Origin of the sequence: Burkholderia anthina (genome assembly GCF_001547525.1) — a bacterium.
GTDB lineage: Bacteria > Pseudomonadota > Gammaproteobacteria > Burkholderiales > Burkholderiaceae > Burkholderia > Burkholderia semiarida.
Window position 1 is genome coordinate 2,264,441 of record NZ_CM003768.1, and the last position, 57,178, is coordinate 2,321,618.

The 57,178-nt window shown below is 68.2% G+C and carries 49 protein-coding genes, 1 tRNA gene, 1 pseudogene and 2 riboswitches (2 of these 53 cut by a window edge); of the genes and pseudogenes, 22 read left to right on the forward strand and 29 right to left on the reverse strand.

All coding sequences use genetic code 11. From position 1 onward, the window contains the following. From flhB to flhD, 18 genes are all read right to left on the reverse strand, one after another. Positions 1-1,017, reverse strand: the 5' portion of a protein-coding gene (gene flhB / locus WS64_RS10395) for a flagellar biosynthesis protein FlhB (RefSeq protein ID WP_060966400.1). 183 nt of this gene lie to the left of the window's left edge; the window shows 1,017 of its 1,200 coding nt (coding positions 1-1,017); its start codon is at positions 1,015-1,017; the stop codon falls past the left edge of the window. Between the two features lie 325 nt (positions 1,018-1,342). Beyond that, positions 1,343-1,723 carry a DUF805 domain-containing protein gene (locus tag WS64_RS10400; RefSeq protein WP_059578122.1) on the reverse strand — a complete coding sequence of 127 codons (381 nt, stop codon included), beginning with the start codon at positions 1,721-1,723 and terminating at the stop codon, positions 1,343-1,345. 488 nt (positions 1,724-2,211) lie between these two features. Continuing rightward, positions 2,212-2,709, reverse strand: coding sequence for a VOC family protein (locus WS64_RS10405; RefSeq protein ID WP_060966401.1), 498 nt, complete (start codon positions 2,707-2,709; stop codon positions 2,212-2,214). A 169-nt stretch (positions 2,710-2,878) separates the two neighbouring features. Next, positions 2,879-4,129, reverse strand: a complete 1,251-nt coding sequence (locus WS64_RS10410; RefSeq protein ID WP_060966402.1) for a DUF3443 family protein — start codon at positions 4,127-4,129, stop codon at positions 2,879-2,881. Positions 4,130-4,145: 16 nt separating this feature from the next. Next, on the reverse strand, positions 4,146-4,649 hold the full coding sequence (locus tag WS64_RS10415; RefSeq protein ID WP_059578113.1) for a DUF2844 domain-containing protein: 504 nt from the start codon (positions 4,647-4,649) through the stop codon (positions 4,146-4,148). A 318-nt stretch (positions 4,650-4,967) separates the two neighbouring features. Next, positions 4,968-5,699 carry a protein phosphatase CheZ gene (cheZ, locus tag WS64_RS10420; protein WP_059578110.1) on the reverse strand — a complete coding sequence of 244 codons (732 nt, stop codon included), beginning with the start codon at positions 5,697-5,699 and terminating at the stop codon, positions 4,968-4,970. Between the two features lie 2 nt (positions 5,700-5,701). Further along, a complete protein-coding gene (gene cheY / locus WS64_RS10425; RefSeq protein ID WP_026045350.1) occupies positions 5,702-6,097 on the reverse strand; it encodes a chemotaxis response regulator CheY in 396 nt (131 codons plus the stop codon). Positions 6,098-6,164: 67 nt separating this feature from the next. Then, positions 6,165-7,256 (reverse strand): protein-glutamate methylesterase/protein-glutamine glutaminase, encoded by a 1,092-nt coding sequence (locus WS64_RS10430; protein WP_060966403.1) that lies wholly within the window; start codon positions 7,254-7,256, stop codon positions 6,165-6,167. Next, entirely contained in the window at positions 7,253-7,987 is a 735-nt protein-coding gene (gene cheD / locus WS64_RS10435; RefSeq protein WP_060966404.1) for a chemoreceptor glutamine deamidase CheD, read from the reverse strand. Before cheD ends, WS64_RS10430 begins: the two co-directional genes overlap by 4 nt. Next, complete coding sequence (locus WS64_RS10440; protein WP_059638385.1) at positions 7,984-8,976, reverse strand: CheR family methyltransferase; 993 nt, start codon at positions 8,974-8,976, stop codon at positions 7,984-7,986. The genes cheD and WS64_RS10440 overlap by 4 nt, the downstream gene beginning before the upstream one ends. A 3-nt stretch (positions 8,977-8,979) precedes the next feature. Next, on the reverse strand, positions 8,980-10,941 hold the full coding sequence (locus WS64_RS10445; RefSeq protein WP_060966405.1) for a methyl-accepting chemotaxis protein: 1,962 nt from the start codon (positions 10,939-10,941) through the stop codon (positions 8,980-8,982). 37 nt (positions 10,942-10,978) lie between these two features. Next, a complete protein-coding gene (gene cheW / locus WS64_RS10450) occupies positions 10,979-11,494 on the reverse strand; it encodes a chemotaxis protein CheW (protein WP_059578098.1) in 516 nt (171 codons plus the stop codon). Between the two features lie 47 nt (positions 11,495-11,541). Further along, positions 11,542-13,809 (reverse strand): chemotaxis protein CheA, encoded by a 2,268-nt coding sequence (gene cheA, locus WS64_RS10455; RefSeq protein ID WP_060966406.1) that lies wholly within the window; start codon positions 13,807-13,809, stop codon positions 11,542-11,544. Positions 13,810-13,842: 33 nt separating this feature from the next. Continuing rightward, complete coding sequence (locus WS64_RS10460; protein ID WP_059578092.1) at positions 13,843-14,220, reverse strand: response regulator; 378 nt, start codon at positions 14,218-14,220, stop codon at positions 13,843-13,845. Between the two features lie 16 nt (positions 14,221-14,236). After that, positions 14,237-15,256, reverse strand: a complete 1,020-nt coding sequence (motB, locus tag WS64_RS10465; protein WP_059638390.1) for a flagellar motor protein MotB — start codon at positions 15,254-15,256, stop codon at positions 14,237-14,239. A 13-nt stretch (positions 15,257-15,269) separates the two neighbouring features. Beyond that, positions 15,270-16,130: a flagellar motor stator protein MotA gene (motA, locus tag WS64_RS10470; protein WP_059578087.1), complete on the reverse strand. Its 861-nt coding sequence runs from the start codon at positions 16,128-16,130 to the stop codon at positions 15,270-15,272. A 191-nt stretch (positions 16,131-16,321) separates the two neighbouring features. Next, positions 16,322-16,876, reverse strand: coding sequence for a flagellar transcriptional regulator FlhC (gene flhC / locus WS64_RS10475; RefSeq protein ID WP_059578085.1), 555 nt, complete (start codon positions 16,874-16,876; stop codon positions 16,322-16,324). 92 nt (positions 16,877-16,968) lie between these two features. Beyond that, positions 16,969-17,289, reverse strand: coding sequence for a flagellar transcriptional regulator FlhD (flhD, locus tag WS64_RS10480; protein ID WP_059578082.1), 321 nt, complete (start codon positions 17,287-17,289; stop codon positions 16,969-16,971). Between flhD and WS64_RS34875 the strand changes: the two genes are divergently transcribed. Together WS64_RS34875 and WS64_RS10485 are read left to right on the forward strand one after the other, a co-directional pair. Next, complete coding sequence (locus WS64_RS34875) at positions 17,288-17,638, forward strand: hypothetical protein (protein WP_167351601.1); 351 nt, start codon at positions 17,288-17,290, stop codon at positions 17,636-17,638. The two genes, flhD and WS64_RS34875, sit on opposite strands and share 2 nt — an antisense overlap. A 315-nt stretch (positions 17,639-17,953) precedes the next feature. Then, positions 17,954-19,018, forward strand: coding sequence for a glycosyltransferase family 4 protein (locus WS64_RS10485; RefSeq protein ID WP_059578080.1), 1,065 nt, complete (start codon positions 17,954-17,956; stop codon positions 19,016-19,018). Between the two features lie 103 nt (positions 19,019-19,121). Here the strand turns inward: WS64_RS10485 and WS64_RS10490 are convergent, their stop codons facing one another. Next, positions 19,122-19,418, reverse strand: a complete 297-nt coding sequence (locus WS64_RS10490) for an H-NS histone family protein (protein WP_021162849.1) — start codon at positions 19,416-19,418, stop codon at positions 19,122-19,124. Between the two features lie 299 nt (positions 19,419-19,717). Between WS64_RS10490 and aqpZ the strand changes: the two genes are divergently transcribed. Next, positions 19,718-20,461, forward strand: coding sequence for an aquaporin Z (aqpZ, locus tag WS64_RS10495; RefSeq protein ID WP_006489324.1), 744 nt, complete (start codon positions 19,718-19,720; stop codon positions 20,459-20,461). A gap of 130 nt (positions 20,462-20,591) precedes the next feature. Here the strand turns inward: aqpZ and WS64_RS10500 are convergent, their stop codons facing one another. Continuing rightward, on the reverse strand, positions 20,592-21,416 hold the full coding sequence (locus WS64_RS10500) for a Cof-type HAD-IIB family hydrolase (RefSeq protein ID WP_059638396.1): 825 nt from the start codon (positions 21,414-21,416) through the stop codon (positions 20,592-20,594). Between the two features lie 374 nt (positions 21,417-21,790). Then, positions 21,791-22,672: a glucosamine kinase nucleotide-binding domain-containing protein gene (locus tag WS64_RS10505; RefSeq protein WP_060966407.1), complete on the reverse strand. Its 882-nt coding sequence runs from the start codon at positions 22,670-22,672 to the stop codon at positions 21,791-21,793. A 142-nt stretch (positions 22,673-22,814) separates the two neighbouring features. Here WS64_RS10505 and WS64_RS10510 point away from each other — a divergent pair, with 142 nt between their 5' ends. Further along, positions 22,815-23,417, forward strand: a complete 603-nt coding sequence (locus tag WS64_RS10510) for a DNA-3-methyladenine glycosylase I (RefSeq protein WP_059580665.1) — start codon at positions 22,815-22,817, stop codon at positions 23,415-23,417. 238 nt (positions 23,418-23,655) lie between these two features. Here WS64_RS10510 and WS64_RS10515 read toward each other — a convergent pair whose 3' ends face one another. Further along, positions 23,656-24,900 (reverse strand): PepSY-associated TM helix domain-containing protein, encoded by a 1,245-nt coding sequence (locus WS64_RS10515; RefSeq protein WP_060966408.1) that lies wholly within the window; start codon positions 24,898-24,900, stop codon positions 23,656-23,658. A 229-nt stretch (positions 24,901-25,129) separates the two neighbouring features. Here WS64_RS10515 and WS64_RS10520 point away from each other — a divergent pair, with 229 nt between their 5' ends. Continuing rightward, the gene (locus WS64_RS10520; protein WP_060966409.1) at positions 25,130-27,253 is read left to right on the forward strand and encodes a TonB-dependent siderophore receptor; all 2,124 of its coding nucleotides are present in this window, start codon (positions 25,130-25,132) and stop codon (positions 27,251-27,253) included. A 167-nt stretch (positions 27,254-27,420) separates the two neighbouring features. Here WS64_RS10520 and rpsU read toward each other — a convergent pair whose 3' ends face one another. Beyond that, the gene (rpsU, locus tag WS64_RS10525; protein ID WP_006401410.1) at positions 27,421-27,633 is read right to left on the reverse strand and encodes a 30S ribosomal protein S21; all 213 of its coding nucleotides are present in this window, start codon (positions 27,631-27,633) and stop codon (positions 27,421-27,423) included. Positions 27,634-28,175: 542 nt separating this feature from the next. On the opposite strand from rpsU, the gene WS64_RS10530 reads away from it, so the two are divergent. The 3 genes from WS64_RS10530 (at position 28,176) to WS64_RS10540 (ending at position 30,937) form a co-directional block, all read left to right on the forward strand. Continuing rightward, on the forward strand, positions 28,176-28,994 hold the full coding sequence (locus tag WS64_RS10530; RefSeq protein WP_059580654.1) for a flagellin domain-containing protein: 819 nt from the start codon (positions 28,176-28,178) through the stop codon (positions 28,992-28,994). 194 nt (positions 28,995-29,188) lie between these two features. Continuing rightward, positions 29,189-30,607, forward strand: coding sequence for a flagellar filament capping protein FliD (gene fliD, locus WS64_RS10535; protein WP_059638406.1), 1,419 nt, complete (start codon positions 29,189-29,191; stop codon positions 30,605-30,607). Between the two features lie 33 nt (positions 30,608-30,640). Beyond that, positions 30,641-30,937 (forward strand): flagellar protein FliT, encoded by a 297-nt coding sequence (locus WS64_RS10540; protein WP_060966410.1) that lies wholly within the window; start codon positions 30,641-30,643, stop codon positions 30,935-30,937. Positions 30,938-31,176: 239 nt separating this feature from the next. On the opposite strand, the gene WS64_RS10545 is transcribed toward WS64_RS10540, so the two are convergent. From WS64_RS10545 to WS64_RS10555, 3 genes are all read right to left on the reverse strand, one after another. Beyond that, on the reverse strand, positions 31,177-33,663 hold the full coding sequence (locus WS64_RS10545; RefSeq protein WP_060966411.1) for a tetratricopeptide repeat protein: 2,487 nt from the start codon (positions 33,661-33,663) through the stop codon (positions 31,177-31,179). Then, positions 33,660-35,858, reverse strand: a complete 2,199-nt coding sequence (locus tag WS64_RS10550; RefSeq protein ID WP_060966412.1) for a tetratricopeptide repeat protein — start codon at positions 35,856-35,858, stop codon at positions 33,660-33,662. Before WS64_RS10550 ends, WS64_RS10545 begins: the two co-directional genes overlap by 4 nt. Positions 35,859-36,098: 240 nt before the next feature. After that, positions 36,099-37,886 (reverse strand): O-linked N-acetylglucosamine transferase, SPINDLY family protein, encoded by a 1,788-nt coding sequence (locus WS64_RS10555; protein WP_060966413.1) that lies wholly within the window; start codon positions 37,884-37,886, stop codon positions 36,099-36,101. Between the two features lie 405 nt (positions 37,887-38,291). On the opposite strand from WS64_RS10555, the gene WS64_RS10560 reads away from it, so the two are divergent. The 6 genes from WS64_RS10560 to WS64_RS10585 are packed head-to-tail and all read left to right on the forward strand — an operon-like array spanning position 38,292 to position 46,422. Next, positions 38,292-39,077 carry a class I SAM-dependent methyltransferase gene (locus tag WS64_RS10560; RefSeq protein WP_060966414.1) on the forward strand — a complete coding sequence of 262 codons (786 nt, stop codon included), beginning with the start codon at positions 38,292-38,294 and terminating at the stop codon, positions 39,075-39,077. Further along, positions 39,074-40,459, forward strand: coding sequence for an NAD(P)/FAD-dependent oxidoreductase (locus WS64_RS10565; protein WP_060966415.1), 1,386 nt, complete (start codon positions 39,074-39,076; stop codon positions 40,457-40,459). Before WS64_RS10560 ends, WS64_RS10565 begins: the two co-directional genes overlap by 4 nt. Next, positions 40,456-41,178, forward strand: a complete 723-nt coding sequence (locus WS64_RS10570) for a WbqC family protein (RefSeq protein WP_155720410.1) — start codon at positions 40,456-40,458, stop codon at positions 41,176-41,178. Before WS64_RS10565 ends, WS64_RS10570 begins: the two co-directional genes overlap by 4 nt. A 10-nt stretch (positions 41,179-41,188) precedes the next feature. After that, on the forward strand, positions 41,189-41,836 hold the full coding sequence (locus WS64_RS10575; protein ID WP_060966416.1) for a class I SAM-dependent methyltransferase: 648 nt from the start codon (positions 41,189-41,191) through the stop codon (positions 41,834-41,836). Positions 41,837-41,893: 57 nt separating this feature from the next. Next, a complete protein-coding gene (gene rffA, locus WS64_RS10580; RefSeq protein ID WP_060966417.1) occupies positions 41,894-43,051 on the forward strand; it encodes a dTDP-4-amino-4,6-dideoxygalactose transaminase in 1,158 nt (385 codons plus the stop codon). A gap of 2 nt (positions 43,052-43,053) precedes the next feature. After that, positions 43,054-46,422 (forward strand): glycosyltransferase, encoded by a 3,369-nt coding sequence (locus WS64_RS10585; protein ID WP_060966418.1) that lies wholly within the window; start codon positions 43,054-43,056, stop codon positions 46,420-46,422. A 314-nt stretch (positions 46,423-46,736) separates the two neighbouring features. Here the strand turns inward: WS64_RS10585 and WS64_RS10590 are convergent, their stop codons facing one another. Then, positions 46,737-47,222 (reverse strand): hypothetical protein, encoded by a 486-nt coding sequence (locus WS64_RS10590; protein WP_059638428.1) that lies wholly within the window; start codon positions 47,220-47,222, stop codon positions 46,737-46,739. A 217-nt stretch (positions 47,223-47,439) separates the two neighbouring features. Between WS64_RS10590 and WS64_RS35210 the strand changes: the two are divergent. After that, positions 47,440-47,598: pseudogene (locus WS64_RS35210) on the forward strand (tyrosine-type recombinase/integrase); the annotation flags it as partial. A gap of 54 nt (positions 47,599-47,652) precedes the next feature. Here the strand turns inward: WS64_RS35210 and WS64_RS10595 are convergent. Then, positions 47,653-47,728 (reverse strand) — tRNA-Arg (locus WS64_RS10595). A gap of 251 nt (positions 47,729-47,979) precedes the next feature. On the opposite strand from WS64_RS10595, the gene WS64_RS10600 reads away from it, so the two are divergent. Next, the gene (locus WS64_RS10600; protein ID WP_059580617.1) at positions 47,980-48,867 is read left to right on the forward strand and encodes a c-type cytochrome; all 888 of its coding nucleotides are present in this window, start codon (positions 47,980-47,982) and stop codon (positions 48,865-48,867) included. Positions 48,868-48,978: 111 nt separating this feature from the next. Here WS64_RS10600 and WS64_RS10605 read toward each other — a convergent pair whose 3' ends face one another. Then, complete coding sequence (locus WS64_RS10605) at positions 48,979-51,066, reverse strand: UvrD-helicase domain-containing protein (RefSeq protein ID WP_060966419.1); 2,088 nt, start codon at positions 51,064-51,066, stop codon at positions 48,979-48,981. Positions 51,067-51,378: 312 nt separating this feature from the next. Between WS64_RS10605 and WS64_RS10610 the strand changes: the two genes are divergently transcribed. From WS64_RS10610 to gcvP, 6 genes are all read left to right on the forward strand, one after another. Then, positions 51,379-52,086, forward strand: coding sequence for an SGNH/GDSL hydrolase family protein (locus WS64_RS10610; RefSeq protein WP_060966420.1), 708 nt, complete (start codon positions 51,379-51,381; stop codon positions 52,084-52,086). A gap of 437 nt (positions 52,087-52,523) precedes the next feature. Next, positions 52,524-53,576 carry an oxidoreductase gene (locus WS64_RS10615; RefSeq protein WP_059580610.1) on the forward strand — a complete coding sequence of 351 codons (1,053 nt, stop codon included), beginning with the start codon at positions 52,524-52,526 and terminating at the stop codon, positions 53,574-53,576. Positions 53,577-53,787: 211 nt separating this feature from the next. Then, on the forward strand, positions 53,788-54,153 hold the full coding sequence (locus tag WS64_RS10620) for a hypothetical protein (protein ID WP_027811833.1): 366 nt from the start codon (positions 53,788-53,790) through the stop codon (positions 54,151-54,153). A gap of 114 nt (positions 54,154-54,267) precedes the next feature. Beyond that, positions 54,268-54,369, forward strand: a riboswitch (glycine riboswitch). 34 nt (positions 54,370-54,403) lie between these two features. Then, positions 54,404-54,537: riboswitch (glycine riboswitch) on the forward strand. 83 nt (positions 54,538-54,620) lie between these two features. Then, positions 54,621-55,739 carry a glycine cleavage system aminomethyltransferase GcvT gene (gene gcvT / locus WS64_RS10625; RefSeq protein WP_059638437.1) on the forward strand — a complete coding sequence of 373 codons (1,119 nt, stop codon included), beginning with the start codon at positions 54,621-54,623 and terminating at the stop codon, positions 55,737-55,739. Between the two features lie 127 nt (positions 55,740-55,866). Further along, positions 55,867-56,247 (forward strand): glycine cleavage system protein GcvH, encoded by a 381-nt coding sequence (gene gcvH, locus WS64_RS10630; protein ID WP_059638439.1) that lies wholly within the window; start codon positions 55,867-55,869, stop codon positions 56,245-56,247. Positions 56,248-56,305: 58 nt separating this feature from the next. Then, on the forward strand, positions 56,306-57,178 hold the beginning of the coding sequence (gcvP, locus tag WS64_RS10635; RefSeq protein ID WP_060966421.1) for an aminomethyl-transferring glycine dehydrogenase. Its footprint extends 2,055 nt past the window's final position; only the first 873 of its 2,928 coding nucleotides appear in the window; its start codon is at positions 56,306-56,308; the stop codon falls past the right edge of the window.

Here is a 57,178-nt window from a genome sequence, read left to right on the forward strand (position 1 = left end):
CGCCGAGTACAGCGAGCCGGGGATCTCGCGCTCGAGTTCGACGTTGTGATACAGCGCACGCGCGAGCGGCGGCGCTTCGAGCAGCGGCACGTTGTGTTCGGCCGCGAGTTCGCGGATGCGTGCGGCGACGAGGTTCACGCCCTTCGCGACGACCTTCGGCGCGCGCATCTCGCCATCCGTGTATTGCAGCGCGACCGCGAAGTGCGTCGGGTTCGTGACGACGACGTCGGCCTTCGGCACGGCCGCCATCATCCGGCGGCGGGCGATCGCGCGCTGCTGCTGGCGAATCCGCCCCTTCACGTGCGGGTCGCCCTCGTTCTCGCGATGCTCGCGCTTCACTTCTTCCTTCGTCATGCGCAACTTCTTGTTGTACTGCCAGAGTTGGTAAGGCACGTCGAGCCCGGCGACCACCAGCATCCCGGCGACCGTCGTGCCGCAGCACACGGCGACCAGATGCAGCGCATCGGGCAGCGCGGCGCCGAGCGGCTGGGTCGCGAGGCCGAGCAGTTCGTCCTTGCTGCGCCAGATCGCGACGCCGCCGATCCCGCCGACGACCAGCGTCTTCGCGATCGACATCCCGAGCTGGATCGGCCCCTGGATCGAGAAGATCCGGCCGAGGCCCGCGATCGGGTTCAGGCGGTCGAACTTCAGTTCGAGCGTCTTCTGCGAAATCAGCCAGCCGCCCAGCGCCATCGGCGCGAGCAGCGCGGCGACGCCGGTGAGCGCGAGGAGCGGCAGCAGCGCGGCGAAGCCTTCGAGGCTCGCGCTGCCGGCCGCCGACAGCATCCGGTCGGTGTCGAACGCGGTCGCGCGATCGAACGTGAACGCGCCGCGCAGCATCGCCTGCAGATGCGCGCCCGACGGGCCCGCGAACAGCCATGCGCCGTAGAACCCCGCCGCGAGCAGTGCGAACGAAGCCAGTTCGCGCGAACGCGCGACCTGCCCCTCCTCGCGCGCCTTCTCGCGGCGCCTGGGAGTGGCGGCTTCGGTCTTGTCGAGATCGCTCTCGTCTGCCACGGGGCCTCCAGTCGGGTACGGCGGAATGCCGTTTTTCAGTGACACCGATTATTCATGGAGGCGTCAAACGCCGATCGGTCGAGCAAAGCCGGGAAAGGGGGGTATTTCGGGGAATCGGGCGAGCGGCCGCGAACGCGGCCGGAGCGGGGGCGGAACGACGCGCGGCGCGGCGCGAAAGCAGGCCGGTCGGCGCGTCGGCGAAATGGCGGCCGCAGGCGGGACGGTGACGGTGCGATGCGAAGGGAACGGTGAAACGGCGGGCGGGAAAGCGGGTGAAGCGGGGCAAACGGCCCCCAACGGCGTCGTGCGCGGGGGCCAGCGTCGGTCAGACGGCCGGAATCGGGTCCGCGCCGAAACGGTTCGGGCCTTCGGTGCCGCGCGAGCACATCCACACGAGCAGCAGGATGCTGCCGACGATCGGAATCAGCGCGAGCAGCAGGAACCAGCCCGAGCGGCCCGTATCGTGCAGGCGGCGCACGCTGACCGCGATGCCCGGAACGATCAGCGCGAGCGACACCAGGGAGATCGCGCCGAGCAACAGCAGCGTGATCAGCCCGCCGTCGCGGCCGGCCGCGCCGATGATCTGGCCGACGATCGACAGCACGCAGCTCAGCAGCGCGAAATACCAGTATTCGGCGCGGCGCGCACGGCCTTCGAACGTGGCGTATTTATTCAGTACGGCACGAATGGCTTCGGAAAAATTCATCTTATTACCCTCCTGTTTTATATTGGCACCCCGGAAACAACGCCGAAATTATAGGGTTGAATTTCAGTGCGCTCCATCTCTTTTCGCATGCGGCGCAATACGCGCACAGGGGCGTATCGCACGCCCATATGACACGGAAATGGCTGCAATGGCGCATTCGGCTTGGTCGCGGCTTGCACGCCGCGTCATTTTAATAATCGTGAAGATCTGACGGAAACGACGGCCCGGATAATCCGGCATTCGATTACAGCCGAATGAAACGGCCGCCCCGATAATCGACTCGAGTATCCGGCATGCGATTAACCGGGCAGCCGGCAATACGCAGGCGCGGCGGTCGCGTCACCCTTCGCCATTGTCGATACCGGCCGCATCGCCTGGCCCGACGGCAATACGGCACGGGCGGCCACCGGCCTCAAAGGCGTGAAAGGCGTGAAAGGCGCGAAGAGCCTGAACGGCCAGACCGAGCGAAGCGGCCTGGCCGACCGCCCCTAACCGGCCGCCGCCCGCTGCAGCGCGCCGAGATCGAGCTTCTTCATCGTCATCACCTGCGCCATCACGCGCTCGGCGCGGGCCGGGTCGCCCGTCATCAGCTCGGCCATCTGCACGGGCACGACCTGCCACGACACGCCGAAGCGGTCGCGCAGCCAGCCGCATTGCTGAGCGCGCGCGTCGCCGCCTTCGGACAGGCGCGCCCAGTAATGGTCGATCTCGTCCTGGTCGCGGCAGTTGACGACGAACGACACGGCCGGCGTCATCTGGAACACGGGACCGCCGTTCAGCGCGACGAACGCCTGCCCGTCGAGTTCGAACGCGACCGTCATCACCGTGCCCTCGGCCTGTCCGGACGCATGCGCGCCGGCCTTGCCGTAGCGCGCAACGTGCACGATGCGCGCGTTGTCGAACACCGATACGTAGAAATGGGCCGCCGCCTCGGCGTCGCGATCGAACCACAGGAACGGCGTGATGCGTTGTATGCGCGGGGTCATGGCGCTGTCTCCTCGATGTCGTGCCGGCACCGGTGCCGGTCTTACATCGTAGGCGCTGCGCGCGCACACGGCGGCGATTCGATCCGTAGTGCGCGCGCGGCCGGCTGTCGGATAAAAAAAGGGGGCGATCGCCCGCCCCCTTTTTGCTGCTGCCCGCGGCCGTGCCGCGTCAGAACGCGACGAACGGCTGCGCGCCGCCGCTCGCGGTCTTGTCCATCCCGAAGTAGATCGTCTTGCCGTAGAAGTGCGGCATGCCGATGTCGAGCCAGCTGGACGACGAGCCGAACGGCCCCGCGATGTCGTTGAACGCGAACGTCGACGAATTGGAGAACAGCGAATCCGCGTTCGCGACCGGCATCGACACGGTGCCCGATGCGCCGTTCTGGCCGCTCAGCGTCGCCGAATAGGTGGTCGTGGACGACGGGCAGTAGAACTCCGTATTCCTCGAACAGACCGTCTGCGCCGAATCGTTGAAGAAATACGCGTTCGAGCCCGTATCGAAGAACGCGGTCACGTTGCGCCCCTGGAACGTCGCGCTGACGTCGCCGGTCGTGGTCGACGTCATCACCGTCTTGCCGCTCAGGTTCGGCAGGCCGAACGTCAGCGTGCCGGTCGCGCTCGCCTGCCCGTTGTCCGAGATGGTCGGCATCTGCACGCTCACGCCGTCGTTGTTCGCGAAACGATGCACGGGGTTCGCGACCTGCTGCGCGAGCGGCACGAGCGCGACCGTGCAGCTCGCGTTGTCGCCGTTCGGGCACGCGTAGTAGTTGTTGCTCGTCGACGTCGACGTCGCGCACGTCGTGCCGCAGTCGTACGGCGCCGGCCCGATGCCGAGGATCCCGTTCGCGCCGAGCGCGCCCGTCGAGTTGGCCGACGCGCCGCCGTTCGTGCACGAGCTCGGCACGTTCGCCGTGCCGAGGTCGCCGATGATCTGCACCGGCAGCGACGCCGCCTGCTCGGAGCCGATCGACAGGTCGACCGTGCGCACCGACCCCCACGTGTAGCTCGACACGAACTTGCCGCATTCGGCGACCGGCGCGCCGCCGCTCGTCACATGCGGCAGGCTGCCGAGCACGCCCGACACCGCGCTGCCGACGAGCCGCAGCCCGTAGGACGCGGTATCGACGAGCACGTTGTTGACGATCTGGCAGTTCGACGTGCCCGGCACGCAGACCTTCACGCTGACGGTCGGGATGTTGATCACGTTCGCGGCGCCGGCGCCGACCGTGATGACGGCCGTGTTGCCGCTGTTGCCGTCGGAGCCGTTGTTGCCGGTATTGCCGTTGTTGCCGGTATTGCCGTTGTTGCCCGCACTGCCGCCGCCGCCATCGCCGCCGCCGCATGCCGTCACGAGCACGGCCGTCGCGGCCAGGAGGCCCAGCACGCCGAGCCAGCGCTTGAATGTACGAGGAATGCTCAAGATCGCTCTCCCGCTGTCACTGGATATCGGTGCCGGCCACGCCGGCAGGCAGCGCCGACGGCAGCCATGCCTGGCCGGAGAAGGCGCCCATGTGGCCGCCCGTCCGGATCACGAGGCCGCTCGTCTCGACGGCCACCGGCGCGCGCCAGCCGCGCGCCCGGTGCGCCGCCTGGACGCCGGCCGTGTACTGCGGGAAATAGCTGCCGAGCAGCGACGCGAGATCCGGCATCGTCGGCCCGCGCCAGGCGAGGCCGAACACGCTGCCTGCGGCCGACGTGTATTCGTGGATGACGGTGCCCGACCCGAGCGTGATCTCGCGCACGGTATAGGCGGCCGCGCTCGTCTGCACGCCGTCCGCCGAGCGCATTGCGCGCTGCAGCGCGCGCACGGTGGCGGCCTGATCGTCCGCCGGCGGCGACATCGGCGCGCCGCCCAGTTCCGCGTGTGCGTGGACCGCCCACAGCACACCCATTGCAGCCGTCGCGTGCGCGACGGTCCAGCCCAAGCGTTTCAGCTTCACGTTCCCCCCCAAGGGACTGGCTGCGTTGCCGACGGCGCCGCCATCGGCCCGCGCCGCCTGTCCACTGATGAATCGTACGAATGACCCTGCGTTGCTGCTGACGCGTAGTATGCCTGCGGAGTGTGTCCAAGTGTCAATTCGACACAGGATCACGCCGCGCCGCGCAGCGGTGGCGGGCTCGGGGAAACGACGCAGGAAACGGGGAATGCGCGCATCGGCGACCCCGCGGAACGGGGCGCCCGGCAAAGGGGCGCCCGGCAAAGGGGCGCCCGGCAAAGGGGCGCCCGGCGAAGGGGCGCGCGGCTGCGCCGCGGCAGGTCAGAAACCGAGGCTCGCGAGCAGGTCGTCGACCTGCCCCTGGTCCTGAACCACGTCGGATTTGCCTTCCGGCGCGATCTGCGGGCCGTTCAGCAGCGACTCGGGGCTGCCGGTCGCGCTGATCTGTTCGGCCGCGAGCGCGGCGGCGGTGGCCGCGAACTGCTCGCGCCGCTCGGGCGCGATGTTCTCGACGAGCACGGTGAGGAGCTGTTGCTCGATCAGGTAGACCATGTCCATGATCTTCTTGATCACCTGCCCGGTCAGATCCTGGAAATCCTGCGCGAGCATGATCTCGAGCAGTTGCGCGCGGGTCGCCGCCGTCGATTCGGGCAGCGTGCGCAGGAACGCGCGCGTATCGTCCATCAGCTCGCGCACTTCCGCGTGCTCGATGGGCGCCGCGTACCACTGCGCCCAGCGTGCGTCAAGCGCTTCGGCCTCGTTCTGGACGCGCTCCTGCATCGGCTTCGCGATCTCGATCGCATTCAGCACGCGCACCGCGGCCTGCTCGGTCATCGTCGCGACGTAGCGCAGCCGGTCGCGCGCATCGGGCACGGCTTCGGCCGCGCGCTCGACATGCTTGTCGAGCCCGAGCTCGCGCATCGAATCGCGCAGCGTGCGCGTGACGTGGCCGATGCGCGCGAGGATCCGGTCGCTCGCGTAATCGGCGCCTTCGGCATGGCCGTCGGCGTTGACCGCTGCGCCGGCGAGCGCCGCATGGATCGGCTCGTTCACGTTCAGCTCCCGGTCTTGGCCATCTTGTCGATGATCTTGTTCAGCTTCTCGTCGAGCGTCGCGGCCGTGAACGGTTTCACGACGTAGCCGCTCGCGCCGGCCTGGGCGGCCGCGATGATGTTCTCCTTCTTCGACTCGGCCGTGACCATCAGCACCGGCAGATGCGTGAGCGTCGCGTCCGCGCGGATTTCCTTCAGCATCGCGAGGCCGTCGAGGTTCGGCATGTTCCAGTCGGAGATCACGAAGTCGAAGCCGCCGCCGCGCAGCCGCGCGAGGCCGGCCGCGCCGTCTTCCGCCTCGTCGACGTTCGTGTAGCCCAGTTCCTTGAGCAGGTTGCGGACGATCCGGCGCATCGTCGGGAAATCGTCCACCACCAGGATTTTCATGCTCTTGTCCATCGTCGTTCCTTTCCAGATTCGTTTCCGTCGAGGCGTGTAGCGTGGCACGCGCCCCGTGACATTCCATTCACACGCGCTGCACGCGGTCGCCCATCGTCGCCAGGCGCGCCATCACGCGGCGGCTCATGTCGGCGAGCGGCGCGACCTCGTCCGCGCCGCCGAGCGCGATCGCCTCGCGCGGCATCCCGAACACGATGCAGCTCGCTTCGTCCTGCGCGAACGTGTAAGCGCCCGCGCGTTTCATTTCCAGCAGGCCGGCCGCGCCGTCGCGGCCCATCCCGGTGAGGATCACGCCGATCGCGTTCTTGCCCGCGTGCGTCGCCGCCGAGCGGAACAGCACGTCGACCGACGGGCGGTGCCGGTTCACCGGCGGCTCGTCCGACAGTTGCGCAATATAGTTCGCGCCGCTTCTCGCGAGCAACAGGTGTGCGTGCCCCGGCGCGATGTACGCATGGCCGGGCAGCACGCGTTCGCCGTGCTCGGCTTCCTTCACCGCGATCCGGCACAGCCCGTTCAGCCGCTGCGCGAACGACTTCGTGAAGCCCGGCGGCATGTGCTGCGCGATCAGCACGGCCGGCGCATCCGGCGGCAGCGGCGTCAGCACTTCGCGGATCGCCTCGGTGCCGCCCGTCGACGCGCCGATGATGATCAGCTTCTCGGTACTGACGAGCGGGTTGTTGATCATCGGCGCGGCCGCGGCGCTGTCCGCCGCGCGCGCGGCGGCCTGCGGCTGCGGCGCCTGGCGCACGCGCGCGCGCGACGCTGCGCGGATCTTGTCGGCGAGCTTTTCCGCGTAGTCGAGCATCCCGTCGCGAATCCCGACGCGCGGCTTCGTGACGAAATCCACCGCGCCGAGTTCGAGCGCGCGCAGCGTGATTTCCGAGCCGCGCTCGGTCAGCGACGACACCATCACGACCGGCATCGGCCGCAGGCGCATCAGCTTCTCGAGGAAGTCGAGCCCGTCCATGCGCGGCATTTCGACGTCGAGCGTGAGCACGTCGGGGTTGTGCTGCTTGATGAGCTCGCGCGCGACGAGCGGATCGGGCGCGGTCGCGCACACCGTCATGTCGGGCTGGCTGTTGATGATCTCGGTCATCAGGCTGCGGATCAACGCCGAATCGTCGACGCACAATACTTTGATCTTCTGCACTGCGGTCATGCCTCCTGCTTTCTTGATAGGTTTGCCGCCCGTCCGCCGCCGGCTGCGGCCGCGCTGCTGCCGGCCGGCGCGGCGCCGCGCCCGCCGAACAGCTCGATGCGCGGGCGCGCCGGCTGCGGCGCGGCAGGCCGCTTCGCGGCAAACAGCTCGACGTGCGCGCGGCGGGCGCGCTCGGCCTCGCGCGCGAGCGCGGCTTCGCGCTCGGTCACGCCCGGCACCTGCAGCCGCAGCTTCTTCACCATCGCGCGCCCGCTGTGCGGCATGAACGCGACCTTGCGCGGATGCACGCCCTGCAAGTCTTCCGCGGTGATGCGGATGCGCTCGAGCGCGAGGTAGCGGCGCACGAAATCGGCGTTGCGATCGCCGATGTTGATCGTCGTCATCCCGGCCAGCACGGCCGCGCCGCCGAACACCTTCGCCTCGAAGCGCTCGCGGCGCCCGCCGGCCTTGATCAGCTCGTTGATCAGCACTTCCATCGCATACGCGCCGTAGCGCATCGATTCCGACGCGGCCGCGCCCGGATCGGCGCCGTCGTCCGGCAGCATGAAGTGGTTCATCCCGCCGATGCCCGCGTACGGGTCGTGCAGGCACGCGGCGACGCACGAGCCGAGCACGGTCATCAGCACCATGTCATCGGCCGTCGTGTAGAACTCGTTCGGCAACAGCTTCACGCCGGGGCGCTCGAAGTGGTTGTCGAAGTAGCGATTGGTCGCGATCGGCAGTGCGCTCATCCGCGCTCTCCCAGGGCCGGCGCGCCGCTCGCGGCCCGTGCGCGCACGGGCGACGGCAGCTCGGCCGCCGCGCTCGCCGGCGCACCGCGCGCGCGCGCGCCCTGCGCGGCGTCGCGCGTGAGTTCGTACACCGTCTGCCCGCGCAGCCGGAACGCCTGCGTCACGTACGTGAAGTTCTCCGAATGGCCGGCGAACAGCAGGCCGCCCGGCTTCACGAGCGGCTCGAAGCGCGACAGCACCTGCCCCTGCGTCGGCTTGTCGAAATAGATCATCACGTTGCGGCAGAAGATCGCGTCGAACGGCTTCGCGATCCCGTAGTCCGCATCGGTCAGGTTCAGTTGCTCGAAGCGGATCATCGCGCGCAGCTCGGGGCGCACCTTCACGCGGCCGGCCTGCGCGCCCGTGCCCTTCAGGAAGAAGCGCTTGAGCCGCTCCGGCGACAGGTGCTTGACCTGGTCGTACGTGTAGATGCCGGCTTCGGCCTTCGCGAGCACCTGCGTGTCGAGATCGGTCGCGAGGATCGACGCGCCGCGCGCGGCCGTTTCGCCGAGCGCCTCGATCAGCGTGATCGCGATCGAGTACGGCTCCTCGCCGGTCGACGCCGCCGAGCACCAGACCGAGACCGGCGCCGGCCGCCCTTTCACGAATTCCGACAGGATCGGGAAATGGTGCGCCTCGCGGAAAAACGCGGTCAGGTTGGTCGTCAGCGCATTGGTGAATGCTTCCCACTCGAGCGGATCGTCTTCCTGTTCGAGCAGGTCGAGGTAGTCGCGGAACGTGTCGAGGCCGCGCGCCCGCAGCCGGCGCGCGAGACGGCTGTAGGCCATGTCGCGCTTGTGCTCGGACAGCGAGATGCCCGCGCGTTGGTGGATCAGCGCGCGAATGCGTGCGAAATCCGCGCCGGTGAACGCGAAGTCGCGCCCCGGCTCGCCCGCGCGAGGCGAGGCATCCGGTGCATCGGGTCGAAACGGCGCGCGCGCGTGCTGCATGGCTTAGAAGGTCTCCCAGTCGTCGTCGGACGCGCCGGCGGCCGCCAGCGCGGGCTTCTCGCCGCTCAGCGCCGGGCGCACGAGCGCGGGCTTCGCGGCCGGCTTGTCCGCCGGGGCGGCCGTCTTCGCCAGACGCGGGCCATAGCCGCCCGCCGCGGCGGCGCCACCCCGGGCAGCCGGTGCGTCCTTCTGCGTGCGCGGCGCGGCGTCGGCCGCGCGCTTCGCTTCGTGCTCGGCGCCCGACGCAGCCGTGCGCGACGCCGGCGCGGCGCGCCGTGCCGCCGGCTGGGCCGCACCGTGCGGCGCCGGCAGCGCGGCGACCGGCGCGTCGTGGCGCGACGCCGACGGCAGCGCCGCCGGTTCGTGCGCGGCCGACCGCGCGACGCTGCGCGCCGGCGCGAGCGCGATGCCGCCCGCGACGCGCCAGCCCGACACGATCGCCTTCATCTGGCGCGTCTGCTCCTCGAGCGACGCGGCCGCGGCGGCCGCCTGCTCGACGAGCGCCGCGTTCTGCTGCGTGACCGCATCCATCTGGCCGACCGCGCGGTTGACCTGCTCGATGCCGGTCGACTGCTCGTCGGACGCGGCGCTGATCTCGCCCATGATGTCGGTCACGCGGCGCACCGCCTGCACGATCTCGTCCATCGTCGAGCCGGCGCGCGCGACGAGCGCCGACCCGCTGTCGACCTTCTCGGCCGAATCGCCGATCAACTGCTTGATTTCCTTCGCGGCGCTCGCGCTGCGCTGCGCGAGCGAGCGCACCTCGCCCGCGACCACCGCGAAGCCGCGGCCCTGCTCGCCGGCCCGCGCGGCCTCGACGGCCGCGTTCAGCGCGAGGATGTTGGTCTGGAACGCGATGCCTTCGATCGTGCCGATGATGTCGACGACCTTGCCCGAGCTCGCCGCGATGTCCTGCATCGTCGACACGACCTGGCCGACCACCTCGCCGCCCTGCGTCGCGATGTCCGACGCGTTTACCGCGAGCTGGCTCGCCTGCCGCGCGTTCTCCGCGTTCTGCCGCACGGTGCCCGTCAGCTGCTCCATGCTCGACGCGGTTTCCTGCAGCGACGCGGCCTGCTCCTCGGTGCGCTGCGACAGGTCGATGTTGCCGGTCGCGATCTCGCGCGCGCCGACGTCGATCGATTCGGTGCCGCGATGCACGGCCTGCACCATCGTCGTCACCGCGTCCTGCATCCGCTTGATGCCGCCGAACAGGCGGCCGATCTCGTTCGTGCTCGATACGTTCACCGGCTGCGTGAGGTCGCCCTCGGCGATGCGCTCGAAGTGCGCGATCGCATCCTCGATCGGCTGGACGATCAGCCCGCGCAGCACGAAGCGGATCGCGATCACGACGACGAACGCGATCGCGATGCCGGCCGCGATCAGCGCGACCATCATCGAGATCTGCGACTGCGTCGCGGCCTGACGTTCTTGCGCGCGCTTCTGCAGCGCCGCGATCACGGCCGATGCCGTCTGGTCGAACGCGACGAACATCGGGCTGATCTTCGTGTCCGCCACCGCGTGGTACGCGGCCATGTCGCCCGCGCGCGCCGCGGCAAATTCGGGCTCCACGCCTTCCTTCACGATCGTCGTGTAGCGTGCGGCGAGCTCGTCGAGAAGCGCCTGCTCGACACCGAGCTTCGGCGTCGACTGGAACGCCTGCCAGTTCTGGTTCGACTTCGCGAACAGCTCCTGCGCGCGGTCGAGCACCTTCGCCGCGTCGGCCGCGTTGCCGGCTTCGGTCAGCGTACGGAAGCGATCGAGCGCCACGCGCGAGCGCAGCAGTTGCGCGGCCGTGTCGTCGAGCGTGTGGATCGCCGGCAGGTCGACGTGCGCGATCTCGTCGAGCGAACGGCTCGCCTGATTGAGCGCGTAGAGGCCGAGCCCGCCGACCGCGGCGGCCAGGCACACGAGGATGAGTCCGACCGCCGTGAGCGTCGTGCGGATCGACCAGTTATGCAACATTGCAGATTCTCCCGAAATTGCTGCGCGCGCGGCGCGCTTACCCGCCGAGTGTCTCGATCAGCGCCATTTCACGGCTCGACATCAGCTTCTCGATGTCCATCAGGATCAGCATCCGGCCGTCGACCGTGCCGAGGCCGGTCAGGTACTCGGTCGTCAGCGTCGCGCCGAATTCCGGCGCCGGCATGATCTGGTCGGTCTGCAGCGTCAGCACGTCCGACACGCCGTCGACCACCATCCCGACCACGCGGTTCGACACGTTCAGGATGATCACGACGGTCTGGTGGTCGTACTCGACGCGGCCGAGGTGGAACTTGATCCGCATGTCGACGATCGGCACGATGATCCCGCGCAGGTTGATCACGCCCTTGATGAACTCGGGCGCGTTCGCGATTCGCGTGACGCTGTCGTAGCCGCGGATTTCCTGCACTTTCAGGATGTCGATCCCGTACTCCTCGTCGCCGAGCGTGAAGACGAGGAATTCCTGGCCCGTCGCATCGCCGTGTTCGGCGTCGCGGCGGCTCGTGGCCGCGTTCGCCGCGGCCGGATTGATCATTTGAACTTCAGCGGACACGTTTGCCCCCAATCGGTTGATGGCGAGAGTCAGAAGACGGCGAGTTCGGCGCCCGCACGGGCGCCGTGCGTCGCACGGGTTTCGCGGTTCAGCGCCGCGACGTCGACGATCAGCGCGACGCTGCCGTCGCCCAGGATGGTCGCCGCCGAGATGCCGTGGACCTTGCGGTAATTGGTTTCGAGGTTCTTCACGACCACCTGCTGCTGGCCGACCAGCTCGTCGATCAGCATCGCGAAGCGGCGTCCCTCGGTTTCCATGATCGTGACGATCCCCTGGGTCGGGTCGGTGCGCGCGTCGTCGACCGAGAACACCTCGTGCAGCGCGACGAGCGGCAGGTATTCGCCGCGCACGCGCACCACGCGCTCGCCGTTGCCGACCGTATAGATGTCGTCGTTCGACGGCTGCAGCGACTCCATCACGAAGTTCAGCGGCAGGATGAAGATCTCGCTGCCCACCTTCACCGACATCCCGTCGAGGATCGCGAGCGTGAGCGGCAGCACGATCCGCGTGGTCGTGCCGCGGCCGGCCTGCGACGAGATTTCGACATGGCCGCCCATCGACTGGATGTTGCGCTTCACCACGTCCATCCCGACGCCGCGGCCCGACACGTCGGTCACCGTCTCGGCCGTCGAGAAGCCCGGCGCGAAGATCAGTTGCCAGACTTCGTCGTCGCTGATGTTCTCGGAGATCTGCATGCCCTGTTTCGCGGCCTTCGCGAGGATCCGCTCGCGGTTCAGGCCCGCGCCGTCGTCGCTCACCTCGATCACGATGTTGCCGCCGTGATGCGCGGCCGACAGCACGAGCTGGCCGACCGCATCCTTGCCGGCCGCGACGCGCTTGTCGACCGTTTCGATCCCGTGGTCGAGGCTGTTGCGCACGAGGTGCGTGAGCGGATCGATGATCCGTTCGATCAGGCTCTTGTCGAGCTCGGTCGCCTGGCCGAACGTGACCAGTTCGACCTGCTTGCCGAGCTTGCCGGCGAGATCGCGCACGAGGCGCGGGAAGCGGCTGAACACGTAGTCCATCGGCATCATGCGGATCGACATCACCGCTTCCTGCAGGTCGCGCGCATTGCGCTCGAGCTGCGCCATCCCGTTGAACAGGCGGTCGTGCAGCGCGGGATCGAACGCGCTGGCCGTCTCGGCCAGCATCGCCTGCGTGATCACCAGTTCGCCGACGAGGTTGATCAGCTGGTCGACCTTCTCGACGCCGACGCGGATCGAGCTGCCTTCGGCGCCGCCCGCGGCCGCGGCGGCCGGGCGGGCGCGCTTGTCGTCGTGATGCGCGGCGGCGGCCGGCGCCGCGTGTTCGGCCGGCTGCGGTTGCGCTCGAGCGTGTTGCTGCGGCGGCGTGGCGGCTGCCGCGGCTGGGGCGGCGGGCGGCTCGGCCGGCGTCGATGCCGGCGCAGCCGGTTGCGGCGCGGCGGCCTGCGGCGCGAACACCTCGACGCGTGCGGGCGGCGCGGCGGCGGCCGGTGCGGCGGCCACGGCGGCCGCGTCCTTCGCATCGCCGGCGGCGGCCGGCGCCGTGCCGCGTGCGACGCGAATCTGGCTTTCGTCGATCACGAAGCAGCACACGGCGACGATGTCGTCGGACGGCACCTCCGATTCGACCCACAGCGACAGGTCCGCGCCCGCTTCCTCGCGGCCGACGATCCGGCCGAGGTTGCCGAGTTCCTCGGTGAGCAGCGCCTGATCCTTCGCGTCGACGCCGACCAGCGTGATCTTCAGGTGCGGGCCGTCGGCGTCGGCGTCAGCCGCCGGATGCGCGGCCGCGACGGCCTGCTCGACCACATGGTCGGGCGCGCGATCGCCGCTTGCGACGGGCTCGGCGGCCGGCGCCACGGCGGCGGCGACCGGCATAGGCGCGGCCGGCGCCGGCTCGGCTGCCGCGGGCGCGCCCGAGCCGCTTTCGGCCTTCAGCCGCTCGAGCTTCGCGCAGATCGCCGCGGCGGCGGCCGCGTCCGGTTCGGCGCTCGCGCGGTAGTCGACGAGCTGGTCGGACAGCACGTCCTTCGTTTCGAGGAACGCGTCGACCATCTCCTTGGTCAGCGTCAGCTCATGGTTGCGCGCGCGGTCGAGCAGCGATTCGAGGATGTGCGTCGTATCGGTCAGCGCGGAAAAGCCGAACGTCGCCGCGCCGCCCTTGATCGAATGCGCGGCGCGGAAGATCGCCGCCAGATCCTCGGGATCGGGCGAATCGACGTCCAGGTTCAGCAGCAGCTGCTCCATCTGCGCGAGCAACTCGTCCGCTTCGTCGAAAAAGGTCTGGTAGAACTGAGTGATGTCGAGAGTCATGCCCGGTCACCGGTTGAATTCGTCGCGTTCATGTCAGGAGGCAGCCGGCTCGGACAGCGTGGCGACCAGGTCGACCAGCACGCCCGGGTCGATCGGCTTTTCGATCCAGCCGGTCGCGCCCGCGTCGCGTGCCGCGTCCTTGAACGCGTCGCTGCCCTCGGTCGTCAGGATGAGGATCGGCGTGTCCGCGTACGCGCTCAGCTTGCGCAGCGCGGCGATCACCTCGAGCCCGCTCTTGCGCGGCATGTTCTGGTCGGTCAGGACCAGGTCGTACGGCGCCGTCGCCGCCATGTCGAAGCCGGCTTCGCCGTCCGGCGCCACCGTCACGTCGTAGCCGGCCTGCGCAAGCGTCGCCTGCAGCAGCGCACGCATGGTCGCGGAGTCGTCGATGGCGAGAATGGTTCGGATCATGTCTGTCTCGGAAACGTCAGGGTTTCGGCGCCACGGCCACGGCGCTCGCCACGACCGGACGCGCCGCCGGCGTCGGGCCGCCGAGCTGCTGCGCGAGCAGCTTCGAACCGGCCGCGTCGGCGGACAGCGTCGTCGTCGTCGCGTCGTCGCGCATCAGCGCTTCTTCGGATTTGCGATTCAGCACGATCACGCTGATCCGGCGGTTTTCCGGATCGAGCGGATCGGCCTTGTTCAGGTTCTGCGTCGACGCGAGGCCGAGCACGCGCAGCACTTTCGCCTCGTCCATGCCGCCGGAGATCAGCTCGCGGCGCGATGCGTTCGCGCGATCGGCCGACAGCTCCCAGTTGCTGTAGCCGCCCTCGCCGCCCGCGTACGGCACGGCGTCGGTGTGGCCCTGGACGATGATCCGGTTCGGCACGTCGTTCAGCGTCTTGCCGATCTCGCGCAGGATGTCGCGCATGTACGGCTCGACGTGGTCGCTCGACATCGCGAACATCGGCCGCTTCTGCGAATCGACGATCTCGATGCGCAGCCCCATCAGCGTCGAATCGATGCGGATCTGCTGCTTGAACTGGCGCAGCGTCGGATTGGCCTCGATCGCGGCCATCAGCTTGATCTGCAGGTCGTGCAGGCGCGTCTGCTCGAGCCGGTCCTGCGCGCCCTGCGCCTGCGACCGCGAATGCTCGTCGCCCGCCTTCGCGAGGCGCTCGGCAAGCGGCGTCGTGCCGTCGGTGCGGCGCAGCGTGCCGGCGTCCGCGCTCGACAGGTCGCGGCCGCCGCCGTTGATGATGCTGGAATCCTGCGAGCTGCGGTCGCCGCTGCCGAGGATCGCGGCCTTCAGCGGCATGTTGAAGTATTCGGCGATCCCTTTCAGCTGCACCGGCGTGACCGAGCTCAGCAGCCACATCAGCAGGAAGAACGCCATCATCGCGGTCATGAAGTCCGCGTACGCGAGCTTCCATGCGCCGCCGTGATGGCCCTTCTTCGCCGGGGCCACCCGCTTGACGACGATCGCGCGATCCTTGCTCTTGCTCATCGGTCGCTCCGCCTCACTTCGCCTTTACGCGTCGCACGTGCTCTTCGAGCTCCGAGAACGACGGGCGCTCGGTCGAGAACAGCACCTTGCGGCCGAACTCGACCGCGATCGCGGGCGCATAGCCGTTCAGCGTCGCGAGGATCGTCACCTTGATGCACTGGAACATCTTGGTCGACTCGGCCACGCGCTGCTCCGCGAGGCTCGCGAGCGGCCCGATCAGCCCGTACGACAGCAGGATCCCGAGGAACGTGCCGACCAGCGCCTGCGCGATCATCGCGCCGAGCACCGCGGGCGGCTTGTCGGCCGAGGCCATCGTGTGGACGACGCCCATCACGGCCGCGACGATCCCGAACGCCGGCATCGCGTCGCCGACGCGCATCAGCGCATGCGCCGGGCCTTCGCCTTCCGTGTGGTGCGTCTCGATCTCCTCGTCCATCAGGCTCTCGATCTCGAACGCGTTCATGTTGCCGCCCACCATCAGGCGCAGGTAGTCGGTCAGGAATTCGACGATGTGGTGATCGGCGAGGATCTTCGGGTATTGCGTGAAGATCGGGCTCTTTTCCGGATCGTCGATGTCGGCCTCGAGCGTCAGCGTGCCTTCCTTGCGTGCCTTCGCGAGCAGCACGTAAAGAAGCGCCATCAGCTCCATATAGACGTCCTTCGTGTATTTCGAGCCCTTGAAGAGCGTCGGCAGCACGCGCAGCGTGGCCTTGATGGTCTTGCCGCCGTTGCCGAGGATGAACGCGCCGACGCCGGCGCCCACGATCATCAGGACCTCGATGGGCTGGATCAAGGCGCCCAGATGCCCGCCCGCCAGCGCATAACCGCCGAAGACCGACAACAGCGTCACGAGTGTTCCCACGATAATCAGCACTGCCTGTCCCTCACGAAAGACCGGCGGGAAGACCGCCGTTAAACAGGTTTACGGCAGTCGGCAGGAAAACTTTCGCGGCCGCCCGGCAGCGGCCCGACGGTGTTTACCAGCAGTGCGCGGACGATTCGCGCGGCCCGCGGGCGCCGCCCCTGCGACGCTCGCGCCCCGCCCGGCCTTGCCCGGCCCGGCGCTCAGGCCAGGGCGGCGGCCAGTTCGGCGCGCGCGGCGGCGGCCTTGCGCGTCTTGCCGGCGCGCGACGGCGGCTGGCACAGGCCGCACACGAAACCTTGATGCGGATCATGCGCATGCGCGACGAAATGGCCGCCGCAGCGCGTGCACGGCGTCATCTGCAGCATCCCCGAATCGAAGAAGCGCACCAGCGTCCATGCCCGCGTGAGGCTCAGCGCGGCCTCGTCGCCGGACAGGTTCACGTGCTCCAGATAGAGCCGGTACGCCTTCACGATCGACTGGATCGGCTCGCAGCGGCCGTGGTCCTGCATGAACCGGTAGATGTTGTAGAACAGCGACGAGTGGATGTTCGGCTGCCACGTCATGAACCAGTCGGTCGAGAACGGCAGCATCCCCTTCGGCGGCGACACGCCCTTCAGTTCCTTGTACAGCTTGATCAGACGGTCCCGCGACAGGCTCGTCTCCGCCTCCAGCAGCTGCAGCCGGGCGCCCAGTTCGATCAGTTCGATGGCGAGGGTGATTTCCTTCACCTCGATCACGACGCTTTTGCTTGCCATGGTGATAACCGTCCGCTTGACGTTGTTCGAATGAATGGCCAATACGCCGCCGGCCGGCGCGGCGCGCCGGGACGAACGCAAGGCGGAATGGATCAGCGGACGCCTTCGACCTGCTGCCCGGCCATCAGGATGGCCGAGTGGGCGTGCGCGACGACATCGCTGCGGCCCTTGTCGGCGAGCGACGACAGCAGCGCGTGATCATCGAAGCGGAAGCGGCACAGCATCTGGTTGGACGCGGCCAGCTTCACGGTCTGCGCGAGCGTGAGGTTGGCGAGCACGTCGGCGAGTTCCTGAGAAATGCCCATGCGGAACATACCCATCGCCTTGTCTTCCCGCAGCAGTCGTTGCGCGAGGAGGAGGTACGACAGGTTGACCTCTTTGATCTCACTGAGCATTTCGCTGGTGGTGCCCATGATTCCCCCGTTAAAGAGCGTTGCTTTGGCCATTCATGTTATGAAAACGTTTGCTCGATCAGTGCGCACCGGGCGCTCAGTCGGCTCGTTTATAGTCTTACAGGGCGAATTTTGGCCAAACGGGATTTATGTCGGTATCAGCGAAGTGGCGTATGCCATGCAGGATTTGTCTGTAAACCGTGTAGGAATTTTTCTGACAAGGCCGATTGAAAGGCGCCATTGGAAAAACGGGTTGCAACGCGGATTCGGTTGCGAGGAGGCCGATGCCCGCCGCGCCGGTGGCGGAAGGCTCGCCGGCAGGGCCGGCGGCAATCGGATCGGTAAAAATTATAGTGGTTTTTCACGATAGCGCAACAATAGTTGAAGCTATCTCGGTTCACGATTCCGTGCCCTTTTTCTCGGGGTTTTCGCGTATTTCATCGTGTAACAAGCCTTAAGTGTTTGAAAAAACACTCGAACCCCTCAGGGCGATATCGATAATGGACTCCAATGGGCGGCGGCGCGAGCCGTGCCGGCCCGCCCCGCAGCTTGCCGTCCGGCGCCCCGCGCACCCGCCCAGGGCCCGGCCACGTACCGCGAAGCGCGTGCGTCGGCGAGTTCCGCCACCTTGTACGGGATCCCCACCGGCGCCAGCGCGCCCCCGGATCGACACTGGAGAACATCCATGCGAATTGCCCAGATCGCGCCGCTCTACGAAGCCGTCCCGCCGAAACTCTACGGCGGCACCGAGCGGGTCGTGTCCTATCTCACCGAGGCGCTCGTCGAACTCGGCCATGACGTGACGCTGTTCGCCAGCGGCGACTCCGTCACGTCGGCCCGTCTCGAGGCGGCGTGGCCGCGCGCACTGCGGCTCGACCCGTCGGTCCGCGACTCGATGGCGCCCCATATGCGGCTCCTCGAGCAGGTCGCCCGGGTCGCGCACGAATTCGACGTGCTGCACTTCCACCTCGACTACCTGCCGTTCCCGCTGATGTCGCGCCTCGACACGCCGTACGTGACGACGCTGCACGGCCGCCTCGACCTGCCGGAACTGCAGCCGGTGTTCGACGCGTTCCCCGATTCGCCGGTCGTGTCGATCTCGAACAACCAGCGCAAGCCGCTGCCGCAGGCCGCGTGGGCCGGCACCGTGTACCACGGGCTGCCCGACACGCTGCTCACGCCGCAGCCGGACGTGAAGCCCGAATACCTCGCGTTCCTCGGCCGGATCTGTCCCGAAAAGCGTGTCGACACCGCGATCCGCATCGCCGCGCAAAGCGGGCTGCCGCTGAAGATCGCCGCGAAGGTCGACAAGGCCGACGCCGACTATTTCAAGGAAGTGATCGAGCCGCTGCTCGACCAGGCGCACGTCGAATTCATCGGCGAGATCAACGAAGCGCAAAAGCCCGCGTTCCTGTCCGGTGCGAAGGCGCTGCTGTTCCCGATCGACTGGCCGGAGCCGTTCGGCCTGGTGATGATCGAGGCGATGGCCTGCGGCACGCCGGTCGTCGCGTTCAACCGCGGCTCGGTGCCGGAAGTGATCGAGGACGGCGTGACCGGCTTCATCGTCGAGGATGTGCAGGGCGCGGTCGGCGCGCTGCACCGGATCGACAGCCTGTCGCGCACCGCGATCCGCGAACGGTTCGACACGCGCTTCAGCGCGAAGGCGATGGCGCGGCGTTACGTCGAAACCTACGAATCGCTTTGCGCGGCCGCCAAGCAGCCGGCATTGCGCCGGGTTGCGGGCGCCTGACACGGAAATCCGCCACGAAATGCGCGGTAAAAACCGCGCCGAAATCGGCGCGTAAAACGAAAGAGCCGCATCGTCGATGCGGCTCTTTCTATTTGGCTTGCGGTCATTCGATCAGGAAACGATCGCGGTTTTTCCCGACGATCCAATTCGGCGGCTTGCCGCGCCCGCTCCAGGTTGCACCCGACTTCGGATCGCGGTATTTCGGCGGCAGCGGCGCCTTCTTCGGCGGGCGCCCGCGCTTCGCCCGCTCCGCGAAGCCCAGATCCTGGGCGGTCAGCCCATATTCCGCAATCTTCTGCTGGACTTCGGCAATCACCGCCGCCACTTCCTGGCGGCGCACGTCGTCCGCCTGAGCCTGCAGATCGGCGATCTGCGCCTTGAGTTTCGCGTATTGAGACATTTTTCGACTCCCCTTTTCGATGATGCGGCCCCGGCGAATCCGGCCGGGACACCAACATCCGTTACGTCATCCGCACTGCCGCCCTGCCCTTCGAAATTAATGCTGCCATCTTTAACCGAATCGCCTATATCGAGAATGCGGACTTATTCTAATAAAAGGCATTCGTCAGCCATTCAAATTTAACAATCGTTTACCCTCCCGGGCCCGATTCATTTCCTATAATCCAGACCAATTCCGGACGACCGAATAAATCCGTTGCGTCGCCCCGGGTCTTCAACCCACTCGAACGAGGTCCCTACATGAATCTTTCTCAGCGTCTCGCTGCAGAGGTATTCGGCACGTTCTGGCTGGTGCTCGGCGGGTGCGGAAGCGCCGTGCTGGCCGCCGCCTTTCCGGGCCTCGGCATCGGCTTTGCCGGCGTCGCACTCGCGTTCGGCCTGACCGTGCTGACGATGGCCTTCGCGATCGGCCACATCTCCGGTTGCCACCTGAACCCGGCGGTGAGCGTCGGCCTGACGGTCGCCGGCCGCTTTCCGGCACGCGATCTCGCGCCGTACATCGTCGCGCAAGTGGTGGGCGCCACGCTCGGCGCGTTCGTGCTGTACCTGATCGCAACCGGCAAGCCGGGTTTCGACGTGGTCGGCAGCGGCTTTGCGACGAACGGCTTCGGCGATCGCTCGCCCGGCCACTACTCGCTCGCCGCGTCGTTCATCTGCGAAGTCGTGATGACGGGCTTCTTCCTGTTCGTGATCCTCGGCGCGACCGACAAGCGCGGCGTGCCGGCCGGCTTCGCGCCGATCGCGATCGGGCTGTGCCTGACGCTGATTCACCTGATCTCGATTCCCGTCACCAACACGTCGGTGAACCCGGCGCGCTCGACCGGCCCGGCGCTGTTCGTGGGCGGCGACGCGATCGGCCAGCTCTGGCTGTTCTGGGTCGCGCCGCTGATCGGCGCGGTGCTCGCCGGAATCATCTATCCGCTGGTCGCCGGGCGTGACGACGCCGTCGACCTGCTGCCCGCATCAGCTCGCACAAGCGAATAAACACTACGGGGTCAAGCGAGCAGAGCAGCGAGCCTCACGCTGTCGAAGAACATCGAGGCAGGCAATTTCAACGGGCGCCCCTGGCGCCCGTTTTTCATTTCCACGCGGCAAACGCGCACGGGGCCGGCGCTCAGGACGCGACGACGTCGTCTTCGAGCGAGAACAGCGTGCGCAGGTGGCGGGCGACGCCCGCGTCGAAGTTGTTGCCGATCCGCGGAATGTGCGGCAGCCGCGCGATCAGGTCGGGATTCGCGTTGTTCATCATGAACGCATGACCGGCGGTTTCGAGCAGGTCGATGTCGTTCATGTTGTCGCCGAACGCGATGCAGTGGCCGGTATCGACGCCGAGCCGCGCGAGCACCGTGCGCAGCGCGCGCCCCTTCGACACGTTCGCGGTCATCACCTCGAGGCAGTCGGGCAGCGAGTACGTGACGTACAGCGCATCGCCGAACTGCACGCGCATCTGCTCGGCGACGACCGCCAGATCGGCCGGTTCGCCGATATACAGCACCTTCGCGATAGCCGCGCCGTCATGCGCGGCCATGTCGATCACCTCGTACCGGAAGCCCGAATCCTGATGGAATTCGAGCAGGTGCGGCGCTTCGCGGTCGATCAGCCAGCCGTCGTTGGTAAACAGGTTGACGATCACGCGGCCGTGCGCGCCGGCGACTTCCGGCTGCACGAGGCGGCGAACGATCGCCGCGTCGACGTCCTGCGCGTGGATCGTCGTGTCGTCCGGCGCATGCACTCGCGCGCCGTTCGACGTGATCAGGTACGGCCGGATGCCGAGCACGTCGCGAATGCCGGCGACGTCCGCATAGTGGCGCCCCGTGGCGATCACGAATTGCACGCCGTCGCGGTCGAGCCGGCGAACGGTGTCGATCGTGTACGGGTCGAGCTGGTGGTCGCTGTTCAGCAGCGTGCCGTCGAGATCGGTGGCGATGACTTTGTACATGGGGCGGGAGAGTGGCGCGCGCGGCACGGAGGAAGCGCCATTTTAACGTCGTACCCGGCAGCGCGCCGGGTCGTTGCCGGGCACGGCCTGGGGGCTGCTGCGGGCTGCTGCGGGCTGGTGCGGGCTGGTGCGGGCTGGTGCGGGCTGGTGCGGGCTGCGGCGGCGCGGCGTCCGCCGCGCGCCCCGTTCGCCTTAGCCGCTCGCCTTAGTCGCTCGCCTTAGCCGCTCACCTTAGCCGCTCACCTTAGCCGCTCACCTTAGTCGCTCACCTTAGTCGCTCACCTTAGTCGCTCACCTTAGTCGCTCACCTTAGTCGCTCACCTTAGCCGCTCACCTTAGCCGCTCACCTTAGTCGCTCACCTTAGGCGCTCGCCTTAGCCGCCCTCCGCCGCCCGCAACGCCTGGAGCGCGAGCCGCAGCGCGCCATGCGCCGAATCGTCGAGCGGCGCGCGCAGCCGCGCGGCGTGCCGCGCCGGCACCGCCGGCGCGAGCGCGTCAGCCAGCCCGCCGCACAATGCGACCGGCAGCGCCTGCTGCGGATCGAGCGCGTCGATCATCTTGCCGATCTCGTCGCCGGCCTGCGCGATCAGCGCGCGCGCGACCGGATGCGTGCGATGCGCGAACACGACGGGCGCGAGACGCGCGTAGATCGTCTGGTTCGCGTCGCACGACCACTGAACGAGCGCGTCGCGATCCTGCGCGCCCGTTTCCGCGAGGAGCGCCGCGGCGAACGCGTCGCGCGGCACGCGGCCGTCGAGCGCCTGTTGCGCGTAGGCGAGCGCACGCACGCCGAGCCACGCGCCGCTCGCCTCGTCGCCGGACGGAAAGCCAAACCCGCCCGCGATCCGGCACGCGCCGGCCGCATCGAGCGCCGCCGCGATGCTGCCGGTGCCGAGCGCGACGATGAGCCCGGGCGCGCCGCCATGCGCGCCGACGACGGTCGTGTACGCGTCGCTCTCGATCGCCAGTGCGCCAAGCGGCGCCTGCGCGCGGAACGCGGCGAGCCACGCCGCGTTGTTGACGCCGGCGAGCCCGCAGCCGAGCGCGCACTGCGACCAGTCGAACGCGAGACCGGCCTGCGTGAACGCGTCCGCGCAGGCCGCGTCGATCGACGCCCATGCCCGCTCGATGCCGAGCCCGAGCCCCGACGGGCCGCCGCGCCCCTGCGCGAGCTCGCGCCCCGCCCGGTCGGCCAGCACCGCGCGCGTGCCCGTGCCGCCGCCGTCGATGCCGATCGCAAAAAGTAATGCCGCCATGCCTTCATCCCGCTGATTCGAACAGGCGCCAAGCTTAACCGGATCGGCGCCGCGCGCCCATCTGCCGTTCGGCCGGCTATCCCGCCAAAAGGGCTTCCGCTATGCTGGCGCGATCGAATCGACACTGAAAACGAGGCAGACGATGTCGCAGCGGTGCAACTGGGTGAAGACGGAAGCGGACGCTCACTATCACGATACCGAGTGGGGCGTGCCGTCGCACGACGATCGCCACCTGTTCGAAATGCTGATCCTGGAAGGCGCGCAGGCCGGGCTGTCGTGGTCGACGATCCTGAACAAGCGCGCGGGCTATCGCGAGGCGTTCGCCGATTTCGACGTCGACGCCGTCGCGCGCTTCACGCCCCGGCACATCGAGAAATTGCTGGAAAACCCGGGCATCGTGCGCAACCGCGCGAAAGTCGAATCGGCGGTGACCAACGCGCGGGCGGTGCAGCGCATCCGCGAAGAGCACGGGTCGCTCGCCGCGTTCCTGTGGTCGTTCGTCGGCGGCACGCCGATCCAGAATGCGTGGCAGTCGTACCGCGACGCGCCCGCCTCGACCGAGCAGTCCGACGCGCTCAGCAAGGCGCTGAAGGCGTACGGCTGCAAGTTCGTCGGCTCGACGATCTGCTATGCGCTGATGCAGGCGACCGGCATGGTCAACGATCACGAAGCCGGCTGCCCGTGCCATGCGCAATGCGCGGCGCTCGGCGGCAAGCAGCCGGCACGCCGGCGCAAGGCGGGCTGACGGCGCAGGCACACGCTGGGTGCAGGCGCCGCGCCGCTGACCGGCGTCGGTTGCACCGTCCGCGTACTGCTTGACGCTTGGCCCTTGCCGCTCGGTCCTTGCCGCTCGGTCCTTGCCGCTCGGCCCTTACCGCTCGGTCCTTGCCGCTCGGTCCTTACCGCTCGGTCCTTACCGCTCGGTCCTTACCGCTCGGTCCTTACCGCTCGGCCATTACCGCTCGGCCCTTGCCGCTCGGTCCTTACCGCGCCGCCCGCGACGACGCCGGCACGACCGGCCGCGCACTCCGCGCACTCCGCGCAGCCCGCATGCGCGCGCTGCGCTTCTTCACCCAGATGCAGACGCCCGTCACGCTCAGCATCGCGATCACGATGCCGAGCACGCTCACGGCGACCCGTCCGGCGACACCGGCGATCCGCCCCGAGTGCAGCGGAAACTGCGCCTGCATGAACAGGTCGCCGGCTGAACCGCGGCCCGGCACCTGAGCCGCCACGGGCTTGCCGGTCACCGCATTCCAGTACAGCCACGCATTGCCGAGCCCGACGTCGCCATGGTCGTTGCCCGGCGTGAAGAAACCGACCGCATAGGCGTTCATCGCCGGCGCGAACAGCAGCGCGCCCGGCGGCGCGGCGAGGCCCGCGTCGCGTCCGGCCGAGCGCGCGATCTCGACGATCCGCTCGCGCGGCAGCACCTGGCTGCCCGGCGGGGCCGGCGGGAAATGCTCGGGATTCGTATACGGCGTTTCCGCGAGCGGCGAAACGAGCGAGACCAGCGGGCGCACGACCGGAACGGCAAGGTTCATCGAGATCGACGTGACCGCGACGACCAGCAGCAGCCCCCACACCCACACGCCCCCCGAGCGATGCAGGTCGAACACGAGCGGATAGCCGCCGCGCCGCAGGCGGAACGCGAACGACTTGCGCCAGCTTTTCGGGTTCGGAAATGCGAGCACCAGCGCGATCAGGCTGTCGATCGCCCACACGATGCCGACGACGCCCATCACCCAGAACCCGAAGTTGATCCCGCCGTACACGGGCAGGAACAGCGAGTAGTGCAGCCGGTAGATGAACGGCATCAGGTCGAGCCGCGCGAGCGACGGCGCGCCCCATTCGCGGCGACCCTGCACCGCACCGGTCGCGGGATCGACGGCGATCTGGCTGAAACCGAGTGCGTACGGCTGGCCGGTCGCCGGATCGGTACGCGGCGTCACGCCCGCCTGCAGCGTGTGTCCCGGTTCGACCGCGAGCGGCAGATAGGTCACCTGCACGCGCGGATCCGCCGCCTCGATGCGCGCCGCGAGTTCGAGCGGCGCAAGCGGCGCCGCGCCGCTGCGCGCGGTATAGAAATCCGGGTTCAGCGCCGCGTCGAGCTCGTGGTCCCACGCGATCAGCGCGCCGGTGAGCCCCGCGACGAACAGGAACAGCGCGATGGCGAGCCCGAACCAGCGGTGCAGGCGCACGAGCAACGGTCGCAGGAGCGCATTCATCGCGTGCGCAGCGAAAGGAAAGCGGGCCGGCACGAGCGGCGGCCCCGAGTCGACGGGATGCGGTTCATTTCAGGTCGGGCGCCGCGCAACGGCCATCCGGCCCAGCCGGACGAGGCCGGATGCCCTTGTGCGCGGCATGGAATTGTTGCGCGTTCGGCGGGTTTTGATACGATGCGCAACATTTTAACGCAATGCGAATGATTCTTACTCGCATTTTTACTCGCTCGCCATGACCGTCAGCCTTGCCCGCCCTCCCGTCCGTCCACGCCGCGTCGCCGCCGCCCTCGCCTGCCTTGCCGCCTCGCTCGCGCATGCGGACGATTCGCCGGGCGACGCCGCGCTGCTGCCTGCCCTCAACATCACGGCCGCACACGATTCGCCGCAACACTTGACCGACACGATCTCGACCGGTGCGCTCGGCACACGCCGGCAGCTCGACACGCCGTTCTCGACCACGATCGTCACGTCGGAAGAGCTCGAGGCGCGTCAGCCGTACAAGCTCGGCGACGTGTTCGCGAACGACGCGTCGGTGTCCGACAACAGCGGCGCGTACAGCGCGTGGGCCAGCTACCTGACCGTGCGCGGCATGCAGCTCGACTGGCAGAACGGCTACAAGATCGACGGGCTGCCGTTCGTCACGTACGGCATCACGATGCCGTACGAGCAGCTCGAGCGCGTCGAGCTGCTGAAGGGGCTCGGCGGCTTCCTGTACGGCTTCGTGACGCCGGGCGGCGTCGTCAACTACGTGACGAAACAGCCGGGCGCCGAACCGGTGCGCAGCGTCGACATCGGCTACCGCAGCACCAACGTGTGGACCGAACATGTCGATCTCGGCCAGCGCTTCGGGCCCGGCAACATGTTCGGCGCGCGGCTGAATGCGACGCACGAGGAAGGCAAGACGTACAACGACGGCAACATCCGCCGCGACAGCGTGTCGCTCGCGCTGCAGGCGAATCTGACGCGCGACCTCTCCGTGTCGTTCGGCGCGCTGTACCAGGACCGCCGCACGACCGGCCAGACGCCGTCGATCTTCACCGGCAGCTATCCGGGCGGCGCACTGCCCGCCACGATCAGCGGCGGGTCGACGAACCTGGGCGGCAAGGACCAGTACCTGAACACGAACCTGCAGCTCTACACGGCCGGGCTGCAATACCAGCTCGCGCCCGACTGGCAGCTCGACGTCGCGTACAGCTACAGCAAGGCGACGCGCCGGCGCAACGAAAGCACGCTGTACCTGCAGGACGCGGCCGGCAACTACACCGACAGCCGCTACGTCGGCATGGAGGATCACCGCTTCAGCCAGTGGCGCGCGATGGTCGAGGGCAAGGTGCGCACGGGCCCGTTCAGCCACCAGATCGTGCTCGGCGCGTCGTGGCAGAAGCAGGCGAACGACTATTCGGCGAACAGCGTGTTCGTGCCGCTCGGCGCCGGCAATCTCTACGCGCCGAACCCGTACCGCTACGAGAGCCCGCACGGCTTCGTCCAGTACCGCACGAGCGAGATCGTGCAGAAATCGCTGTTCGCGAGCGATACCGTGCAGCTGACCGAGCGCTGGTCGGTGCTCGCCGGCGTGCGTTACATGAACTACGAGCAGCGCTCGTTTCAGGCGAACGGCGCCGAGGATCCCGGCTATCGCCAGAACGGCGTGGTGACGCCGACCTTCGCGGTGATGTTCAAGCTCGCGCCGACCACCACCGCGTACGCGAGCTACGCCGAATCGCTCGAGCCCGGCAGCCGCGTCAACGACGTCTATGCGAACGCGGGCCAGGTGCTCAAGCCGCTGCGCAGCAAGCAGTACGAGCTCGGGATCAAGAGCGAGCACGCGCGCTGGAGCGCGACGGCCGCGCTGTTCCGGATTGAGCGCAGCGCCGAATACGCGAATGCCGCGAACGTCTACGTGCAGGATGGCGAATCGATCATTCAAGGGATCGAGGTCGGCGCGCGCGCGCGATTCGGCGCGCACTGGAATGCAGGCTTCGACGCGATGCTGCTCGACGCGTGGTACGCGAACGGGATCGGCAACAACGGCAACCGGGTTGCCGGCGCGCCGCGCTTCGTGCTCGCCGGTGAAGTCGGCTATGCGGTGCCTGGCGTGCCGGGGCTGACGCTCGGCGTCGACGCGAAATTCACCGGCGCGACGCCGCTGCGGGCGGCCGGCGGCCTCGACGCGCCGGGCTTTCTCGTCGTCAACGCGGGCGCGCGCTACCTGACGCGGATCGGCCGCCACGACGTGACGTTGCGCGCATCGATCGACAATGTGCTGAACCGTCGTTACTGGGAGTACCAGTACGCGGACTACGTGAAGCCGGGCGACCCGCGCACGGTCAGCCTGAGCGCGAAGATCGACTTCTGAACGCCGCGGCGGGCAGCCGCACGGCCCGCCCGCCGCCGCGCGTCGGCAGCGGCCGGGGCGGCCCCGCCGCCCCGGCCTCGGGATTTTCCCGACCGGCAAAAGCAAAACGGCGGAGCGGCCTCTTTCGAGGCACACTCCGCCGTTTCGCGGCGAACCGTCAGAAGCGCTTAGTGGAGCTTCTTCGGCAGCATCTGGCTGCGCAGGCGCTTGTGCAGACGCTTGACGGCTGCTGCCTTCTTGCGCTTGCGGACTGCGGTCGGCTTTTCGTAAGACTGGCGCTCACGCAGTTCAGCGATCAGGCCATTTTTTTCGATAGCGCGACGAAAGCGGCGAATCGCCACTTCGAACGGCTCGTTTTCTTTCAGAAGAATCGTCGTCATGTCGTTCCTAAATTGCTTAAACGGTCAAAAACGTAGCGGCCAAGCGCCACGCACCGGCCATCCGAGCGTTCCCACAACAGGCGAAACGAGCGGAAATACGGCCTCGGAGGCCGGAAAAGAGAGGCGGAAAGCACCGCGAGTACGCTTCACAACCGCGTGCAGCGCCGCGTTTGACTGCCAGCAGACATGCCGAAAACGGCAAAGGCGTGACAGAAATCTCAATTCAGCCCGCCATCATAGCAGGAAATCACAGACAAAACCATCCTTTTGTTGATCCCGGCTCGTCGCCCCGTGCGACGCGGCCGCGCACGCCGCCCCGCGAGGCCGGCGCACGGTCGGCCGGGAATCGCTGCGGGCCATGCCGGGCGAGGACGTCGCGGCGAACCGCCCCTTCGGTCCCGAATTTCCTTGCGCATCCCTCTAAAGTTTTCGCCGGGTGCCGCCGTCAACCAGGAAAGGCGGGCAGCGCCAGTCGCGATAAAGCGCAACGCCGAAATCAGAACCTGTCTGTATCCCAGGCATTTTCCAAAACGAGGAAGCAAATGCTGAACATCAACACCAACATCCTTTCGCTGACGACGCAGACGAATCTGTCGGGCTCGCAAAGCGCACTGTCGCAAGCAATCAACCGCCTGTCGTCGGGCAAGCGCATCAACACCGCTGCCGACGATGCAGCAGGCCTGGCGATCTCGACGTCGCAAACGGCGGCAATCAATGCGCTGACGCAAGGTGTTGCAAACGCGAACAACGGCATCTCGATGATCCAGACCGCCAACGGCGCGCTGCAATCGACGGTCGACAACCTGCAGCGTATCCGTACGCTGGCGCAACAAGCGGGCGACGGCTCGCTGGATTCGGGCGCTCGCGCGAACCTGCAAGCTGAAGTGTCGACGCGTCTCAGCGAAATCGACCGTGTCGCATCGCAAACGACGTTCAACAGCCAGACCATCCTGGGCGGCGCCGGCAGCGTCACGTTCCAGATCGGCGCAGCAGCGAACCAGGTCGTGACCGTCGACTTCGGCACGGCGAACTGGAACAGCACGGGCATGAGCGTGAACACCCTGAGCGTCGCCACCCAGTCGGGCGCGCAATCGGCGATCACGGCGATCGACGCGGCACTGAAGCAAGTCAACACGTTCCAGGCAACGCTCGGCGCAGCACAGAACACGTTCCAGGCTGCGATCTCGACGACGCAAACCCAGGCAACCAACATGACCGCGGCTCGCTCGCAGATCACCGACGCGGACTTCGCGACGGAAACGGCGAACCTGAGCAAGGCGCAAGTGCTGCAACAAGCCGGTATCTCGGTTCTGGCGCAAGCGAACTCGCTGCCGCAGCAAGTCCTGAAGCTCCTCGGCTAATCGAGCAGCACCCGCGGCGGGCCACGGGCCCGTCCGCCTCCGGGCACGGCGGCGTCGCCATCGGCACTCGATGCGACACCGCCGCAACCGCCCTGATCAGAATTCTCCAGGGAGGCGCGCCTCCCTCTTTGCATTGAACCGCGGCGCCCCGCCGCATCGCGCACGTCGACTGCGCGGACGACCGGAGCAACGGCATGGCCACCACGACCCCCGTCAGCAGCACGGACATCAGCACCATCCTGGCGAATGCAGGTCAATCGATCATCAGCGGCGCGACCAATTCGTCGCTCGACGTCAACACGCTCGTCACGACACTGGTGAACGCGAAGACGGCCGGGCAATTGCAGACCCTGCAGACCCGGCAGACGAACGACAATACGCAGCTGTCCGCCATCGGCCAACTGAAGGGTGCGCTGTCCGCGCTGCAGACCGCGCTCACCGGCCTCTCGAACGGCACCACGCTCAGCAGCCTGGCCGCGACGGCGAGCGGCACGGGCATCACGACGTCGATCAAGAGCGGCAGCGGCGCGGTGGCCGGTTCGTATTCGGTGAATGTCACGCAGCTCGCGACCGCCAACAAGCTGTCGTCGGCCGGCGTGACGGCGGCGGACACGATCTCGGCCGGCTCGCTGAGCATCACGTTCGGCAGCAACCCCGCGTTCAACGTCAACGTGGCGGCCGGCGCGTCGCTGTCCGACATCGCGTCGTCGATCAACTCGGCGTCCGGCAATGCCGGCGTCACCGCATCGGTCATCACCGGTTCGGACGGCCAGCATCTCGTGATGCAGTCGAACCTCACCGGTGCAGCCAACACGATCTCGATCACGGGCACGGGCGTCAACTCGAAACTGACGTCGGGGTACACGACGGTCACGCCGGCCGCCGACGCGCAGCTGACGATCGACGGCACGCCGGTGTCGAGCGCGTCGAACAACGTGTCGGGCGCGCTGACGGGCGTCACGCTGGCGCTGTCGCAGGCCGCTGTCGGCACGACGCAAACCATCACGCTGTCGCAGGACACGGCCGCGGCGACGACCGCGATCAACAATTTCGCGACCGCGTATACCAACTTCGTGACTACCGCGAAATCGCTGTCGAGCTACGACCCGACGGCGAAGACCGCCGGCCCGCTGCTCGGCGACGCGATGTTGAACACGATCAGGAGCACGCTCGCGACGACGCTCAGCAGCGGCGTCACGACGGGCGGCACGACCTATGCGCTCGGCAGCATCGGCATCAACGTGGACTCGACCGGCGCGATGTCGGTCGACACCGCCGCGCTGACCACCGCGCTCAAGTCGAACGGCTCCGCGGTGGCGGCGATCTTCAACCAGACGAATGGCATCGCCCAGGCGCTCAATGCGAACATCAACTCGTACACGCAGACGTCCGGCCTGATCGACCAGCGCACCAACGCGATCAACGCCGACCTGAAGAGCGTGCAGGCCCAGGCGACGCAGCTGCAGAGCTACTCGGACCAGTTGACCAAGCAATACAATGCGCAGTTCACCGCGCTGAACACGCTGATGGCGACGATGGCGAACAACACCCGTTACCTGACCCAGCTGTTCGGCGGCCAGAACAGCGCCGGCGCGCTGGCCAACAACAAGTAAGCCTTGGCCGCACCGCCCCTTCGGAGCCGAACCATGACGAACGACACCCTGTCCCGCGCCTTCGACCTGACCCGTGCCATGCAGTCGGCGGCCAACGCACGCGACTGGGTGCGCGTCGCGGCCCTCGCCGACGAACGCTCGCCGCTGCTGATGAACCTGTCCGGCGAGCAGACGCCAGACGCGCTGGACCGCGTGCGGCAGATCATGGCCATCGACGCGTCGATCACGGAGCATGCGCAGACCGACCGTGACCGCCTGGCCGCGGAATTTGCGCAGTCCCAGGAGCGGATCAAGGCCGCGAGCCAGTACCAGAAAGCCGGCATGCTGTGACCGGCCGGGCGTCTCGCCCGCCGCGCATTTCGAATTAAAAGACGCCGCCAGTCGAGCGGTCCGTCGTCGCCGTACCGTCGAGCCGCTTCAATGCGGCTTTTTTTTCGCCTGCCGGCGGGCGCGCGAGCCGGATCGCGCCGGCCACGCCCGCGTCGCCCGCCCGACGGCCGCCTCGATCATCCCGGTCGGCCGGCCCGACGATGCGCGCGCGGCTTCCCGCCGCGGCGCGATCCCGCTCGTCACGCGTCCCGGGGCGCCGTGTCGCCGCCCGCGTAACTGGCCCACATGCCGTGCAGCGCGTCCTCGAGGTTGCGTGCGAAGCGCGACGCATCGCACAGCGGCGACGCCAGCGCGCGCTCGCGCAGCGTTGCACGCAGCGTCGCCAGCCCGTCGCGGTCGCGCGCGAACGCGACGGCCTTCGCGAGGTACGCCGCCTCGTCTTCCGCGATCCATTCGCCCATGCCCGCCGCGTGCAGCAGGCTCTCGCAAATGTGCGTGACGAACCGGCTGCCCTTCATCCCGAGCACCGGCACGCCCATCCACAGCGCTTCGGCGGTGGTCGTGCCGCCCGGATACGGAAACGGGCTCAGCGCGATGTCGATGCGGTTGTATGCGGCGAAGTATTCCGCACGCGGCGAGCCGCCTTCGAGGATCAGCCGGTCCGCGCCGATGCCGTGCCGCGCGAAGCGGTCGAGCGTCGCCTGGTTCACGTCGCCGGCGCCGAGCTCATGCGCCTTCAGCAGCAGGCGCGCGTCCGGCAGCGCGTGCAGGATGCGCGACCACAGCGCGACGACCTCGTCGCTGATCTTGATCAGCTTGCCGAAGCAGCCGAACGTGACGCCGCCATGAGCCGCCATCGGCAGCGGGCCGACCGCGACATCGTACGGCGGCGGCGTGAAGCACAGGTAGCTGTCCGGCAGTCGCCACGGCTGTTCGGTGAAGTGATGCGCCTCGTCGGCCGGCAGCGTATACGCATCGCCGATGAAATAGTCGATCGCGCGGCACCCGGTCGTCGCGAAGAAACCGAGCCAGCTCGCCTGCACCGGCGCGGGCTTGTGCCCGAAGATCGGCAGGCCGCTCCAGTTGGTATGGCCCGCCATGTCGATCAGGATGTCGATGCCGTCGTCGCGAATCAGTTGCGCGGCCTCCTCGCGGCCCAGACTGACCACCTTCTTCCAGCTCGCGAAGTTCGGCCTGAGCCGCGCGGTCACATCGTCCTCGCCGACGAACGTCACATAGGCATGCGGCTCGATGCGCGACCGGTCGATCCGCGCGAGCACGCTTTCAAGGAAGATGCCGACCGGGTGCTGCCGCAGGTCGCCCGACACGAAGCCGACGCGCAGCGGTCGCCCCTGCGCCTGCGCGACGCGCTGTGCGCGGTCGTGCTCGAACGGACGCGCGTCGCGCTCGAGATGCTCGCCGTAGCGGCGCGCTTCGGCGACCCACTCCTGCGGCTCGAACGCGGGCGAACTCGACATGTTGAACAGCATCCGCGAGTACGCGCGATGCAGGTCGTGCCGGATCGCCGAGCGGAACGCATCCAGCGCGCCGGCGAGATCCCCTTTCGCCCACAGGATGTCGCCGAGCGTCATCTGCACCTTCAGCGGATCGATGCCGAGCTTCCGCGCGATCTCGGTATGCTTCATCGCCTCGTCGAGCTTCTCGAGCCGAAACAGCGCGGCGGCGAGGTTGTGATGTGCGTCGGCATCGTCCGGGTTCAGGTCGATCGCATGCCGGTGGCTCAACTCCGCGGCGGCCAGCAAGTTGAGGTTGTGATACGCGAAGCCAAGGAAGTTGTATGCGTCGGCCAGTTCGGGATCAAGCTCGATCGCGTGCCGGCACACCTGCACCGCCTGCCCGTATTCGCCCTGCTGGTTGCGCAAATCGCCGAGCCATGCCCATGCCCGTGCATGCGCGGGGTCGATCGCGACCGCCTGCTCGAGCAGTTCGAGCGCCTTGTCGAAATCGCCGATGCGCTGCAGCAGCCTTGCCAGTACGCAGTGCGCGTCCGCGTCGCCCGGATCGAGTCCCTCGCGCGCATGGTCGACCGCCCCCCGCAGATCGCCTGCCGCGCGCAGCGTCGCGCTCAACCCCTGGTGCGCGACGCGCAAGCCCGGTTGCAGCGCGATGGCGCGACGATAGGCATCCGCGGCCTCGTCGAATTTCTCCTGCGCATGCAGCGCGTTGCCGAGATTGCAGTACGCCTCCGCGTATTGCGGCTGGTGCGCGACCGCCTTGGCGTAGCTCGCCGCCGCCGCCTCGTGCTCGCCCAGATCCTGCAGCGCGTTGCCGAGGTTGTTGTACGCCTGCGCGTAACCGGGGCGCAGCTCGATCGCGCGCGCGCAGCTCTGCATCGCGGCCGTCGGTTCGCGCGCGTCGCGCAACGCGTTGCCGAGGTTGTTGTGCGCTTCCGGATAGTCCGGCCGCAGCGCCACCGCGCGCCGATAGTGCGCGATGGCGTCGTCGAGCCGCCCGCTTTCGCGCAGCATGTTGCCCAGATTGTTGAAGTACGACGCGTCCGGCCGCTCGACGAGCGATTGCTCCATCAGCGCGAGCCCCGCGTCGTACTGCTTCAGCTGGCACGCCAGCAGCCCGAGGAAATGCAGCGCGTCCGGCTGGCCCGGCCGCGCGGTCAGGATCGCGTCGTACAGCGTCTTCGCTTCCGCGAGACGCCCCGCCTGATGATGCGCCAGCGCGGACTGCAGCGTGTCGTGGATATCGTTCATGCTTCCTGCTCCGAGTTCGTATAGCGTTGCCACATGGCGACGAATGCCGCTTCGAGATGCGCGGCGAACCGGCGCGCGTCGCACAACGGCGATGCGAGCAACTGCGCGCGCAGCCCGGCGCGCAGCGCCGCGAGCTGCTCGCGATCGCGCATCGCCGCGATCGCCTTCGCGACATAGGCGTCCTCGCCGTCGGCGACCCATTCGCCCATGCCCGCCGCGTGCAGCACGCTTTCGCAAATGTGCGTGACGAACCGGCTGCCCTTCATCCCGAGCACCGGCACGCCCATCCACAGCGCTTCGGCCGTGGTCGTGCCGCCCGGGTACGGGAACGGGCTCAGCGCGACGTCGATGCGGTTGTATGCGCCGAAGTATTCCGCGCGCGGCGAACCGCCCTCGAGGATCAGCCGGTCCGCGTCGACGCCATGCCGCGCGAAGCGCGCGACGGTCGCATCGCGCACGCCGTCGCGGCCGAGCTCGTGCGCCTTGAGCAGCAGCCGCGCGTCCGGCAGCGTGTGCAGGATGCGCGACCACGCGCGCACGACGTCGTCGCCGATCTTCACGAGCTGGCCGAAGCAGCCGAACGTCGGATGGCCGCTCGCCGCCATCGGCAGCGGGCCGACCTCGACGTCGCAGGCCGGCGGCGTGAAGCACAGGAAGCTGTCCGGCAGCCGCCACGGCTTCTCGACGAAGTGATGCGCTTCGGCATCCGGCAGCGTGTAGCGGTCGCCGATGAAGTAGTCGATCGCGTCGCAGCCGGTCGACGCGAAAAAGCCGAGCCAGCTCGCCTGCACCGGCGCGGGTTTCCAGCCGAACACGGGAAGCCCGCTCGACTGCGTATGGCCCGCGAGGTCGACGAGGACGTCGATTTCGTCGTCGTGAATCATCCGCGCGGCCGCCTCCGGACTCAGCGCGGCGATCGAGCGCCAGCCGTTCGCGTGCGGCTTCAGTTTCGCGGTGATCGCGTCCTCGTCGTCCGTGGTCACGTACACGCGCAGGTCGATGCGCGTGCGCTCGAGGTGCGCAAGCACGCTTTCCAGGAAAATGCCGACCGGGTGCAGGCGCAGGTCGCCGGACACGAAGCCGACGCGCAGCGGCCGCCCTTGCGCGCGCGCGGCCCGCTCGCGCGGATCGTGCGCATGGCGCGTCGAACGCGCGGCCAGGTGCCGACCGTAGCGCCGCGCGTCGGCCAGATAGTCGGCGGGGTTCACGCAAGCGGACGCCGCCGCGCTGAACAGCAGCCGGTTCAGCACGGTCGCCGCGACGTCGTCGGCGTCGTCGCGCACCAGCGCAAGCGCATCGCGATACGCGTGGACCGCGGCATCGACGTTGCCCTGCGCGCGCAGGATGTCGCCGAGATTGACGTGCATCAACACGGCCGGCGGGCCGACCTGCAACGCCTGCCGGCAATACACGAGCGCCTCGTCGAGCCGCTGCAGCTTCAGCAGCACGACGGACAGGTTGTGGCACGCGCCGGCGTCCGCCGGATTCAGCGCGACCGCCGCGCGATGGCACGCTTGCGCGTCGTCGAGCCGGTTCAGTCCGTGGTACGCGTTGCCCGCGTGGTTGTGTGCGTCGCCGAGATTCGGCGCGAGCCGGATCGCGTCCAGCGCATGCGCGAGCGCCTCCTCGCAGCGCAATTGCTTGTGACGCACGGCGCTCAGGTTCGCATGGGCCATCGCCATCGACGCGTCCAGCTCGATCGCGCGGCCGTATTGCGTGGCGGCGCCGTCGAGGTCGCCCAGATCCTGCAGCGCGTTGCCGAGGTTGTTGTACGCCTGCGCGTAGCCGGGGCGCAACTCGATCGCGCGCGCGCAGCTTTCCATCGCGGCCGTCGGTTCGCGTGCGTCGCGCAACGCGTTGCCGAGGTTGTTGTGCGCTTCCGGATAGTCCGGCCGCAGCGCCACCGCGCGCCGATAGTGCGCGATGGCGTCGTCGAGCCGCCCGCTTTCGCGCAGCATGTTGCCCAGATTGTTGAAGTACGACGCGTCCGGCCGCTCGACGAGCGATTGCTCCATCAGCGCGAGCCCCGCGTCGTACTGCTTCAACTGGCACGCCAGCAGCCCGAGGAAATGCAGCGCGTCCGGCTGGCCCGGCTGTGCGGTGAGAATCGCGTCGTACAGCGTCTTCGCTTCCGCGAGACGCCCCGCCTGATGATGCGTGAGCGCCGCCTGCAATGCCTGTCCTGTTCCGTCCATCTCGTCTGCTCTGCTCAATAGGGATGCGGTTCGCGTCCGAAGTCGATCAGCCTGCCGCCGTGCCCGATCGTCACGGCCGGCGCCGCCATCCCGTCGCGTGCCATCCCGACGACGGGGTCGCGCACGCGCCGCCGGTCGGAACGCCGATCACGCCGGCCGGCGCGGCGTTCAGCGCGACGGGCGCCATGTTCCGCTTGCCGCCGCGTGGAAATGCCCCCGCACGTCACGTCGTGCGCGGCCTCACGCGAATGCGCCCGCCGCGGCGTCGACGTGCTGCGCCCACATGCCGTGCAGTGCGTCCTCGAAGTGGCGCGCGAAGCGGGGCGCGTCGCACAGCGGCGACGCGAGCACCTGCGCGCGCAGCGTCGTGCGCAGCGCCGCCAGCCCGGCGGGCTGGCCGACCTGCACGACGGCCTTCGCGACATACGCGTCGTCGTCGTCCGCGATCCACTCGGGCAGCCGCGCCGAATGCAGCAGGCTCTCGGCGATGTGCGACAGGAAGCGCTCGCCGCGCCGGCAAAGAACGGGCACGCCCATCCACAGCGCTTCGGCGGTCGTCGTGCCGCCCGGATACGGGAACGGGCTCAGCATCAGGTCGACGCGCCGGTAGGCGGCCAGGTATTCGGCGCGCGGCGAGCGGCCTTCGAGGATCAGGCGCCGCGCATCGATGCCGTGCGCCGCGAAACGTGCGGCAAGCGCCTGCTGCTCGCGCGGATCGTCGAGATGCTCCGCCTTCACGAACAGCTTCGCGCCCGCGACCGATTGCAGCACGCGCGACCAGACCGCGACGACGCGAGCGGTGATCTTCGCGAGCTTGCCGAAATAGCCGAAGGTCGGATGGCCGTTCGCGAGCATCGGCAGCGCGCCGACGTCGACAGGCTCGGCCGGCGGCGTGAAGCACAGATAGCTGTCCGGCAGATGCCACGGCCGCTCGGTGAAATGCGCGGCCTCGGCGGGCGGCAGCACGTGACGGTCGCCGATCACGTAGTCGATCGCGCGCACGCCGGTGCTCGCGAAATAACCGGGCCAGCTCGCCTGCAGCGGCGCCGGCTTCCACGCGAACAGCGGCAGGCGGTTGTAGACCGTGTGACCCGCCGCGTCGAGCAGCACGTCGATGCGGTCCGCACGGATGCGCGCGGCCGCCGCTTCGTCGCTCAGGCCGGCAATGCAGGTCCACGTCGCGAAGGCCGGCTTGATGCGGGCGGTCACGTCGTCCTCGACGTCGCGCGTCGGGTACGCATGCATCTCGATCCGGTTCGCGTCGAGATGCTCGAGCATGCTCTCGATGAAATAGCCGACCGGATGCGCCTTCAGGTCGCCCGACACGATGCCGACCTTGAGCGGCCGCCCGGCGCGCGGGGCCAGGTCGACGAGCCAGTCCGTCCACGGCGTCGCGCACCGCGTGACGACTTCGTCGTAGCGCGCGGCCTCGGCGAGATAGGCGTCGTGGTCGAACGCTTCGCTGCAGTGGCTCGCGAACAGCAGGTTGCTGCGCGGCTCCGGCAACTCGGGGCGCAGCGCCACCGCGTGCCGGTAAGCCTCGAGCGCGGCCGGAATCTCGTTCACGTCGAACAGCGCATTCGCAAGATTGTTGTAGGCCTGGCCATTGTCCGGCTTCAGCGAGATCGCGTGGCAGAACGCATCGACGGCCGCGCGGGCGTCGCCGGCGAGCCGCAGCGCGTTGCCGAGGTTGTTGTACGCATCGACGTAGTCGGGCCGCAGCTCGATTGCGAGACGGAAGCACTCCGCGGCGGCGGCGTGACGATTGTCCGCCTGCATGACGTTGCCGAGGTTGTAGTAGTACATCGCGTCCGGCCTGATCTCGATCGCCGCCATGATCAGGTCGGATGCCTCCTGATAGCGCCCGTACCGATGGCCGACCAGGCCGAGCAGGTGAAGCGCGTCCGCGTGCCGGGGATCGGTGTCGAGGATCTGCCGGTACAGCGTCTCGGCCTCTTCCAGCCGATCGGCCTGATGGTGTGCCAGCGCCTGTTCGATCGTGGCGGCGGCGGGGGAGGTGGGCATCATGAGCTATGTCGTCCTGGTAGCCAATACGGATTCGAATCGCGGCCGGCTCCGCTGCGTCGGCGCACGCCTTCGCCCGCGGACGCACGCACCGACGGTCTCCGACGTGTCCGAATTCTCCTCGCGCACGCCGCGTTCCAATCTGGCGAGCAAGTGCTGGAATTGGTCGCTATTCCCGCTACTGCGAGCCGCACCCGCGGGTGCCCCGAATTCGCGCCGGACAGCCGCGAATCCATCGAAATGCGGGGTGAAACCACCCGCTAATCCGACATTCGATCCTGGCGGCGCTCGCTAGACTTGATCGCAGATAGATGTCCGACCTGCGACGCTCGGACGGTTGCGCATTCCGATGCCGCCGCGCCGACGCGCGCTCGTCCGGTCACACCCTTTGTGCCTGGAGCCCTGTGTATGCACGAATCAGCGATCATCACCAACGCAGATGGCGATCAGCTCGCGGCGCGCCGCGAACTGTTCGACCTGATGCAGACCTACCCCGCGACGCGCGAGGAACTGGAACGGTCGCTCGGCCTGTTCGTGCGCGGCTCGCTCCTCGCACGCATTCTCGCGACCTTCGAGATCTATCAAAAAATCGTGCCGCTGCCGGGCGCGATCCTCGATCTCGGCACGTGGCGCGGACAGACCGCCGTGCTGTGCGAGAACTTCCGCGCGATTCTCGAACCGCTGAACTTCCAGCGCCGCATCCACGCCTTCGATACGTTCACGGGCTACACGGGCTTCGCCGAGCACGACACGCGCGACCGCAAGCTGTTCTCCGACGGCACGTACTCGCTGTCCGGCGAGTACGCGGACCTGCTGCGCAAGCTGCTGAACCTGCACGAGCGCAGCAACGCGATGGGGCACGTGCATGACAAGCACCACGTGTGGGAAGGCGATTGCCGCGACACGCTGGCGGCGTTCGACGAAGCGCATCCCGGCGAGATGGTCGCGCTCGCGTGGTTCGACCTGAACGTGATCGAGCCGACCCGGCACGCGTTCGACGCGGTGATGGAGCGGCTGGTGCCCGGCGGCGTCGTCGCGTTCTGGCAGCTCACCCGCGGCGGCCAGCTGCCCGCGGAAGGTATCCATTACCTGCGCGACCTGCTCGGCAACCGTCCGCACCAGATCCACAAGGCGGCGGCCTATCCGTCGCTCTGCTACCTGTCGTTCCCCGAAGGCGGGGGCACACGCAAATGAAGATCGCGATCCTCGGCAACGGCATTCTTGGCCTGATGACGGCCCGCGCATGGCAGCAGGCCGACCCGGGCGTCGAGCTCGTGATCGTCGGCCACGCGCATCGGCCCGGCTCGGCCACGCGCGCCGCGGCGGCGATGCTCAATTCGTTCACCGAACTGGAAGGCGATTCGCTCGGCACGCCGATCGACCGCTTCAAGTTCGAACTGAGTCGCGGTGCGACGGCAGCCTGGCCCGCCGTATTCGCCGAAATCTGCACGCCGGAGCGCGCGATCGCGTACGGCTTCGGCACCTTCGTGCTGAACAACGCGGCGACCGACGCACTCGACGACGAGAACTTCGCGGCCATGCAGCGGTTCTGCCGCGAATTCGAGGAGCCCTGCGAGGCGGTCGATCCGTCAGGCATCCCGAACTATCATCCGGACCCGCGCTATCGCGCGCTGAAGGCGGTCTTCCTGAAGCGCGAAGGCTGGGTCAATCCGAAACAGTTTCTGGACGCGCTGACCGAGTCGGTCGCACGAGCCGGCAACGTGCGCTTCATCGACGCCGAGGTCGAGCGGCTCGAGACCGCGGCCGGACGCGTCACCGGGGCGCGCCTGTCCGATGGCGGCGTGCTCGGCGCGGACCGCTTCATCCTCTGCAACGGCGCCAACGTGACGCGCGTGCTGCAGGCGAGCCTGCCCGAGTTGCCGGTGCAGCGGATGTTCTATGGCATCGGCATGTCGATCGAACTGCAGAGCGCGGAGAACGTGCACACGCACTGCGTGCGCACGACCAACCGCGGCCTCGCGTGCGGCGTGTATTCGGCGCCGTACGGGCCTGACCGGACCCTCGTCGGCGCCAGCAACTACATCAGCCCGGTGCCGCACGAGCACGGCCACGCCGGCAGCGTGTACACGCTGCTCAAGTCCGCGATGGACCAGATCAACACCCGCTTCTCGCGCGCGAACCTGGTCAACGTCAACGTCGGCTGGCGGCCGACGACGTCCGACCTGTATCCGCTGTTCGGCGAAACCAGCGTGCGCGACCTGTGGATTCTCGGCGGCACCAAGCGCGACGGCTTTCACCTGTCGCCGGTGCTGTGCCGCGATCTCGTCGCGGCGATGCGCGGCGAGCCGATCGATCCGCGCTACGCGGAACTGGCGCCCGAACGGCCGCTGATCCGCAACATGACGCGCGAGGCCGCGATCGCGAAGACGGTGCGCCATCAGATCAATGCCGCGTACCAGCACGACTTCGTGCCGGCGCGCAACCGCATGGTCGACCAGCTCCGGAACGCGATGCGCGCGGATCTGGAGGCGCTGCACGACAAGCTGGGCGCAACGGACTGGGGCATTCCGCCCGAGCTCGTCGACATGTACCGGTACGGCCACATTCCGGCATGAGCGGTGCGACCATGAACCGCGACGCGAAGCGGGTGGCGATCGTCCAGTCCAACTACATTCCGTGGAAGGGCTACTTCGACCTGATCGCCGCCAGCGACGAGTTCATCCTCTACGACGACGCGCAGTACACGCGCCGCGACTGGCGCAACCGCAACCAGATCAAGACGCCGCAGGGCGTGCAATGGCTGAGCGTGCCGGTGAAGGTGAAGGGCAAGTATCACCAGTCGATCCGCGAAACCGAGATCGACGGCGCCGACTGGGCGCCGCTGCACTGGAAGGCCCTGCAGCAGAACTACGCGCGTGCGCCGCACTTCGCGCGCTATGCGGACGAGCTCGAGGCGCTCTACACCGGCCGCACCTACGGGATGCTGAGCGAGCTGAATGTCGCGATGCTGACGTGGATCCTCCGGCAACTGGAGATCGGCACGCGCGTGTCGTCGACGTCGGACTATGCGCTGCACGGCGACCGCACCGAGAAGCTGCTGAACCTGTGCGTGCAGGCGGGCGCGACCGAGTACCTGTCCGGCCCGGCCGCGCGCAGCTACCTCGACGAGAACCTGTTCGCCGATGCCGGCATCGCGGTGCGCTGGTTCGACTATCCGGCCTATCCCGAGTATCCGCAGCAGTGGGGCGATTTCGTCCACGGCGTGACGGTGCTCGACGTGCTGTTCAACTGCGGTCCCGAAGCGCGCCGGTACGCGCTGACCTCGAAAGATTGAGGTGATGTCCATGAGCGAATCCCGGCATGCGAGCCTGCTGGAAGAAGTGGCCGCGTACTACAGCGCGCGGCTGGCGGAGCACGGCGCGACCGCGCGCGGCGTCGACTGGAACGGCGAATCCGGCCAGTTCCTGCGCTTCGAACAACTGACCAGAATCCTGCCCGCGTCCGGCGGACACTCGGTGAACGATATCGGCTGCGGCTACGGCGCGCTGGTCGATTTCCTGAAGGCGCGCGCGCTGCCGGACGGCTTCGCGTATGCGGGCTACGACATCTCGTCCGACATGGTCGACGCCGCGCGGCAGCGCTACCGCGACGACGCGAACGTCGCGTTTCATGTCGGCGCGGTGCCGCAGGCCGCGTCGGACTACGGGATCGCATCCGGCATCTTCAACGTCAGGCGCGGTCACGACGACGACGCGTGGCTCGACTACATCCACGCGACGCTCGACACGCTGCACGCGACGAGCCGGCTGGGCTTCGCGTTCAACTGCCTGACGTCGTATTCCGATCCGCCGTTCATGCGCCCGGACCTCCTGTACTACGCGGACCCGTGCGCGCTGTTCGATCGCTGCAAGCGCCGCTTTTCGCGCCACGTCGCGCTGCTGCACGACTACGGCCTGTACGAATTCACGATTCTCGTCCGCAAGGACATCTGAGCGGCGCCGCGCGCGAGCGCGCGGCCGAACGTCCCACCCTTACCGCGGAGCCTGACCATGTTCGGCCCACCCAATCTCGACAGCATTCCGTTCGGCCGCCCGTTCGTGGTCGGCAAGGAGCTCTACTACATCGCGAAAGCGGTCGAGCAGGGCGGCCTCGCCGGCGACCAGGCGTTCACGAAGCTCTGCCACCGCTGGCTGGAAGCGCGCATCGGCTGCCGGCGCGCGCTGCTCACGCACTCGTGCACGGCCGCGCTCGAGATGGCCGCGATCCTCGCCGACGTGCAGCCCGGCGACGAAGTGATCATGCCGTCCTACACGTTCGTGTCGACCGCCAACGCGTTCGTGCTGCGCGGCGCGACGCCGGTGTTCGTCGACATCCGCCGCGACACGCTGAACCTTGACGAGACGCAGATCGCCGCCGCGATCACCGAGCGCACGCGCGCGATCGTGCCGGTGCACTACGCGGGCGTCGCATGCGACATGGACGTGATCGGCCAGCTCGCGGCGGACCATGACCTGTGGGTGATCGAGGACGCCGCCCAGGCGCTGCAGTCGACGTGGAACGGCAAGCCGCTCGGCGGCCTCGGCCACCTCGCGTGCCTCAGCTTCCACGAGACCAAGAACGTGATGTCCGGCGAAGGCGGCGCGCTGCTGGTCAACGACCCGCGCCTCGTCGAGCGCGCGGAGATCATCCGCGAGAAGGGCACCAACCGCAGTCAGTTCTTCCGCGGGCAGGTGGACAAGTACACCTGGGTCGACGTCGGCTCGTCGTTCCTGCCGGGCGAGCTGATCGCGGCGTTCCTGTACGCGCAGTTCGAGCACGCGGACGTGATCACCGCGCAGCGGCGCGCGACCGTGCAGCGCTACCAGGACGCGCTGCAGCCGCTGCACGCGGACGGGCTGATCGAGCTGCCCGCGATTTCGCTCGCCGAGCGCGGCAACGGCCACATGTTCTATTTCCTCGCACGCGACCTCGCCGAACGCACCGCGCTGCTGCAGCAGATCCGCGCGGTGGGCGTGAACGCCGTGTTCCACTACGTGCCGCTGCACAGTTCGCCGGCCGGCCAGCGCTACGGGCGCTGCGGGTCCGGCATGGCGGTGACGGACCTCGTCGCCGACCGGCTCGTCCGGCTGCCGCTGTACCACGACATGACCGAAGCCGAACAGGATCGCATCCTCGACGTGGTCTTCGATTTCTACCGCACCCGATAACGATGACGATTCCCCAATCTGGCCTGGCGCACGGCGGTTCGCGCATCTTTACGCGACTCGACCACCCGTACTACATACTCGCGCCGAATTTCCGGCAAACCTCCGGCGGGATACGCGCGATGCACTACCTGTGCCACGTGCTGAACCTGCTCGGCCACGAAGCGTACGTCTGCACGCCGGTCGTGCATCCCGACCTGCGCACGCCGCCGCTGACCAACGACATCGTGCAGGCGCACGCTCGCGCGAATCGCAGCCCGATCGTCGTCTACCCGGACGTCGTCACCGGCAATCCGTTCAACGCGCGCTGCGTCGTGCGCTACCTGCTGGCCGAGCCCGGCCGCATCAACGGCGAACCGATCGCCCTGCAGCCGGACGACCTCATCTTCACGTTCGGGCCGTCGCTGGTGCCCGAAGAATGGAACGCGGACCTGCTGCGCATGCCGCTGGTCGACACGCGCATCTTCAACAGCGACGGTGTCGACGACGCCCGCCGCAACGGCACGGCCGTCTTCATCAATCGCCACCTGCGGCGCGGCGGCACGCTGCATCCGGTCACCGCCGAGTCGATCGAAATCTCGACCCGCGTGCCGGAACGTTCGGCGCACGAACTCGCGGCGCTGTTCCGACAGGTCGAGTGCCTGTACACGTATGAATGGTCCACCGCCGTGTTCGAAGCGCTGCTGTGCGGCTGCCCGGTCGTGTGCATCATGAATGACGCGTCGCTGTCGGAGCCGACCCGGTGGGTGATGGACGGCAAGGGCATCGCGTGGGGGCTCGACGAACACGAGATCGCCCACGCGAAGGCCACCGTTCACGAAGCGCGCAGCGTCTACCTGAAGGAAGAGGAGACGTTCTGGCAGCAGTTGCAGAACTTCGTCGAGCGGACCCAGGCCCACGCGGACAAGCTCGATGCGCAGGCCGTCGGGCCGGGCGCCGCCTCCCGGGAACAGGCCGCGTCCGCGCCGCGCTCGTGCATCGCGGTCGTCACCGCCGAACCGGCCGACCACGCGCGCGCCAGCCTGCGTTTCGCGCAGCCGTTCGCGCGGCTGGACCGCGAATGGGCACTGACGTTCCCTGTCACGCCAGCCGGCATCGATCCCGACGCGCTGCAGCGCGCGGACCTGATCGTGCTGCAGGGCGACACGCCGGGCCTGCTGTCCGCCGCCACGCTGGAACACCTGTTCTCGCTTGGCAAGCCGGTCGTCCTCGAGATCGACGCGCCGCTCGACACGCTGCTCGCCGACATCCCCGGCGCGGCCGACAACGCGCGCCGCAAGGCGGGCATCCGCAGCGCCGTGCAGCGCGCGCATGCGCTCGTCGTGCCGTCGGAAACGCTGGTGCGGGAATACCGTCACGTCAACGCATCGGTCCACGTGCTGCCGACCGGCGTCGATCTCGAGCGTCTGCACCGCGCGGCGCCCGGCGTGCGCGACCACGTGAACCTCGCGGTTTCCGGCACCGGTCTCGACGGCGTGCGTCTCGAGCAGGTCCGCCTGGCGCTGGCCGAGCTGCGCCGCCGATTTCCGGGGAAGCTCCGGGTGTCGTTCGTCGGCGCGGCGCTGCCGGCCGGCTGGGACGGTGAACCGGACGTCACGCTGATCGCGGAGCCTGCCCCTTACGACAGCTACGCCGACGCGCTGAAGCGCGCGGACCTCGACATCGCGCTGGTCGCGACGCCGGTCACGTTGCGCGACGATGCGCCGCCGCGCGCATGGCTCGAATGTTCGGCGGCCGGCGCGGCCACGGTGCTCGTCGCCACGCCGGCCGAAGGCTGCCCGGTTGTCCACGGCCGCACGGGCTGGCTCGTCGCCGACACCGCCGACGCGTGGGTCGACGCGATCGCGCACCTGATCGAGCATCCGCACACCCGCTCGCAACTCGCCGCGGCCGCGCAGGATGCAATCCGCGCGCAGCACGACATCGGCCGCAACGCCGCGCGCCACGGTGCGCTGTACGCGCGGCTGCTGGCGGAGAACCGCACGCTGGCGCCCGTCGCCGCGACCGCGGACGCCGCACCGCGCCGCAAGCGCCTGATCGTGTATTCGATCGATCCGGACGCATGCGCGTCGTCGCGAATTCGCCTCACGCTGCCGTTCGGTCTGCTGAGCGACGAATGGGAACTCGTCCCGGGCATCCGGGACGGCCAGATCGACAGCAGCGTGCTGGCCACGGCCGACGCCGTCCTGCTGCATCGGCTGACGCCCGGCCTGCTGACGGGCAACGACCTGTACACGATCTTCAAGCATGAAAAGCCGGTGATCTACGAGACCGACGACCTGCTGACCGACCTGCCGCCCGCGCATCCGCTCGCCGCGCAAGGCGGGATGGCCCGCGCGGGGATCGAGCTCATGCTGCGCAACGCAGACGCCGTGATCGTATCCACGCCGTTCATCGCCAGCCGCTACCGGCTGTCGCACCCGCGCGTTCACGTGCTGCCCGACAGCGTGGACTTCGACCGGTTCTACCGCCCCGTGACGGCGCGCGACGACGACTGCGTGACGATCGGCGTCGCCGGTGCGTCGCTGCGCGCCGACAACTTCGCACTCGTCGACGCGGCGCTGCACGCGATCTGCGCACGCCATCCCGGCAAGGTCAGGGTGAGTTTCGTCGGCGCGGACGTCCCGCCGGGCTGGGCTGGCCACCCGACCGCCGGGTGCGAGCCCGAGCTTCACGACTACGACGCGCACGCACGACGCCTGCCGGAGCGGCGCTGGGACATCGCGCTGCTGCCGCTCGCCGACCATGACTACAACGCCTGCACGAGCACGATCCAGTGGCAGGAATACGCGGCGGCCGGCATCGCGTCGATCGTCAGCGACCGGCCAGCCTATCGCTTCGCGCTGCACGACGGCTGCGACGGCTTGCTGGTCCCGGATGCGCCGCAGGCCTGGGTCGACGCGCTCGACCGGCTGATCGCGAACCCGGCGCTGCGCCGCGGGCTCGCGCGCACGGCACAGGCGAAGGTCCGCAAGCATCACGCGCTGCAGCAGGCGCTGCCGCGCTATCGTCATGTGTATCAGCAGTGCATCGACAAAGGCGCGGTCGGCCACCCGCCCGGCCGGCCGGATGCGCCGATCGCCGGCGCGCTGATCCTGGACGCCGAAGGCGACCTCGACAAGGTCCGGCTGAGCCTGCAGGAAATCGCGAGGCGGCCGGAACAGGATCTGCTGGCGGTCGTGCTGACGACGTCGCAGGCGCCGCTTCCCGAATGGACCGACAAGGTGCGCTATCTGCACGCGCCCGCGCACGAGTACACGGCCACCGTCGAGCACCTCTGCGCACTGCCGGCGTTCGACTGGACGCTGATCGTCGAGGCGGGGGACGGGCGCGCCGCGCAGGCACGAACGCCTGCGGATGCCGCGATCGCGTAGTTCGGCGCGCGCCGTGCCGCTTGCCTGACGCTGGCGGCACGGCGCGCTATCCCGGCGGCGCGCCCGGTGCTCAGTTAAACCCAGGCTAAGGTCAAGGCCATCCGAAGCGTCAGATGACGGAGAAGCCCGCGCAGCTCGCGCCTGACCGAGTTCGACGCACCACTCCTTGCAACGTGTCGATGAAAGCGCAAAGCCTCGCCCAAATGGAGGCACGCCGATTAATTCACTCGCATCGAAGGGGCCCAAGAGCCCCTTCGATGTGATGCGATAGCCATTTCGGCCGGAACGGCGACGACCGTGGCCCGAAAAATCAATTACGCGTATTGGGGCGCTTTGGCGGCTAACGCATCCAGCACCTTGGTGACTCTCCAGTGCTGCGCCTGAGTCCCGTTATAGGCAAACGCCCAAATGACGTTGTTGCCTTGCAAACTGTCGAAGTGGTCGTCGATCACGAGATTCGGATTTGCCACCGACGTGATATATCCCGGGCGCATAGTCAGGCTCCACCGCTGAGATACCGCACCGGTAAATTTGCGCACGACGAGCGGTGTCTCGGCAGCAACCTTTCCGTCCTTAAAATCGATCGCCAACTGGTCCGCTGGAGAGTCAGGACTGGTGAAATCGAGAATGAAGAACCCTGGGCTGGCACGAAAATGCCACACGTTTAGTACATCCTGTTCGGTCAGATAGCGTAGTGCCAACGGCGAGTTGGGACCTACAAAGCCGCTCTGGCCAGAATCGGGCACAACGCCGATGCAGCGGCTCCGATCCGCGGCGAATTCAATGATCACGTCACTCATGATATTTTCCTTAAGATAATTGAGAAAATAATCGGCCTCGCCCTTCTTAAAACCCCCTTGAATTGCAAGGCCAGAGCGCCCCGCAATCCAAAGGTATCGGCAAGCCACCCTTATCGGTTCTCACCTGGATATAAAATAGACAAATGGCCTCTCGAGCTCAATTACACTCGATTACACATGGACGAAAATCGAGATCGATTGAATATTCGATGCCGACCACGTGCGACGCGACACGCCGCTGCGAGTGCTGAAGGGACCGTGCGAATGGGAGACGATGGAAATGGTACAGCGGTACGCCCACCTATCAGTCGATCATCTGGCGCACAGCGTCGCGCCGCCGACGGCCGAGCCCGCGCCGATTCCGGCTGCAATCTAGCTGCAACGGTAATGCACGACGAAGGAAGGAAACCGCTGAGAGCCTGACTAGGCTTGGCGCGCCCGGCTGGGATCGAACCAGCAACCCCTGCCTTCGGAGGGCAGTACTCTATCCATTGAGCTACGGGCGCGTGAGACAGTGAAACGACCCCATATACAGGCCGTCCACGATTGGCAAGACGGCAAGGATACCCGGTTTCCCATGACGCGTCCACCTTGCCCGACGAATCGGCGTCAGAGCGCGATCCGTGCGGGTAAACACGCGCCATCGCGCCGCTCGCCGTGATGTAAACGTTCCGTCTATAATCGTCCGTGCTTCATTGGACTGCCATTTTGCCGTTGCACCGCGCTCACAATTCCTATTCACGGAGACGAGGCAAGCATGAGCGAAGCACCCCACGAATCTCCCGTCAAAACCCCCGGGCAGTTGATTGCCGTCATCATCGCGTCGTTCGCGATTCCGATCGTCCTGATCGTCCTGTTCGCCAATTACGCGAACCATGCATTCCGTTCAGGCGCCGGCACGGACGCGCTGTCCGACGAGCAGGTCGCCGCCCGTATCGCGCCGATCGCGAAGGTCGACGTGAAGGATGCCAACGCACCCCGCACGTACAAGACCGGCGAGGAAGTCTACAAGGCCGTCTGCGTGACCTGTCACGGCACCGGCGCCGCCGGCGCGCCGAAATTCGGCAACAAGGACGACTGGGCGCCGCGCATCTCGCAAGGCTTCGACACGCTGCTGAAGACGGCCCTCGCGGGCAAGGGCGCGATGCCGCCGCGCGGCGGCACGAGCCCCGACGACGTCAGCGACTATGAAATCGCCCGCGCGATCGTCTACATGGCGAACAACGACGGCGCGAACTTCCCCGAACCGGCCGCGCCGGCCGCCAACGCGGCGCAACCCGCCAGCGGCGCACCCGCGTCGGGCGCCGACGCATCGAACGCGCAGGCCGCCGCGGCCATGGCCGCGATCGCCGCGATCCCGAAGGCCGGCGAAAAGCCCGCGGCCGCGCCGACCAGCGCCGACGCCGCATCGGCCGGCAAGGCGCTGTATACGCAGGTGTGCCAGGCTTGCCACGCGGCCGGCGTGCTCGGCGCGCCGAAGTTCGGCAGCAAGGAAGACTGGGCGCCGCGCCTGAAGGAATCGATGGATACGGTCTACAACTACGCGCTGCACGGCAAGGGCGCGATGCCGCCGAAGGGCGGGTCGAACGCGTCGGATGCCGACGTGAAGGCGGCCGTCGACTACATGGTCAACGCGTCGAAGTAACGCCTCACCCGGCCATCCGTAAAAAACCCCCGCGGCGCCTGCGCGTCGCGGGGGTTTCGTTTTCGGGTTGCCGGTTCGCCGCGCCCTCGTGCGCGCGGCAGCGCCGCCGTGTCACTTCTGCAGCAACGCCTTCAGGCTGGCGAGCCGATCCTTCGGCGACATCGGCGCCTCTTCCGGCGTCGGCGGCGGCGCCTCGTCGAGCCCCATCTCGGGAATGAAGCGCGACGGTTCGCACACGACCGTCTCGCGCGCCCGCTTGCGCTTCTTGCACCAGTTCAGGTGCAGGCTGCGCTGCGCGCGCGTGATCGCGACGTACATCAGCCGGCGCTCCTCCTCGATCCGCTCGTTGTCGATCGGGCCGTCGTCCTCGCTGCCGCCGCGGTGCGGCATGATGCCTTCCTCGACGCCGACCAGGAACACGTGCGGATACTCGAGGCCCTTCGACGCATGGACGGTCGACAGCCGCACGGCGTCCGGGTCCTCGTCCTTGCCCTCGAGCATCGACATCAGCGCGACAGTCTGGATCAGGCCGAGCAGGTTCTTGCCCGTATCGGCGAGCCCGTCCGCGTTGTGGAAACCTTCGGCCTCGCCGTCGACGGCCTCCGTCTCCGGCTTGGTGCCCTTGCGCTTCAGCCATTCGAGGAACTCGAGCACGTTCTGCCACTTCGATTGCGCCTGCCGCTCGTCGAACGCGTCGTACAGGTACGCCTCGTAGTGGATCGCCTCCATCATGTCGTCGAGCACGACGGTCGCGGGCTCCTTGTCCGCGCGTTCGGTCAGGCGCTGGATGAAGTCGCAGAACATCCGCAGCGGCTCCACCTGGCGCGCCGACAGCCGCGCCTCGATCCCGCCCATGTACACGGCCTCGAACAGCGACACCTTCGCCTGCCCCGCGAACGAGCCGAGCGCCTCTAGCGTGGTGTTGCCGATGCCGCGGCGCGGCGTCGTGACGGCACGGATGAACGCGGGATCGTCGTCGGCGTTCGCGATCAGGCGCAGGTACGCGCACAGATCCTTGATCTCGGCCTTGTCGAAGAACGACTGCCCGCCCGACAGCACGTACGGGATGCGCTCGCGCCGCAGCACCTGTTCGAAGATGCGCGCCTGGAAGTTGCCGCGGTACAGGATCGCGTAGTCGCGGAACTGCGCGCGCCGCTCGAACTTGTGCGCGGACAGCCGGAACACGACCGATTCGGCCTCGTGTTCCTCGTCGTTGCACGCCGTGACGGTGATCGAATCGCCCATTCCGTGCTCGGACCACAGCTTCTTCTCGAACAGCTTCGGGTTGTTCGCGATCACGTTGTTCGCGGCGGTCAGGATCCGCACCGTCGACCGGTAGTTCTGCTCGAGCTTGATCACGTGCAGCTTCGGGAAATCCTTGCCGAGCTGTGCGAGGTTCTCCAGCGTCGCGCCGCGCCAGCCGTAGATCGCCTGATCGTCGTCGCCGACCGCCGTGAACGCGGCGCGCGGGCCCGCGAGCAGCTTCAGCAGCTCGTACTGGCACGCGTTGGTGTCCTGGTATTCGTCGATCAGCAGGTAGCGCAGCTTGTTCTGCCAGCGGTCGCGCACCTGCTCGTTCTTCGCGAACAATTCGGCCGGCAGGCGGATCAGGTCGTCGAAGTCGACCGCCTGGTACGCGTGCAGCGTCGCCACGTAGTTGCGGTAGACCAGCGCGGCCTGATGCTCGTCCTCGTTGGCCGCGATCGCCATCGCCTCGTCGGGCATGATCAGGCCGTTCTTCCACAGCGAGATGATGCTCTGGATCTTGCGGATCAGCCCCTTGTCGGTCGTGCCCAGTTGCTCCTGGATCATCCCGAAGCAGTCGTCCGAATCCATGATCGAGAACTGCGGCTTCAGGCCGACGTGCTCGGCCTCCTGGCGCAGGATCTGCACGCCGAGCGAGTGGAACGTGCAGACGGTGAGCTGGTTGACGGGCACCTTGCGGCCTTCCTTGCCCGGCGTGGTGAGCGTCTTGCCTTCCAGCAGCTTCGACACGCGCTCGCGCATTTCGGCGGCCGCCTTGTTCGTGAACGTGACGGCGGCGATGTGGCGCGGCTCGAAGCCTTTCGCCTCGATCAGGTGCGCGATCTTCTGCGTGATCACGCGGGTCTTGCCGCTGCCCGCGCCGGCGAGCACGAGACAGGGACCGTCGAGATAGCGCACCGCTTCGTTCTGAGCGGGATTGAGGCCTGCTGACATGATGGCGGATGGTGTTGCTGGTTGACGGCGGAACGCCGGGAGGATGCCGTGCGCGGCAGGCTGGCGAAGCAGGCGGACACGCAGGCAGGACGCGCATGTTAACACGTCGGCGGCGTGTATTTCGGGCGCGCCGCCGGACGGGGGCGCGGGGGCTTGCCGGGCGGGCGCCCCCTGTCCGTTCGGCGTGGTCGTGGCTGGCCGCTCGGCCAATCGGGCCCTGTCGGCGCCGTGATCGGACACAATAGGCCCTTCTCCGGCGCCACCTCGCGTCGCGCCGCTTCGACTCACTTGAGCCCTCACCGGATCGACTTCATGGGATACCCGTTCGCCACCGCCGCCCTCGGCCCGCTGCTGTTCGCACAGGGGCGCTACGTGCGCCGCGTCACGCCGCGGCTGCCCGAGGCGGCCGGCCCGCGCAGCGGCGTGGCGGGCGACGGCCCGCCGCTGCGCGTGCTGGTGGTCGGCGATTCGGCCGCCGCGGGCGTCGGCGTCGCGACGCAGCACGATGCGCTCGCCGGGCAACTGGCGAACGCGCTGGCGGCCACGCACCGCGTGAGCTGGAAACTGCTCGCGCGCACCGGCCTGACCACGCGGGAGCTGGTCGACTGGCTCGCCACCGAACCGGCCGAGCCGTTCCACGTGGCGGTCACGTCGCTCGGCGTCAACGACGTGACGGGCGGCGTGCCGCCCGCACGCTGGGTCGCGCAGCAGGCCGAGCTGGTCCGGCTGCTCGGCACGCGCTTCCAGGTCGGGCACGCGATCTTGTCGGCGGTGCCGCCGATGGAGCGCTTCCCGGCGCTGCCGCAGCCGCTCGCGTGGTATCTCGGGCGGCGCGCGCGGCGGCTCAACGCGGCGCTCGCGGCTTGGGCCGGCGCGCAGCCGCAGTGCACGTTCCTGCGGGTCGACCTGCCGCTCGAACGCCATCTGATGGCCGCCGACGGCTTCCATCCCGGCGCATCCGCGTGCGCGGTGTGGGCCGCGCAGGTCGCGGCCGCCATGCGCCAACGGGTGGGCGGATGATGTGGCACGCGATGAGGCCGCTGGCGGCTCGGAGCGCCGAGCAGCGCCGCGCCGCGCCGGGCCGCGCCGGGCCGAGCCCGAGCCCGAGCCCGAGCCCGAGCCCGAGCCCGAGCCCGAGTCCGAGCCGAGCCCGGAGTCCGGAGTCCGGAGTCCGGAGTCCGGAGTCCGGAGTCCGGAGTCCGGAGCCCGGAGCTGGGAGCTGGGAGCTGGGAGCTGGGAGCTGGAGGCGGGCAGTCGAGAGCCACGACCCGGTCAACCGTACCGCACTGCGCCCCGTCCCGCGCAAAATGCCGGCATTCCTTGCGCAAGCGCCGCTCCGCCTCGCGCGTTTCGCCCGACACGTCTGTGCAAGCGGCGCCGCCATGCCAAAATAGCCGGTCGTCTTCGCGCCGCTCCGGCGCGCCATCCTTTAGTTTCCTTCGCAGCCAGGAATTGCCATGTCGTCATTGCTCAGGATTGGTTTGATGGGTTTCGGTTTCGCCGGCGCGACGTTCCACGCGCCCGTGATCGCCACGAGCGGCCGCACTGAAGTCGCGGCGATCGCGACGGGTCAGCCCGATCGCGCGCACGCCGCGTATCCGGGCGCGCGCATCGTCCCCGACCTCGACGCGCTGCTCGGCCTCGACGACATCGAATGCGTGGTGATCGCCACGCCGAACGACACCCACTTCACGCTCGCGCGCCAGGTGCTCGAAGCCGGCCGCCACGTGGTCGTCGACAAGCCCGTGACGCTCACCGCCGACGAGGCGCTCGCGCTCGCGCGGCTCGCGAACGCGCGCAGCCGGCTGTTCGCGCCGTTCCACAATCGCCGCTGGGACGGCGATTTCCTCACCGTGCGCCGCATCGTCGAATCGGGCGAACTCGGCCGCCTCACCTACTTTGCATCGCACTTCGACCGCTTCCGGCCGACGCCGCGCACGCGCTGGCGCGAGGAACCGGCCCGCGGCGGCGGCCTGCTGCTCGACCTCGGCCCGCACCTGATCGATCAGGCGCTCGCGCTGTTCGGCACACCGGAAACGGTGAGCGCCACCGTCAAGACGCGCCGCGACAACGGCACGGCGCCCGATTTCGTGCACCTGCTGCTCGGCTATCCGGACAAGGACGTCGCGCTGCATGCGAGCGCGCTGTCGGCGATCGAGCCCGCGCGCTTCACGCTGCACGGCACGCGCGGCAGCTATCAGAAATTCGGGCTCGACACGCAGGAAGACCAGCTCAAGGCCGGCCTCACCGCGGACGACGTCGAATTCGGCGGCGGCAATCCGCCCGGCCTGCTGCGCGTGCTCGACGGCGAGGTCGAGGTCGAGCGGCCGGTGCCGACGCTCGACGGCCAGTACGCGGAGTTCTACCGCGCGCTCGCCGCGTCGATCCGCGACGGCGCACCCTTCCCCGTCACCGCGCAGGACGCGGTCGACGTGATGACGATCATCGAGCTCGCCGCGCAGAGCGAACACGACGGCCGCCGCCTGCCGTTCGTGCGCCGCATCGTCTGACGGGCGCCGGCCGGGGCGGCACCTGCCCGGCCGCCCATCGCGCCACGCCGCCACGCGCCGGCGGCGGCGCTGCCGTCTGCCGCCTGCCGCCGCCCCACCGGCACGGCTCGAACATTCCGTTACAAATGGTGCGGGAACGAAAGTCAGCGGTCGTCCGGTCTGACGCGTTTCTCAAAAAGTCGATTCGACACCTATCCGTCAGGAGAATGTGATGCAACGGTTGATTCGCGCAGCGGCATGCTGCGTCCTGGTTTCCTCGCTCGCGGCATGTATTGTTCAGCCGCAGCGGCCGGCCCGGCAGGCGCCTCCGCCGCCGCGACCGAATCCGCAGGTCGTCGCGAACGACCGCATGCAGGAGGTCCAGGGCCGGATCGACAACCTGCATCGCCGCATCGACGCGCGCGTGAACGGCGGCTACTACCCGCCGCCTTACGGCGCGCAGCTTCACCACCGCCTCGACGTGATCCGCCAGGAAGCGAACGACATGTCGGCCCAGCACAACGGCGGCCTGTCCGGCGACGAGCAGCGCGTGCTGAACCAGGAACTCGACACGGCCGCGCGCGCGATCGGCGAATAACGCGCCGGCGCCTGCCGGAGCGAAGAAAAGCGGAGGCGCCCGTTGCCGCCGCTTGTCGCGAAGCGACATTCTTTTGCTCAAATTGACAACGCCCACCCGCTCGCGTACAGTCGCCCGCACGCGTCGGGAGAGCGTGTGACCGGGTGTTCCGACACCGGTTGCGCCGCCGAAGGGGCACACCCGCAAACTCTCAGGCAAAAGGACCGACCGCGTCGGGGAATCGCGTCCGCGCACTGCGCGGGCCATACGCTCCCCGCACTCTGGAGAGCGGCAGTAGCCCGCAGCGCATCGGCTGCGCGGGCAAGCTGCCCACCGAAGGGGCGCGCGTTCGCCGGGCTTGGCCCGCAGCGCAATCTCTCAGGTATCGAGGACAGAGGGGCATGTACCGGATCGCTCGAGGCCATCGGCCGCGGCGGTCGGCACATGGCCGTTCTGATCCGCGCGCAAGCGCCTTGCCTGAGGCCTCGATGACTGCACTGAATCACACCCCGCTCAACGCCGCGCACCGCGCGCTCAACGCCCGCATGGTCGACTTCGGCGGCTGGGACATGCCCGTCAACTACGGCTCGCAGATCGAAGAACACGCGGCCGTGCGCACCGACGCCGGCATGTTCGACGTGTCGCACATGTGCGTCGTCGATTTCACCGGCAGCCGCGTGCGCGCGTTCTTCGAGCATGCGATCGCGAACAACGTCGGCAAGCTCAAGACGCCCGGCAAGGCGCTCTACTCGTGCCTGCTCAACCCGCAGGGCGGCGTCATCGACGATCTGATCGTCTATTACTTCACCGAAGAATTCTTCCGCGTGGTCGTCAACGCCGGCACCGCCGAGAAGGACATCGCGTGGTTCAACCAGCTGAACGAGCAAGGCGGCTACGGCCTGACGATCGCGCCGCGCCGCGATTTCGCGATCATCGCCGTCCAGGGTCCGAACGCCCGTGAAAAGGTCTGGGCGACGGTACCCGCCGCCCGCGCCGCCACCAGCGAGCTCAAGCCGTTCAACGCCGCGCAGGTTGCCGGCACGCCGTTCGGCGATCTCACCGTCGCCCGCACCGGCTACACCGGCGAGGACGGCTTCGAGGTGATCGTCCCGGCCGTGCACGTCGAAGCGCTGTGGCATGCGCTGCAGCAAAACGGCGTGCGCCCGTGCGGGCTCGGCGCGCGCGACACGCTGCGCCTCGAGGCCGGCATGAACCTGTACGGCCAGGACATGGACGACACCGTGTCCCCGCTCGACGCGGGCCTCGCGTGGACGGTCGACCTCACCGCGCCGCGCGACTTCGTCGGCCGCGCCGCCCTGGAAGCCAACGGCACGCGCGCCGCGTTCGTCGGCCTGATCCTGCAGAAGGAAAACGGCAAGGCGGGCGGCGTGCTGCGCGCGCATCAGAAGGTCGTCACGCCGCACGGCGACGGCGAGATCACGAGCGGCACGTTCTCGCCTTCGATGCAGGAATCGATCGCGTTCGCGCGCGTGCCGGCAGCCGTCCAGATCGGCGACACCGTCCAGGTGCAAATTCGAGACAAGCATCTTCCCGCACGCGTGGTAAAACTGCCGTTCGTGCGCAACGGCAAGGTCCTCGCTGCGTAACGACCGAGAAGCGGCCCGGCAGGCCGCCTCCCGGCAAGCCGGGAGATGGCGCCCGGCGCAACCCCATCCGGCGCACCATGGCGGCGCGCCAGCAGAACGAACAAACCCTTTTATCCAGGAGCATCCGATGAGCAACGTCCCGGCCGATCTGAAGTACACCGACCAACACGAGTGGATCCGCACCGAGGCGGACGGCACGCTGACGGTCGGCATCACCGATCACGCGCAGAGCACGCTCGGCGACATCGTCTTCCTCGAGCTGCCCGAAGTCGGCAAGTCGGTGAGCGCGGGCGACGCCGTCGGCGTCGTCGAATCGGTGAAGGCGGCATCCGACATCTACTCGCCGGTGTCCGGCGAGATCGTCGCCATCAACGAAGCCGCCACCGATGCGCCCGAAGAAGTGAACGGCGACGCGTACGGCGTGTGGCTCTTCAAGATCAAGCTCGCGGCCGGCGCATCGACCGACAAGCTGATCGACGCCGACGCCTACAGCAAGCTGATCGACTAATTTCCCTACCCGAACCGCGCGGCGCCAGCCTCGGCGCGCGCGGGACCAGAGTCACGCCATGAAGCTCGAACACCCGGACCGTCTGATGAACCGCACGCCCCTCTCGCTCGCCGCGCTCGAAACGCACGACGCGTTCGCCGAACGCCACATCGGCCCCGATGCCGCCAGCCAGCAGGCCATGCTCGACACGCTCGGCTTCGCGTCGCGCGCCGCGCTGATCGACGCCGTGATCCCGGCATCGATCCGCCGCGCCGACACGCTGCCGCTCGGCCCGTTCGCGCAGCCGAAGAGCGAGGCCGAAGCGCTCGCCGCGCTGCGTGCGCTCGCGGACAAGAACCAGGTGTTCCGCTCGTATATCGGCCAGGGCTACCACGACACGCACACGCCGGCCGTGATCCTGCGCAACGTGCTCGAAAACCCGGCGTGGTACACGGCCTACACGCCGTACCAGCCCGAAATTTCCCAGGGCCGCCTCGAGGCGCTCCTGAACTTCCAGCAGATGGTGGCCGATCTCACGGGCCTCGCGATCTCGAACGCATCGCTGCTCGACGAAGCCACCGCCGCGGCCGAAGCGATGACGCTGCTGCAGCGCACCGGCAAGCCGAAGTCGAACGTGTTCTACGTCGCCGACGACGTGCTGCCGCAAACGCTCGAAGTGATCCGCACGCGCGCGCTGCCGATCGGCATCGAGGTCAAGACGGGCCCGGCCGCCGACGCCGCGCAGGCGAACGCGTTCGGCGTGCTGCTGCAGTACCCGGGCGTGAACGGCGACGTGCGCGACTACCGCGCGCTCACCGAAGCGATCCACGCGGCCGGCGGCCACGTGGTCGTCGCGGCCGACCTGCTCGCGCTGACCGTGCTGACGCCGCCCGGCGAATGGGGCGCGGACGTCGCGATCGGCAACACGCAGCGCTTCGGCGTGCCGATGGGC

Excerpts from the sequence above, each read along its gene's own strand:
- WS64_RS10400 (WP_059578122.1), bottom strand. The coding sequence starts at position 1,723 with ATGAATTTTTCCGAAGCCATTCGTGCCGTACTGAATAAATACGCCACG.
- WS64_RS10405 (WP_060966401.1), bottom strand. The coding sequence starts at position 2,709 with ATGACCCCGCGCATACAACGCATCACGCCGTTCCTGTGGTTCGATCGC.
- cheY (WP_026045350.1), bottom strand. The coding sequence starts at position 6,097 with ATGGACAAGAGCATGAAAATCCTGGTGGTGGACGATTTCCCGACGATG.
- WS64_RS10430 (WP_060966403.1), bottom strand. The coding sequence starts at position 7,256 with ATGACCGCAGTGCAGAAGATCAAAGTATTGTGCGTCGACGATTCGGCG.
- cheD (WP_060966404.1), bottom strand. The coding sequence starts at position 7,987 with ATGAGCGCACTGCCGATCGCGACCAATCGCTACTTCGACAACCACTTC.
- WS64_RS10440 (WP_059638385.1), bottom strand. The coding sequence starts at position 8,976 with ATGCAGCACGCGCGCGCGCCGTTTCGACCCGATGCACCGGATGCCTCG.
- WS64_RS10445 (WP_060966405.1), bottom strand. The coding sequence starts at position 10,941 with ATGTTGCATAACTGGTCGATCCGCACGACGCTCACGGCGGTCGGACTC.
- cheW (WP_059578098.1), bottom strand. The coding sequence starts at position 11,494 with ATGATCAATCCGGCCGCGGCGAACGCGGCCACGAGCCGCCGCGACGCC.
- cheA (WP_060966406.1), bottom strand. The coding sequence starts at position 13,809 with ATGACTCTCGACATCACTCAGTTCTACCAGACCTTTTTCGACGAAGCG.
- WS64_RS10460 (WP_059578092.1), bottom strand. The coding sequence starts at position 14,220 with ATGATCCGAACCATTCTCGCCATCGACGACTCCGCGACCATGCGTGCG.
- motB (WP_059638390.1), bottom strand. The coding sequence starts at position 15,256 with ATGAGCAAGAGCAAGGATCGCGCGATCGTCGTCAAGCGGGTGGCCCCG.
- flhC (WP_059578085.1), bottom strand. The coding sequence starts at position 16,876 with ATGGCAAGCAAAAGCGTCGTGATCGAGGTGAAGGAAATCACCCTCGCC.
- WS64_RS34875 (WP_167351601.1), top strand. The coding sequence starts at position 17,288 with ATGATTCCCCCGTTAAAGAGCGTTGCTTTGGCCATTCATGTTATGAAA.
- flhD (WP_059578082.1), bottom strand. The coding sequence starts at position 17,289 with ATGGGCACCACCAGCGAAATGCTCAGTGAGATCAAAGAGGTCAACCTG.
- WS64_RS10485 (WP_059578080.1), top strand. The coding sequence starts at position 17,954 with ATGCGAATTGCCCAGATCGCGCCGCTCTACGAAGCCGTCCCGCCGAAA.
- WS64_RS10490 (WP_021162849.1), bottom strand. The coding sequence starts at position 19,418 with ATGTCTCAATACGCGAAACTCAAGGCGCAGATCGCCGATCTGCAGGCT.
- aqpZ (WP_006489324.1), top strand. The coding sequence starts at position 19,718 with ATGAATCTTTCTCAGCGTCTCGCTGCAGAGGTATTCGGCACGTTCTGG.
- WS64_RS10500 (WP_059638396.1), bottom strand. The coding sequence starts at position 21,416 with ATGTACAAAGTCATCGCCACCGATCTCGACGGCACGCTGCTGAACAGC.
- WS64_RS10505 (WP_060966407.1), bottom strand. The coding sequence starts at position 22,672 with ATGGCGGCATTACTTTTTGCGATCGGCATCGACGGCGGCGGCACGGGC.
- WS64_RS10510 (WP_059580665.1), top strand. The coding sequence starts at position 22,815 with ATGTCGCAGCGGTGCAACTGGGTGAAGACGGAAGCGGACGCTCACTAT.
- WS64_RS10515 (WP_060966408.1), bottom strand. The coding sequence starts at position 24,900 with ATGAATGCGCTCCTGCGACCGTTGCTCGTGCGCCTGCACCGCTGGTTC.
- WS64_RS10520 (WP_060966409.1), top strand. The coding sequence starts at position 25,130 with ATGACCGTCAGCCTTGCCCGCCCTCCCGTCCGTCCACGCCGCGTCGCC.
- rpsU (WP_006401410.1), bottom strand. The coding sequence starts at position 27,633 with ATGACGACGATTCTTCTGAAAGAAAACGAGCCGTTCGAAGTGGCGATT.
- WS64_RS10530 (WP_059580654.1), top strand. The coding sequence starts at position 28,176 with ATGCTGAACATCAACACCAACATCCTTTCGCTGACGACGCAGACGAAT.
- fliD (WP_059638406.1), top strand. The coding sequence starts at position 29,189 with ATGGCCACCACGACCCCCGTCAGCAGCACGGACATCAGCACCATCCTG.
- WS64_RS10540 (WP_060966410.1), top strand. The coding sequence starts at position 30,641 with ATGACGAACGACACCCTGTCCCGCGCCTTCGACCTGACCCGTGCCATG.
- WS64_RS10545 (WP_060966411.1), bottom strand. The coding sequence starts at position 33,663 with ATGAACGATATCCACGACACGCTGCAGTCCGCGCTGGCGCATCATCAG.
- WS64_RS10550 (WP_060966412.1), bottom strand. The coding sequence starts at position 35,858 with ATGGACGGAACAGGACAGGCATTGCAGGCGGCGCTCACGCATCATCAG.
- WS64_RS10555 (WP_060966413.1), bottom strand. The coding sequence starts at position 37,886 with ATGATGCCCACCTCCCCCGCCGCCGCCACGATCGAACAGGCGCTGGCA.
- WS64_RS10560 (WP_060966414.1), top strand. The coding sequence starts at position 38,292 with ATGCACGAATCAGCGATCATCACCAACGCAGATGGCGATCAGCTCGCG.
- WS64_RS10565 (WP_060966415.1), top strand. The coding sequence starts at position 39,074 with ATGAAGATCGCGATCCTCGGCAACGGCATTCTTGGCCTGATGACGGCC.
- WS64_RS10570 (WP_155720410.1), top strand. The coding sequence starts at position 40,456 with ATGAGCGGTGCGACCATGAACCGCGACGCGAAGCGGGTGGCGATCGTC.
- WS64_RS10575 (WP_060966416.1), top strand. The coding sequence starts at position 41,189 with ATGAGCGAATCCCGGCATGCGAGCCTGCTGGAAGAAGTGGCCGCGTAC.
- rffA (WP_060966417.1), top strand. The coding sequence starts at position 41,894 with ATGTTCGGCCCACCCAATCTCGACAGCATTCCGTTCGGCCGCCCGTTC.
- WS64_RS10585 (WP_060966418.1), top strand. The coding sequence starts at position 43,054 with ATGACGATTCCCCAATCTGGCCTGGCGCACGGCGGTTCGCGCATCTTT.
- WS64_RS10590 (WP_059638428.1), bottom strand. The coding sequence starts at position 47,222 with ATGAGTGACGTGATCATTGAATTCGCCGCGGATCGGAGCCGCTGCATC.
- WS64_RS10600 (WP_059580617.1), top strand. The coding sequence starts at position 47,980 with ATGAGCGAAGCACCCCACGAATCTCCCGTCAAAACCCCCGGGCAGTTG.
- WS64_RS10605 (WP_060966419.1), bottom strand. The coding sequence starts at position 51,066 with ATGTCAGCAGGCCTCAATCCCGCTCAGAACGAAGCGGTGCGCTATCTC.
- WS64_RS10610 (WP_060966420.1), top strand. The coding sequence starts at position 51,379 with ATGGGATACCCGTTCGCCACCGCCGCCCTCGGCCCGCTGCTGTTCGCA.
- WS64_RS10615 (WP_059580610.1), top strand. The coding sequence starts at position 52,524 with ATGTCGTCATTGCTCAGGATTGGTTTGATGGGTTTCGGTTTCGCCGGC.
- WS64_RS10620 (WP_027811833.1), top strand. The coding sequence starts at position 53,788 with ATGCAACGGTTGATTCGCGCAGCGGCATGCTGCGTCCTGGTTTCCTCG.
- gcvT (WP_059638437.1), top strand. The coding sequence starts at position 54,621 with ATGACTGCACTGAATCACACCCCGCTCAACGCCGCGCACCGCGCGCTC.
- gcvH (WP_059638439.1), top strand. The coding sequence starts at position 55,867 with ATGAGCAACGTCCCGGCCGATCTGAAGTACACCGACCAACACGAGTGG.